Here is a 56,033-nt window from a genome sequence, read left to right on the forward strand (position 1 = left end):
CCAAGGTCGCGCTGATCGCGCTGGCGGTGACCTTCCCGCTCTACATGAACCTGTTCGGCGGCATCCGCAACGTCGACGCGACGCTCGTCGAGGCCGCCCGCACCCTCGGCCTGGGCTGGTTCGGCCAGGTCCGGCACGTGATCCTGCCGTCGGCGATGCCTCAGTTCCTGGTCGGGCTGCGCTACTCGCTCGGCACCGCGTGGCTCGCCCTGGTCTTCGGCGAGACGATCAACGCGACGTCGGGGATCGGCTACGAGATGAACACCGCCCGGGAGTTCTTCCAGACCGACGTGATCGTCGTCTGCCTCGCCCTCTACGCGGTGCTCGGGCTGGTCGGCGACCTCGTCGTGCGCACCCTGGAGAGGGGGCTGCTGTCGTGGCGACCGGCGTTCAGCGGGCGGTGAGGCCCGTCTCGGTCCGCGGCCTGAGCCGGCACTTCGGTGACCGGGCCGTCCTGACCGACCTCGACCTGGACATCGAGCCCGGGGAGTTCGTCGCCCTGCTCGGTGCCTCGGGCTGCGGCAAGTCCACCCTGCTGCGGATCCTGGCCGACCTCGACAACGACGTCAGCGGGGAGGTCACCGTCGCCCGGCGCCGCGCCGTCGGCTTCCAGGCACCACGCCTGCTGCCGTGGAAGAAGGTGTGGCGCAACGTCGTGCTGGGCCTGCCCGGCCGCCCGGACCGCGCCCGCGCCGTGGCCGCGCTGACCGAGGTCGGCCTCGCCCACCGCACCGACGTGTGGCCCAAGGTCCTCTCCGGCGGCGAGGCGCAGCGGGCCGCGCTGGCCCGCGCCCTGGTCCGCGACCCGGACCTGCTGCTGCTCGACGAGCCGTTCTCCGCGCTCGACGCGCTGACCCGGATCACCGCCCGCGGGCTCGTCGACGAGCTGTGGCAGCGCCACCGCTGCGCCGTGCTGCTGGTGACCCACGACGTGGAGGAGGCACTCGTCCTCGCCGACCGCGTCCTGGTGATGGACGGCGGCCGGATCGCGCACGACGCGCCGGTCCCGTTCCCCCGGCCGCGCGACGTCACCGACCCCGACTTCCAGCACCTGCGGGCCGACCTGCTCGGCAGGCTCGGCGTGCACCGACCCCAGGAGCGAGCGTGAGCATCGAGTTCATCGGCATGATCGGGACCCAGGAGGTCTCCGAGATCCGGCCCGCCACCGGCCCCGTCCTGGACCCGGCCGTCGTCCGCCGGTTCGCCGTCACCCACGAGGAGGCCGGCTTCGACAAGGTCCTCATCGGACACTCGTCGTCGACGCCCGACGGGCTGCAGGTCGCCGCGTACGCCGCCGCGCACACCGACCGGCTCGGCTTCCTGGTCGCGCACCGGCCCGGCTTCACCGCACCCACGCTGGCCGCCCGCCAGTACGCCACGCTGGACCATGTCAGCGGTGGCGGCCGGGTCGCGATGCACGTCATCTCCGGGGGCAGCGACACCGACCAGCGCCGCGACGGCGACTGGCTCGGCAAGGACGAGCGCTACGCCCGCACCGACGAGTACCTCTCCGTCGTGCGGCGCGCCTGGACCGACCCCGAGCCCTTCGACCACACCGGCGAGCACTACCGGGTCGCCGGCGTCGCCCAGGAGATCCGTCCGCTCGCCCCGATCCCGGTCTACTTCGGCGGCTCCTCCGACGCCGCGTTCCGGGTGGGCGGGCGGCACGCCGACGTGTTCGCGCTCTGGGGCGAGCCCCTCGCCGGGACCGCCGAGCAGATCGCCCGGGTGCACGAGGCCGCCCGTGCCGCGGGCCGCACCGAGCCGCCCCGGATCAGCGTGTCGTTCCGGCCGATCCTCGGCGACACCGAGGAGCAGGCCTGGGCCCGCGCACACGACGTCCGCGACCGCATCGTCGCCGCCCGGGGCGGGCACGGCTCGTTCACCGGCACCCGGATGCGCGAGCCGGGGGCACCGGCCAACGTCGGCTCGCAGCGGCTGCTCGCCGCCGCCGAGGCCGGTGAGCTGCACGACCGCTGCCTGTGGACCGCCACCGCGGCCGCCTCCGGCGCGGCCGGCAACTCCACCGCGCTCGTCGGCACCCCGGACACCGTCGCCGCGGCGCTCGCCGACTACGCCGACATCGGGGTCACCACCCTGCTGATCCGCGGCTACGACCCGATCGACGACGCCCGCCGCTACGGCAGCGAGCTGCTGCCCGCCGTGCGCGCCGAGCTCGCCCGCCGCGGCGCCGGGGTGGGGGTCCCCGCGTGAGCGCACCCGCCACCACGGGCACGGTCTGGTCGCCCGAGGGCACCTCGCGCGGCACCGTCGTCGCGCTGCCCGGCCGGGGCGAGCACCCCGGGCTGTACGCGCGGCTGGGCCGCAGGCTCGTCGTCGACGGCTGGACCCTCGCCGTCCCCGCGCCCGGCGCGAGCACCGGGGAGGTCGCCGCCGCGCTGGCCGGGGCGACCGGGGCCCGGGTCCTGCTCGGCTCCGACACCGGCGCGCTGCGGGCCTGGGAGCTCGCCGCCGACCTCGCCCCGGACGGGCTCGTCCTCGCCGGGCTCCCCGCCAGCGCCTCCGGTCCGGCGCCCGCCGACCGGGCCGGGGAGCTCGACGCCCGCACCGCCTGTCCGGTGCACCGCGGCCTGCTCGAGTCCGACCCCGGCTTCACCTGGGGGGCACTCGCCCGGCCCGCGCCGCCGCTGCCGTCGGCGGCGCTGCCCGACCTGCCCGTGCTGTGGCTGCACGGCGACGCCGACCCGGTGGCACCGGTCGCGGGCGTCCGGGCGCTGACCCGGCCCGGCGACGACGTCGCCGTCGTCGCCGACGGGGTGCACGACGTCCTGAACGACCAGTTCCACCGGATCGTCGCCGCGCGGCTCGTGCAGTTCCTGGAACGCCTCGCCAAGGGCGCCCGCTTCGTGGAGGAGGCACCGGCCCGGACGGCGACGGCCGGACCGGCGCGCCCGCGTCGCGCGGCACCGCTGAACGTCTCCGCCCGCCTCGACCACGCCCTGCGGGCCCTGGCCGAGCTCGTCGCCGCCGACGGGGCGACCGTCACCTGCGACGCGATGGCGCGCGCCCGCGGGGTGCCGCTGAACTCGCTGGTCAACGTGATGCTGGCGCTGCGGCGGGCCGGCCTGGTGACCAGCCGCCGCGGCTGCGAGGGCGGCTACCGGCTGGCCCGGCCCGCCGAGGACATCACCGTCGCCGACGTCGTCCTGGCCACCGAGGGCTCGATCGCCACCCTCCGCGACTCCGGCCCCGCCGCACCGCTGTGGGCCGACCTCGAACGCACCGTCGCCGACTTCCTGACCGCCCGCACCCTGACCGCCCTGGAGGGCGATACCCGGTGACCACGCACCAGCGCCAGACCGACCCGTTCCACCCCGACCTCGCCCCCACCCCGCCCGACCACGCGCGGGTGCACCTCGTCCGGGGCGCCGAGCTGTCCGCCGACACCGCCCAGACCAGTGGGATGTCCCGCCGCGAGGCCGTGAGCGGCCGCACCGTCGGCTCGTCGAAGCTCTGGACGGGCGAGACGCACGTCGCGCCCGCCACGAACTCCGGCGACCACCACCACGGCGAGGCGGAGACCTCGATCTACGTCGTGTCCGGCCGGCCGCGCTTCGTCTTCCACGACGGCACCGACGAGGTGGTCCTGCAGACCGAGCCCGGCGACTACGTGTTCGTCCCGCCGTGGGTCCCGCACCGCGAGGAGAACCCCGATCCCGAGGTCCCGGCCGTCGTCGTGATCTCCCGCAGCACACAGGAGGGGATCGTCGTGAACCTCCCCTCGCTCACCCCGCTCACCGACCCGGAGACCACCCCGTGACCCGCCGACCGCTGCTCGCCCTGCCCGCCCTGCTCGCCGCGCTGGCGCTGCTGCTCACCGGCTGCTCCGGCGCCGCCGAGGACGGCCCGGCCGACCTGTCGCAGGTCACCCTGCGGGTCGGCGACCAGGCCGGCATCCAGCAGGCCCTCGTCGAGGCCTCCGGCGCGCTCGACGGCGCCCCCTACCGGGTCGAGTGGGCCCAGTTCCCTGCCGCCGCGCCGCTGCTGGAGGCGCTGCGCGGCGAGGCGATCGACGTCGGCATCGCCGGCGACGCACCCACCCTGACCGCGCTGTCCTCCACCGACCGCATCAAGATCGTCGAGGCGACCCGCTCCCCCAGCCAGGGCGGCCTCGCGCTGCTCGTGCCGAAGGACTCCCCGATCCGGTCGGTCGCCGACCTGCGCGGGAAGAAGGTCTCGCCGACCACCCAGGGCAGCATCGGCCACTACCTGCTGCTGCGGGCGCTGGAGGAGGCCGGCGTGCGGCCGGACGAGGTGACGATCTCGTTCCTGCAGCCGGTCGACGCGGCCGCCGCGATGAACTCGGGTGCGATCGACGCCTGGTCCACCTGGGACCCCTACACCGCGGTCGCGCAGCAGGAGTCCGGCGCGCGGATCCTGCGCGACGCGAAGGGCCTCGGCACCGGGCTGACCTTCCTCGACGCCAACACGGCGGCGCTGGAGGACGCGGGCACCCGCGCCGCGCTCACCGACTTTACCGAGCGCTACGGCCGTGCCCTGCAGTGGGCCCGGGAGCACCAGCAGCAGAACGCCGCGATCTACGCGGAGCTGACGAAGCGGCCGGCCGCGGTGGCCGACCTGATGGCGCAGCGGGCGCTGCGCGACACCCAGCCGCTGTCCCCGGAGCTCGTCGCCGAGCTGCAGGGGGTCGCCGACCGCTACTCCGCCTACGGCGTGCTGCGCACCCCGGTCGACGTGGCCTCCGCGATCGAGGACCTGCGCGCCCCCGCCGGCTCCTGACCCCGACGCCCCCACCCCGCGCCACGTGAGCGGGGTGGGGGCGTCTCCCGCACCGGGACGAGGGTGCTCACGTCCGGTAGTCGGCGGCGAACGGGACGGACCGGGCCGATCCGGCGTCGGCCGGGGCGCCGTCGGGCGGGGTCCACAGGCCGCGCTCACGCAGCACCGGCATGACGCCCTCGCCCATCCACCACGCCTCCTCCAGGTGCGGGTACCCGGAGAGGACGAACTCGTCGATCCCGGCCTCGTGGTACTCCGCGATCCGGTCGGCGACCTCGGTGTGGCTCCCGACGAGTGCGGTGCCCGCGCCGCCGCGGACCAGGCCGACCCCGGCCCACAGGTTCGGCGCGATCGTCAGGTCCTCGACGGAGGTCTTGACCCCGCCGTGCAGGGCCCGCATCCGGCGCTGCCCCTCCGACTCCGAGGCCGCGAGCCCCGCCTGCACCCCGGCGATCGTCGCGGGGTCGAGCGCGTCGAGGAGCTTCTGCGCCTGCGCCCACGCCTCGGCGGCGGTGTCGCGGGTGATCACGTGCAGCCGGATCCCGAAGCGCACGGTGCGCCCGCGGTCGGCGGCGAGCTTCCGGATCCAGCCGATCTTCTCCCGGACGGCCTCCACGGGCTCGCCCCAGGTGAGGTACACGTCGGCGTGCTCGGCGGCGACGTCACCCGCGGCCGGGGAGGACCCGCCGAAGTAGACCGGCGGGACCGGGTCGGGCAGCCGCGACAGCGACGCCGTCTCGACCCGGACGTGCTCGCCGTCGAGGTCGACGGTCCCGCCGCGCCACAGCCGGGTCACGACCGAGAGGAACTCGCCCGTCCGGGCGTAGCGGGCGTCCTTGTCGAGGAAGTCGCCGTAGGCGCGCTGCTCGCGGGACTCGCCGCCGGTGACGACGTTGAGCAGCAGCCGGCCGCCGGAGTGGCGCTGGAAGGTCGCGGCCTGCTGGGCGGCCAGGGTCGGGGAGATCGATCCGGGCCGGAACGCGACGAGGAACTTCAGGCGCTCGGTGTGCGCGACGAGCATCGCGGTGGTGAGCCACGCGTCCTCGCACCAGGCGCCGGTCGGGGTGAGCGCGCCGTCGAACCCGGCCTGTTCCGCGGCCCGGGCGACCGTGGTGAGGTACTCGATCGAGGCGGGACGGATGGCGCCGGCGGACCCGGTCGCGTTGCCGTGGCCTCCCCCGACGAGGTGGCGGCCGTCGCCCATGGTGGGCAGGAACCAGTGCAGGGTGACTCCCATCCGGGAGACGGAACAGTGCCGCACCCGCCGGCGCAAGTCGGCCGGGACGACGGTCACACGGTGTTCCACAGTGGACCGTCCAGCCCGCGGGACACCTGTCCGGACGACCCGGATCATGCCTCCCACCAGGCAGGACGCCGGTGATCCGGGTCCCCGTCCCCTTGGGTGACGGCGCCGGTCACGGCTACCGTGGCGTCTGTGACCGGATCGGTGCTGCTGACCACGCGAGGCCATGTCGACCTCGCGCGCGTGGCGTCGGCGCTGTGTCGGCGCTCGGCCCGTCGCCGCTGAGGCCACGCCCTCGCCGACCGGGATCCGTACCGCGCCCGGTCCTGCGGGACCGCCCCCGGGACCACCGGCGGCCGTCGCGGCCGCCGGGCCCCCGCCCGCCGCCGGCCCGACGGGGCCCGGACGTCCCCGCGGACCGCCGGCCCCGCACCGCGGCACCCACCCGTACCCCACTCCGGCGCCACCGCGCCGCCGTCGTGCCCCGGCGCGTCGCCGCCCCACCGGAAGGACCTCCCGTGACCACCACCTCCCCCGCCCCCACCGGCACCGACGGCCGCGCCGCCTGGACCGACGAGCAGCTCGACGCCGTCTTCGCGCCGGTGTTCGCGCGGATCGCGCAGGGCGCGGTGGCCCGTGAGCAGGGCCGGGCCCTCGCCCGCGACGAGGTCGCCGCGCTGCGGGCGGAGCGCTTCGGCGCGCTGCGGCTGCCCGTGGAGCTCGGCGGCTACGGCGCCACGGTGCGCCAGCAGTTCCGGCTGCTCGTCGACCTCGCCGCCGCGGAGTCGAACCTGCCCCAGGCGCTGCGCGTGCACTGGTGGTACGTCGACGACCTGCTGCTCGCCGCACCGGGCGCCGACCGCGACGCCCGCCTCGCCGCCGTCGCGGAGGGTGGACTGGTCGGGAACGCGATCACCGAGCCCGGCGTCGGCGCGATCGACCGGTACCGCACGACGCTGACCCCCGACGGCGACGGCTACCGGCTCGACGGCACCAAGTACTACTCGACCGGCAGCCTCTACGCCGACCAGATCCTGGTCGGCGCCGACCTCGACGGGGAGCGCGTGTCCGTGCTCGTCGACGGCGACGCCGAGGGCGTCGTGCAGCACGACGACTGGGACGGCTTCGGCCAGCGCCTCACCGCCAGCGGCACCACCGACTTCCGGGGCGTCGCGGTCGCCCGCGACCGGGTCCTCGGCCCCGGCTACGGCACCGAGGGCCGCGGCTGGGGCACCTCCTACCTGCAGCTCGTGCAGCTCGCCGTGCTCGCCGGGATCGCCCGGCGCGCCACCGACGACGTCGCCGCCTGGGTCCGCGAGCGCACCCGCACCTTCACCCACGCCCCGGCCGATCTGCCCCGCCACGACCCGCTGGTGCAGCAGGTCATCGGCCGGCTCTCGGCCGCCGCGTGGTCCTCGCGCGCCCTGGTGCTGACCATCGCCGAGCAGCTCGACGCGCTGCTGGCCGCGGACGGGGAGGACGCGGAGCTGCTCGACCGGGTGGAGCTCGACGTCGCCCACGCCCAGGCCGCGGTCATCCCGGCGGTGCTCGACGCGACGACCGAGCTGTTCGAGGTCGGCGGTGCCTCGATCACCTCGGAGAAGCTCCGGTTGGACCGGCACTGGCGCAACGCCCGGGTCATCTCCACGCACAACCCGCTGATCTACAAGCTGCAGTCCATCGGTGACCACGTGCTCAACGGCACCGACCTGCCCTACGCCTGGAGCGCGGGCAAGCGATGACCGGCCACCCGCGACGGCTGCACCTCAACGCCTTCGACATGACCTGCGCCGGGCACCAGTCGCCCGGGCTGTGGCGCCACCCCGAGGACCGCTCGCACACCTTCCACGACCTGCGCTACTGGACCGATCTGGCGCAGCTGCTGGAGCGCGGCGGGTTCACCAGCCTGTTCGTCGCCGACGTCGTCGGGCTCTACGACGTCTACCGCGACGGCCCCGAACCGGCGATCCGCGACGGCGTGCAGGTCCCCGTCGGGGACCCGACGCTGGCGGTGTCGGCGATGGCCGCGGTCACCGAGCGGCTCGGCTTCGGGATCACCGTCTCGCTGACCTACGAGAAGCCCTACGCCCTGGCGCGCCGGTTCTCCACGCTGGACCACTACACCCGGGGCCGGGTCGCGTGGAACGTCGTGACCTCCTACCTGGAGTCCGCGGCCCGCAACCTGGGCCTGGAGAAGCAGGTGCCGCACGACCGGCGCTACGACGTCGCCGACGAGTTCATGGAGGTCGTCTACCAGCTGTGGGAGGCCTCCTGGGACGACGACGCGGTGCTGCTCGACCGGGAGAAGGGCGTCTACACCGACCCGGCGAAGGTCCGCCCGATCGACCACCACGGCGAGTTCTTCGACGTGCCCGGCATCGGGCTCACCGAGCCGTCGCCGCAGCGCACCCCGACGATCTTCCAGGCCGGTGCGTCGTCGCGCGGCACGACGTTCGCCGCCCGGCACGCCGAGGGCGTCTTCGTCATCTCCCCCACCCCGGAGACCCTGGCGCCGCGGGTCGCCGAGCTGCGCAGGCAGACCGCCGCGCAGGGCCGCGACCCACGCGCGGTGAAGGTCTTCACGATGGTCACCGTGATCACCGGCGCCACCGACGAGCAGGCCCGGGAGCGCTGGGCCGACCTCGCGCAGTACGTCAGCCTGGAGGGCGCGCTCACCCTCTACGGCGGCTGGTCGGGCCTCGACCTGTCCACCATGGACCCGGACGAGCCGCTGCGGTTCGCCGAGACCGAGGCCATCCGCAGCGCGGTGGAGCTGTTCACCACCGCGGACCCGACCCGTGAGTGGACGCCGCGGGCGATCGCCGAGCACATCGGGATCGGCGGGATGGGCGCGGTCGTCGTGGGCGGGCCGCAGACGGTCGCCGACGAGCTGGAGCGCTGGGCCGAGGTCGCCGACGTCGACGGGTTCAACCTGGCCTACGCCGTCACCCCGGGCACCTTCGCCGACGTCGTCGAGCACGTGGTGCCCGAGCTGCGCCGGCGCGGGGTCCTGGCCGAGGCGCCGGAGGGTGCGACGCTGCGCGAGCACCTGCAGGGCGCCGGTCAGGCCCGGGTCCGGGCCGACCACCCCGCCGCCGTCCACGCGCGGCGCCGGGGCCCGACCCCCGCCTGACCCGGCTCCCCTCCCGGCCCGCGGTCCCGCTCCCCGCTGCACGAGCGGGCCGTTCGTCCCGTAGGTCGGCACGAACGGCCCGTTCGCGCCGAGCCCGGCGCACGACCCGCCGCGCGAACGGCCCGGTCGTGCCGAGCCGGGCCGGACGTCGTGGTGTCGTCGTCGCCCTCCGGCTCGCGGCCGATCCAGGGGCCGGCGGCGTCCCGGACGGACCGACCACTCCGTCGAGTGATCGCCTAACACGACGGCGCACCGGATTCGTACGGAGACGACGAAACTCACCATCGCTTTCCGAATTCGTTCACCCGTTCGTATGATCTCCGCGTGCGACTTCCCGGACCGAGCGTGGGCGACCTGCTGGTCGGCCGCATCTGGCTCGACCTCGGGTACCTCGCCGGCGCGACCTGTCGGGCCTGACGCGACCACCGCCGTCCGTCCCCGTCGCGCCCGAACAGGACTCCCGTCGTGCAGACCGCCACCACGTGGGCGCCGCCCGCGTCCGTCCGCCTGTCCGCCGTCGACCGCGCCTTCGGCTCCGGTCCCGACCGCCGCGTCGTGCTCGACGAGGTCGACCTCGACGTCGCCGCCGGTGAGGTCGTCGCCCTGCTGGGCGCCTCCGGCTGCGGCAAGTCGACCCTGCTGCGGCTCGTCGCCGGTCTCGACCACCCGTCCGCAGGCGAGGTCCGGGTCGACGACGAGCGCGTCGACGGCGTGCAGGGCCGTGCCGCCGTCGTCTTCCAGGAGCCGCGGCTGCTGCCCTGGCGCACCCTCGCCGACAACGTCGCGTTCGGGCTTCCCGACCGCACACCCCGTGACGAGCGGGCCGACGCCGTCGCCCGCGCGCTGGAGGCGGTGGGGCTCGCCGAGTTCGCCGGGTACCGGCCACGGGCCGTCTCCGGCGGCATGGCCCAGCGGGCCGGGCTCGCCCGCGCGCTCGTCCGCACCCCCGGGGTGCTGCTGCTCGACGAGCCGTTCGCCGCGCTCGACGCACTGACCCGGCTGCGGATGCAGGACCTGGTCGACGACCTGCAGCGCGCCTCCGGGGCGACCGTGCTGCTCGTGACCCACGACGTCGACGAGGCCCTGCACCTCGCCGACCGGGTCGTCGTCCTCGGTCGGGCGGCCCCCGACCGAGGTGCCGCGGTGGTGCACACGCTGCGGCCGCCGTCGCCACGCCCCCGCGACCGCTCCGACCCCGCCGCGACGGCGCTGCGTGCGGACCTGCTGTCCCGCCTCGGCGTCCCCGCCCAGCACAGCCGCATCCCCACCCAGCGATGAACGGGAGACCGACCATGCGCCCGCTGCGCACCGTCCTGCCCGCCCTGCTCGCCCTGCTGCTGCTCGCCGGCTGCGCGGCCGGGGAGAACGCCGACGGCACCGTCGCCGGGGACTCCGGAGGCGGAGCGGCCGCGGTCCGGCTGGACTACGCCTACTACAACCCCGAGAGCCTGGTGATCCGCGAGCAGGGCTGGCTGGAGCAGGAGCTCGGCCGGGACAACGTGGAGTGGGTGCTCTCGCAGGGGTCGAACAAGGCCAACGAGAACCTGCGGGCCGGGGTGATCGACGTCGGCTCGACGGCGGGCACCCCGGCGCTGCTGGCCCGCGCCAACGGGTCCCCGATCCGCTCGATCGACGTCTACTCCCGGCCCGAGTGGTCCGCGATCGTGGTGCCCGCCGGCTCGGCGATCACCGACCCGGCGCAGCTGCGCGGGCGCAAGGTCGCCGTCACCCAGGGCACCGACCCGTACTTCTTCCTCGTACAGACTCTCGCGCGGGCCGGGCTCGACCGCGACGACGTCGAGATCGTGAACCTGCAGCACTCCGACGGGCGCACCGCGCTGGAGCGGGGCGACGTCGACGCCTGGGCCGGTCTCGACCCGTTCATGGCGCAGTCCGAGCTCTCCGTGGGGTCGCGGCTGGTCTACCGCAACCTCGACTTCAACTCCTACGGGCTGCTCAACGCCACCGAGTCGTTCCTGGAACGCGACCCGGACACCGCGGCCGTCGTCGTGCGGGCCTACGAGCGGGCGCGGGCCTGGATCGCCGAGAACCCCGACGAGGCCGTGGCGACGCTGGCCCGGGCCGCGTCCATCGACCCGGCCGTCGCCCGCAAGCAGCTCACCGAGCGCACCCGGCTCGACATCGACCCGGTCCCCGGCCCCGACCAGCGGGCGGTGCTGGAGCGACTGCTGCCGATCCTGGTGTCGGAGAACCTGGTCCGCTCCGAGAGCGACGCCCGCACCGCGCTGGACACCCTGTTCGAGCCACGTTTCGCCGAGCAGGCCGCCGGCACCCGGTCGGACGGGAGCCGGCCGTGACCGTCACCGGGACCAGGGGCACCCGCCCCACACCGGCTCCGGCGACGCCGGGACCGGCCGCCCCGGACCGGCCGACGCGTCGCAGGCTGCTCACCGGCGCCGCCGCCGGCCTCGTGCTGCCGGTCCTGCTGGTCCTCGGCTGGCACCTGCTCGCGGCGTCCGGACGGTTCTCTCCCGCGCAGCTGCCCGCCCCGCTCGACGTCGCCGCCGCACTCGGTGAGCTCGCCGGACGCGGCGAGCTGTGGCAGCACGTCGCGATCAGCGTGCAGCGGGTGCTGCTCGGCTTCGGCGCGGGTGCAGGGGCGGGCCTGCTGCTGGGTGGGCTCGTCGGGCTCTCCTCCCGGGCGCGGTCCCTCCTCGCCCCCACCGTGCAGGCGCTGCGTGCGGTGCCCTCGCTGGCCTGGGTGCCGCTGCTGCTCCTGTGGCTCGGCATCGGCGAGACCCCGAAGATCACTCTCGTGGCGATCGGGGCGTTCTTCCCCGTCTACACGACGGTCGCGGCCGCACTCGACCACGTCGACCACCGGCTCGTCGAGGTCGGCCGCGCCTACGGACGCTCGGGCCTGCGACTGTTCCTGCAGGTGCAGCTGCCGGCGATCGCGCCGCCCGCGCTCGCCGGGCTGCGGCTCGGGCTCGCGCAGGGCTGGCTGTTCCTGGTCGCGGCGGAGCTGATCGCGTCGTCGATCGGGCTCGGGTTCCTGCTGATCGACAGCCAGAACACCGGGCGCACCGACATCCTCCTGCTGGCGATCGTGCTCCTCGCGGTGCTGGGGAAGCTCACCGACGCGCTGCTCGGTCTGGCCGAGCGGGCGCTGCTGCGCCGCTGGACCTGACCCGCACCGCGGCCAGCAGCGCCAGCGCCAGCACCGGTGCGACGGCGGTGGCGGCGAACCCCGCGGCCCCGGCGTGGGCGTACAGCGGCACCCACACCGGCGGCGCCAGCGCGCCGCCGAAGAACTGGGCCGACAGCGCCAGTGACGCCGCCCCCGCCCGGTTGCCGACGGTGCTCGTCGCCGCCACGGCGTTGACCGTCGTGCGCAGACCGGTGACCGCGGCGCCGACCGCGGCAATGCCCAGCCCGAGCAGCCACACCGTCGGCCCGAGCGCGGCGAGGAGCAGCCCGGCCGCCAGCAGGAGGTTCATCAGCACCCCGGTCCGGCGCGGTCCCAGCGTGTCCAGCCGCCGGCCCAGCAGCGGCGCGGCCAGCAGACCGGCCACACCGAACGCGGCCGCGAGCAGGCCGCGCTGCCACGGCCCGAGCCCGAAGTCGGCCTCGGCGCGCAGGATTGACAGCACCGTCAGCCCCACGGCCGCCAGGTAGCAGAGGAACGACAGCCCACAGGCCAGCGCCAGGTTCCGGTTCAGCAGCGCACGTACCGGCGGTGGCCCGGCGGGGCGGGGTCCGGCCGTCATCGTCGGCGGGAACACCGCCAGGACCACCGCGACCACGGCCGGGAACACGAATGCCAGCCGCCAGTCCAGCGCCGCCGACGGCCCGGACACCAGCGGGCTCGCCGCCTGCCCGGCGGCCTGCATCCCGGCGAAGAAGCCCAGCGCCCGGCCGAGCCCGGCCCGCGGGACCAGGTCGGTGATCGCGGCGACCAGCAGCGGTGTGGTGAACGCGTTCGTGACCCCCTGCAGCGCGCGGGCGGCGAGGAACCACTCGACGGTCGGGGCCAGCACGCAGCACACGCAGGCACCCACGAACGCCACCAGCGACACCTGCATGGTGCGGGCGCGACCCCAGCGTTCGGCGAGGGTCCCCGACACCAGCATCACCGCGGCGAACGGGAGCATGTAGGCGGTGACGGCCGCGGCCGTCACCTCGGGTGTGCCGGCCAGGCCGGTCGCGACCTCGTGCACCATCGGCGTGACCATCGTGCTGGCGTACGGGCCCAGGAAGCCGCCGACGTAGAGCGGCCACGCCCGGACACCCGGACGTGGCCGCAGCGGGGTGGTCACCCGTCTCAGACCTCCACGAGGTTCTTGACCAGGCCCTCGTAGGTGCGGTCCGGCTCGATCAGGCCCCAGGACACCATCCAGTCGTAGGTGCGCTGGAACTGCGCCTGCGGGTACGGCGCCGGGTCGACGTAGCGCAGCCGGCCCAGCGGGATCTCGTGCGGCTCCACGGTCCCCAGCTCGGCCGGGATCTCGCCGGTCAGGTGGTGCAGGTACGGGCGCGGGTCGGCGTTGATCGCCGCCACCGCCCGCACGACGGCGCGGTTCACCCGGGCGTAGGTGTCCTCGTCGACCTGGGGGCTCGCGATCTCGGCACCGACGTAGAACGCCTCGGCCAGTACCTTGTAACCCTGCTTCTCGGCCAGGGTGATCCACGGCTCCATCAGGGCGGCGGCCTCCACGGTGCCGTCGCGCAGCGCCTCGAAACGGACCTGCGGGCCACCGTAGTGCGCGACCGAGATCTCCTCCCGCGGCAGGAAGCCCTCCAGGGTCTGCAGCGCGACGTAGTGCGAGCCGTGGTGGAAGTTCACCGCCACCGTGACCCCCGCGAGGTCCTGCGGGTGGGTCGCCGGGTGGTCCCCTCCGACCATGATCGCCTGACCGTTCACGGCCGCCCGCTTCGAGACGACCCGCCCACCGACGGCGGTGTCCTGGGCCCGGCGCACCTGTCCCCACTCGCAGGCCCGGTACAGCGACGCCTCACCGCTCTCGAAGTGTGACTTGGTGGCGCCGAACGCGCTGAGGAGCTCGTGGTCCTCCAGCGGGGAGAGCCCGGCGTTCGCGTAGGCCTTGGTGACGAACTCGACGTCGACCCCCTCGTCGGCGAAGTAGCCCTCGTCCTGGGCGACGAGCTGGGGCAGTGAGAACACCAGGGACAGCAGCTCCATGGTGACCTTCGGACGCTCGGTCATGAGGTCGTTCCCTTCCGTTCGGGCGCACCGCGCTCGGGCGAGAGCGGTGTCGGATGCGCGCTCAGGCGAGCGCGGCGACGATGCGGGTGTGCAGGTCGAACAGGTGCGGGTCCTCCGCCGAGCGGGGCCGGGCCCGGTCGACGTGGTGCTCCGCGGCGATCCGGGCCGGGCGCCCGGCCAGGACGATGACGCGGTCGGCGAGCAGGGCCGCCTCCAGCGGGTTGTGGGTGACGAGCAGGCCCGTGCGGGGACGGCGCATCCACAGCTCCTGCAGCAGCAGCCGCAGCTTGCGGGCGGTCAGCTCGTCCAGCGCGCTGAACGGTTCGTCGAGCAGCACGAGGTCGGGCTCGACCGCGAACGCCCGTGCCACTGCGACCCGCTGACGTTGACCGCCGGACAGCACGCTCGGATAGGACCCGGCGTACTCGGCGAGCCCCACCGCCTCGAGCACCGCGTCCGCGGCGCCCGGTTCCAGGCCCGCGGCCTCCAGCGCGAGGACCACGTTCTGCCGGACCGGGAGCCAGTCCAGCAGACGCGGCTGCTGGAACACCACCCCGAGGCGGGGCCGTCCGATCTCGACGGTGCCGCGGTCGGGCACGGTCAGCCCGGCGACCACGTGCAGCAGGGTCGTCTTGCCGGTCCCCGAGGCGCCGACCAACGCGACGAGCTCACCTTCCTCGACGGTCAGCGAGAAGTCCTCCAGGACGGTCTGCGGCGTGCCGGTGCGGACGTCGACGAAGGTCTTCCCGACACCGTCGAGCCGGATCCGGGTGGTGGCCGGGGCGCTCACACCGTCACCGCTCTGCGCCAGCGGCCGGCGCGCCGCTCCAGGCCCTGCAGCACGCCGTACTCCAGCACCGCCATGACGACGGCGAACAGCAGCGTCCACGCCAGGACGGCGGCGACGTTCTGCCCGGCGAAGGCGTTGTTGAGCTGGTAGCCCACCCCGCTCGACATCCCGAAGACCTCCACGAGCACGATCACCTTCCAGCCGAGCGACAGGCCCAGCCGGGCACCGGCGAACAGCGACGGCGCGAGCGCGGGCAACCACAGCCGGCGCAGCCGCGTGCGGCGGGAGAACCGGTAGACGTGCGCCATCTCCAGCAGGTCCGGGTCGACCGAGCGCACGCCCTGGTAGATCGTCAGGACGAGCGCGGGCGCCGAGGCCAGAGCCACCGCGATCACCGGGTTGGCCAGACCGACGCCGAACCAGATCACGCACAGCAGCGCCCACACCAGCCCCGGAATGGTCAGGCCGAGCAGCACCGCGGGCTCGCAGAACCGGCGCGCGACGGCGTTGCGCCCCATCGCGATCCCCACCGCGACGGCGACGACGAAGGCCAGTGCGAAACCGAGCGCCACCCGCAGCACCGTGATGCCGAGCTGGGTGACGAGATCGCCGTCGACGACGATGCCGACGAGCTCACCCGCGATGTCCCCGACGCCCGGGACCAGCACGGAGTCGACTAGCACGGCCATGAGCTGCCACCCCGCGGCGGCGAGGACCAGGAACGCCGCGGCCGGGCCCACCGCCCGCAGCACCGTCCGCCCCCCGCCCGCGGACGCTCCGGTGTCCGCCGGTCGGCGACCGGACCCGGCGCCGGGCGATGAGCCGGGGCCGGGCGGTGCCGGGGCCGTCGGCGCGGCCGTGCCGGGGTCCGTACCGGTGCTCATGCCGCCCCCAGCTCGGTCCAGGGCAGCTGAGCGGGCACGGCCTTCACCAGGCCGACCTGCCGGGCGACCTTGACCTGGCGTTGCAGGTTCGCGAACGCGGGCGCCCCCCACTCGACCGGGTAGACGTCCCGCATCCGTTCGGGCAACAGGGCGATCGCGGCCCGCTCCGTGGCCGGGATGCCGTAGACCTCGTGCAGGTCGGTCAGGACCGCGGGTCGCTCACGGATGATCTCGTGGGCGCGCACCCGCAGGTCGGCGACCGCGCGGGCGGCGACCGGGTCGCGGTCCAGGAAGGCACGGACGGTGCCCTGCCCGTTGAGGATCAGCGACGCCGGGTCCTCGCCGGTGCCCTGCGCCCACTGCTCACCGACGGTGGCGATCTGGCGGGCACCCCGCCCGACCAGCCGTGTCGCGTTGGGCTCGATGGTGACGATCGCGTCGACGTCGCCGCGGTCGAACAGGGCCAGCCCGGCCAGTACGGCGCCGGGGAACAGCTCGTACTCGGCGTTCAGGTCGGTCCCGTTCACCGCGGCCGCGAGCTGGGTGGAGCGGAACGCGTCGCTGTTGTTCGGCGGCGTCGCGACCCGCTTGCCCCGGAGGTCGGCCGGCGTCCGGTACGGGCTGTTCTCCGGGACCAGCCAGCGGACGTGGTTGGTGAGATTGGGTGAGAACAGCACGACGTCCGACCCCGCCTCGGCTGCGACGACCGCTCCCAGCGGGCCGAAGCTCGCGACGTCGAGCGCGCCGGAGAGCAGCTTGTTCTGCACGTCCCCCGGACCGGTGCCCGAGACGTAGCTGAGGTCGAGCCCCTCGAGCAGGCCGTTCTGCTCGGCGATCGGCCGGATCACCGAGCTCGCGGTGCCCGCGCCGGAGTCCTCGACCCGGGCGCCGGCCCGCCCGCCTGCCGCACCACCGCAGGCGGCGAGCAGAGGTGTGGCGGCGAGGCCGGCGGCGCCGAGGAGGACGGCGCGCAGAACGGTGCGCCGGTCGGTGGTCAGGGGATGTTCGGGCATGGGTGGGTCTCCGTGTCCGGGGAGGAGTCCGCGCGCGGGCGCGACGAGGACCGGCGTCGCGCGGAGCGCGGCCGGATGGGAACGGGCCGTGGGGCCCGGCGGGATGAGAAGGCCGGTGGGTCAGCGGGCCGACGGGCCCGGACACGTCCCACCGTTGATCCGGCAGAGGTCGATGTGCCGGCGGCTGGTGAGCAGCCGCGTGCGGGCGCCGGTCATCGCAGTGCCTGCAGCGTCTCGTAGCCGGAGCGGCCGTCGGTGAGCCGCCAGGACCGCATCCAGGCGTAGGTCTCGGTGAACCGCTGCTCGGTGAACGGGACGATGTGGGTGTAGCGGTAGTGGTCGGACCGCAGGTCGGCCGGGTCGAGCCGGTCGCCGGCCTCGGCTGCGACCAGCGGAGCCCACCGGGCACGGTCGGCGTTGATCAGGTCGACGGCACTGTTCACCGCGCCCCGGTAGGCCGCCTGCTGCTCGGCGGTCAGGTGCGGGGCCACCACCTGGGACCCGCGGTAGGTGTAGGTACCCAGCACGTGCGCACCGTGGACCAGTGCCGCGGACAGGAACGGCTCCATCAGCATCGTCGCCCGCGACCGGCCGGCGAGCAGCGCGTCGAGCCGGTCGACCGGCCGGCCCCCGTGCACCAGTGCGATCCGCTGCCGGGGCACGGTGCCCTCCAGCAGGTGCAACGCGGTGTAGTGGGACCCGGTGTACTCGTTGATCGAGACCGGGACGTCGGCGAGGTCGTGCGGCTCGTTGAGCTCCGGGTCGAGGCTGACGAGCGCCTGGGCGACGACGGCGGCACGCAGGTGCCCGATCCGGCCGCCGCGGGCGTCGCGCTCGAGACGGTCGATGCCGCCCCACTCGCAGACGTTGTAGACGTCGGCGCGGGCCGCGGCGAACTGCGACTCCTTGTACCGGACACCGGGGTTGCGGCGCGCGTCGGCGGAGCGGTCGGCCGGGTCCTCGAAGCGGACCGACAGGCCTGCCTCGGTGAAGAGCCCCTCCGAGACCGCGACGAGCTCGGGGAGGTCGAACACGACGTGGTTCGGCGACACCACGATCTCGTCACGCACAGCGGTCACGACGCGTCCTCCTCCCGGTGCGGTGAACACCACCGTAGGAAGCGACGGACAGGCCCGTCAACAGGCAGTTTGCAGGATGCGGGACACACTTCCGCAGTGCGCAATGTACGGACACGTGTCCAGATTCGTCCGGTTCGGGATCGCCCTCTCAGAACTCCCCGAACGCCATCGACACCGGCAGCCCCTCCAGTGCGTCCGCTGCGGTCCGGACCAGCGCGCCGACCTCGTCGAGGGAGCCGTCGGGCAGCCGGCTCACCGGACCCTGGACCTCCACCCCCATCCGCACGACCTCGCCGGGGCCGACGAGCGGCGCCGCGACCGCGCGCAGGGCGTCGTCGTGCGGGTCGTCGAGCACGGCGTAGCCGCGGAACTGGGTGGCGAGCAGGTCGGTCTCGGCGAGCCACGACTCCGGCGAACGGTGCCCGGAGCGGGTGAGCAGCGCAGCGGCCTCGTCGAGCGGGTCGGTCCCGAACGCGACGACGGCGTGCCCGATCGCCGAGTCCAGCAGCGGGACCCGGCGCCCCGGCTGCCCGGTGTAGCGCAGCGCCCGGGTCGAGGGCACCGACAGCACCACGAGCACGTCGTCGCCACGGCGCATGCCGATGCTCGCGGTCTCACCCGTGCGGTCCGCGAGCTCCTTCAGCACGTCCGCCGCCTCGGGGACCCCGGAGGAGCCGAGCGACTTGCGGGCCAGCCGCAGCAGCAGCGGGCCGGGCAGGAACCGGTCGGATGCCGCGTCGCGGCACAGCAGGTTGCCCGACACCAGGGTGTGCGCCAGCCGGTGCACCGTCGACACGGTCATCCCGGTGATCTTGGCGATCTCGGTCGTCGTGAGACCGCCGTCGCTGTCGACGACGATGCCGAGCACCGAGGCCGCCCGGGCCACGGACTGGATCTCGCCGCCACGGGAGGCGCCACCGGGTGCACGTCCGGTCATCGGGAGGTCCTCGGGTCCGGTCTCGACACCGGCCCACCCTAGTGCCCCGACGGCGGGCGGCCCCCGCACCGCGACCGGGACCGATCACGGGAGACGATCGACGCCGATGGCGGATCGTCGTTGGACACCGCCGCCCCCGGACGCCTTGACTCGCGAACGTGGCCGCCCCCGCTCCCCCGCCCTCCGCCCGCCACCACAGCTCGCACTGGGGGTCGTTCCGGGCGGTGCCGTCGGGGACGGGGCTCGCCGTGTTCCCCCGGCCCGGCGACCCCGACCCGTCGCCGTTGCTCGGCAACGTCGCCTCCGCCGTCGACCACCCGGCGCGGGTGCGGCGGCCTGCGGTGCGGCTCGGGTGGTGGACCGACGGCCCCGGCCCGGACGCGCGGCGCGGCGCCGACCGCTGGGTCGAGGTCGGCTGGGACGAGGTGCTCGACCGGCTCGCCGCCGAGCTGGTCAGGGTCCGTGACACGCACGGCCCGCAGGCCGTCTACGGCGGCAGCTACGGCTGGGCCAGCGCGGGCCGTTTCCACCACGCGCAGAGCCAGGTGCACCGCTTCCTCGACGTGGCGCTCGGCGGGTACGTGCGCTCGGTCGGCACCTACAGCGCGGCCGCCGCGGAGACGGTGCTGCGCCACGTGCTGGGACCCACCGACGTCGTCCCCAAGGGCCTGGTGACCTGGGACCAGGTGGCCACGCACACCGACACGGTGCTCGCCTTCGGCGGGATGAACCTGAAGAACTCCACGGTCGGGGCGGGCGGGATCAGCGCGCACGTGGAGCGCGACGCGCTGGCCGCGGCGGCCGCGCGCGGCGCGCACCTGGTGAACATCGGGCCGCTGCGCTCGGACCTGCCGCCCGAGGCGCGACCGCGGTGGCTGTCGCTGCCACCGGGCACCGACACCGCGCTGATGCTCGGGCTCCTGCACACCCTGCTCGACGAGGACCGGCACGACCGGGCGTTCCTGGACCGGTACTGCGTCGGCTGGGACCGGGTCGCCGGATACCTGCTCGGCCGCGACGACGGCGTCGTCAAGAGCGCGGTGTGGGCGTCGGGGATCACCGGGGTGGCGGCCGGGGAGATCCGCGACCTCGCGCGGCGCGCGGCGGCCGGACGGACGCTGGTCACCGTCGCGCAGTCGCTGCAGCGCGCCGAGTTCGGCGAGCAGCCGGTGTGGGCGGGCGTCGTGCTCACCGCGGCACTGGGTCGGATCGGGCTGCCGGGCGCCGGGTTCTGCTACGGGCTGGGCTCGATCGGGCACTACGGCAGGCCGCGGGTCGACGTCGCGGTCGGGGCGCTGCCCCAGGGCGTGAACGGCGTCGACGCGGCGATCCCGGTCGCCCGGGTCGCGGACATGCTGCTGCATCCGGGCGAGCTCTACGACCACGACGGCCGCCGCGCCCGTTACCCGCACGTCCGGCTCGCGTACTGGGCGGGCGGCAACCCGTTCCACCACCACCAGGACCTCGGGCGGCTGCGTCGCGCCCTCGCCCGGCTCGACACCTTCGTCGTGCACGAACCGGCGTGGACCGCGACCGCCCGGCACGCCGACGTCGTGCTCCCCACGACCTGGACGATCGAGCGCGACGACATCGGCGCGAGCCGCCACGACCCGGTGATGACCGCGATGCACCGGCTCGCCGACCCGCCCGGCGAGGCCCGCGACGACCACGCGATCCTCTCGGCGCTCGCGGACCGGCTCGGAGCGGGCGCGGCGTTCACCGGTGGCCGCGACGTCGACGGCTGGCTCGCCCACCTCTACGAGGTGACCCGCGCCGACCTGGCGGCCCGCGGTCTGCCCGCACCGTCCTACGCCGGATTCCGCGCCGCCGGGGAGCTCACGCTGCCGACCCGCCCCGACGACGGCGGCGTGCTCGCCGCGTTCCGCGCCGACCCCGACCGGCATCCGCTGCCGACACCGTCGGGCCGGATCGAGCTGCACTCCGCGACCGTCGCCGCGTTCGGCTACGCCGACGCCCCTGGCCACCCGGTGTGGCGGGCGCCGACCGACGCGCCGACCGCGCGGCACCCGCTGTGGCTGGTGGCGAACCAGCCGGCGACCCGACTGCACTCCCAGCTCGACTTCGGCGCGCACAGCGCCGCCCACAAGGTCGACGGCCGGGAGGTCGCGGCGGTGCACCCGGACGACGCCGCGGCCCGCGGCATCGCCGACGGCGACCTGGTCCGGCTGCACAACGACCGCGGCGCCTGCCTGGCGGCGGCCCGGGTCACCGACGACGTCCGGGCCGGGGTGGTGCAGCTGCCGACCGGGGCCTGGTTCGACCCGCTGGACCCGACGGCGGAGCGGCCGCTCTGCGTGCACGGCAACCCGAACGTGCTGACCCGCGACGTCGGCACCTCACCGCTGGCCCAGGGCTGCACCGGCCAGCACACGGCCGTCGAGCTGACCCGCCACGACGGGCCGGTGCGCCCGGTGGGGGTGCACCGGCCCCCGGTGTGAGCCGGCCGCGCAGGGTCAGGCGGGTGACCAGCCCCAGGCCGGCGCGACGGCGGCGAGGTCGGTGAGCAGCCGGACGTTCGCCTCCGGCCCGAAGCCCGGCGGCAGGAACAGCACGACCTCGTCGGCGGCGGCGATCCCCGGGTCGGCGAGCACCGAGGCGGCGACCTCGTCGGGGGTGCCGTGGTGCACCGGGCTGATCCGCTGCCCGGCCGGGAGCCGCGGGCCGACCACCGGTTCCAGGGCGCCGTGCGGGCGCGAGGCCGCCATCCCCTCGGTGCGGCGCTGGTGGTCGTAGGCGGCGTAGGTCGCGCGCAGCGCCGCGGTGGTGCCGGGCAGGATCGACGCGGCGACGGCCACCGGCGGCGGGGGGCTGCCGTGCACGTCGTGCCAGGTGTCGCGGTAGGCCGCGATCACCCGGGCCTGGTACTGCGCGAAGGTCTCCCCGTCGGCGAGCCCGTGCAGCACGGTCCCGGTGATCAGACCGAGCCCGAGGCGGGCGGCCCGCCGTGCGGAGTCGGTGCTCGCCGCGCCGATCCGCAGCCGGGCGCGCAGTCCGGGGCTGTGCGGGGTGACCCGGATCGGGGTACCGACCGGGGCGCCCTGCCCCGGCCCGTCGACGACGTGCAGCGGCTCGCCGGACACCCCGGCGAGGAACCGGTCCAGCCGGCGCAGCGCCTCGGTACGCGGGTCGGTGTCGACGCCGCCGAACACCGCGTCCCACGGCGCCTGCGCCCCGGTCGCGAGCGCCAGCTCCAGGCGGCCGCCGACGAGCAGGTCGGTGGTCGCCGCGGCCTCGGCGAGCAGCACCGGGTCCTGGTAGCGCATCGGGAGCACCGCGGAGCCGAGGCGGATCCGCGCGGTGTGCTGCCCGACGGCGGCGAAGAACGGCAGCGGCGAGGACAGGTAGTGGTCGAAGTGGCGCTGGTAGGCCCATCCGGTGTCGTAGCCGAGGTCCTCGGCGGCCTGGTAGAGGGCGACGCCGTCGGCGAGCCCGGCGGCCGGACCGCGGTCGTCGGACCAGGAGACCCGGGTGTTGAAGCCGAGCGCGGTGACCGGGCGGGGCCCGCCGGCCGGAGCGGTGGACGCCGTGGCCGGGGCGCTCACGCGGCGGCCCTCGTGGAGCCGGGCAGCGAGGCGAGCAGCGTACGGGTGTACTCCTCGCGCGGGCAGTCGAAGATCGACGCGACCGGCCCGGACTCCACGACCCGCCCGGCCCGTAGCACGGACACGGTGTGCGCGAGCTGGCGGACCAGGGAGAGGTCGTGCGAGACGAACACGTAGGTCAGCCCCAGCTCCGCCTGCAGCCGCAGCAGGGTCTCCACGATGCCGGCCTGCACCGTCACGTCGAGCGCCGAGGTCGGCTCGTCGAGCACGATCACGTCCGGTCGCAGCACCAGTGCGCGGGCGAGCGCGACCCGCTGGCGCTGGCCGCCCGACAGCGCCGCCGGGCGTCGGTCGAGGAGCTCCTCGGCCAGCCCGACCGAGGCGACGGCGGCCCGTACCAGTGCGGCCCGCTCGCCGCGGTCGCCGACCCGGAACCGGTCCAGCGGCTCACGGACCAGCCGTCCGACCTTCCAGCGCGGGTCCAGCGAGGTGAACGGGTTCTGGTAGACGAGCTGCAGGTGGCGGCGGATGTCGCGCAGCTCGGCACGCGACCGGCCACGCAGCTCCCGGCCGGCGACGACGATCCGTCCGGCGTCGGGGCGCTCCAGACCGAGCAGCATCCGGACCGCGGTCGTCTTGCCCGACCCGGACTCGCCGACCAGCGCGTGCGTGGTGCCCGACGGCACGCGGAACGACACGTCGTCGGCGGCGACGACACCACCGGAGAAGGTCTTCGCGACGCCGTCGAGCTCGATCCGCGCCTCCGCGCCGGACCGCGCCTGCCCGACGGCGCGCAGCGCGGCCCAGCGGTCCGGGTTCAGCGCGGGCACGTCGGCGTGCAGCCTGCGCGCGTACTCCGACGCCGGGTGCTGCGACACCTGCCGGGTCGGTCCGGTCTCCTGGACGGTGCCGTCCCGGAGCACGAGCAGGTCGTCGGCCCGCTCCGCGGCGACGGCCAGGTCGTGGGTGATCAGCAGCAGCCCGATGCCGAGCTCGGTGCGCAGCCCGGTCAGCAGGTCCAGGATCCGGCGCTGCACGGTCACGTCGAGCGCCGAGGTCGGCTCGTCGGCGACCAGCAGCGACGGCCGCGGCAGCACCGCGAGCCCGATCAGGACGCGTTGCAGCATCCCGCCGGAGAGCTGGTGCGGGTAGGCACCGTAGACCCGGACCGGGTCGGGCAGCCCGACCCGCTCCAGGGTGTCGAGGACCAGGGCGCGCCGGTCCACCGCGTCGACGCCCGCGACGAGCGAGGCCGCCTCCAGCGCCTGCGACCCGATGGTGCGGACCGGGTTCAACGAGCTGGCAGGGTCCTGCGGGACGAACCCGAGGGTGCGTCCGCGCAGCGGCCGGAACGCGCGCTCGGACAGACCCAGCACCTCGCGGCCGTCGACCTCCACCCGGCCCGTGGCCCGCCCACCTCTGGGCAGCAGCCGCAGCAGTGAGCGGGCGATCGTGGACTTGCCCGACCCGGACTCGCCGATCACCGCGAGCGCACCGCCCGCGGCCAGGGACAGGTCCACACCGGACACGACGCGGCGGTGGCCGTAGTGCACGGTCAGGTCCGACACGCGCAGCAGCGGCGCGACGGGCCGGCCCGCGGGCTCCGCGGCGATGGCGGGGTCGAGGACGGTGCCGGTCAGTCGGTCGTGCGGAGCCATCGGCTGATCCTGTTCACGGAGAGGACGGTGACGATCGTGACGAGTGCCGGCGCCCAGACGAGCCAGGGCGCCAGCGGGTAGTCCTTGCCGGTCGCGACGAGCAGCCCCCAGTCCGAGGCGGGCGGCGGGTCGCCGTAGCCGAGGAACGCGAGGCTGGCGATGACCAGCACGGACAGCCCGAACTGCAGGACGGCGAGCTGCAGCACCGAGCGCGAGGCATTGGGCAGGACGTGGCGCAACAGCACGTGCCACCGGGATCCGCCGAGCAGCAGCGCGGCCTCGACGTAGACGGCCGAGCGGGTCTTGAGCACCTCCGAGCGCATCACCCTGGCGAACACCGCGACCGCGGAGATGCCGGTGGCGACGGCGGCGTTGATGGTCTGGAAGCCGAGCGCGCTGACGATCACCACCGCCAGCAGGAAGCCGGGGATGGCGAGCAGGACGTCGACGAGACGGGCGAGCACGACGTCGACGACGCCGCCGAGGAACCCGGCGAGCAGCCCGATCGTGCCGCCCACCAGGACGCCGATCGCGACCGCGACGAGCGCGCTGGTCACCGAGGACGCGGTGCCGTGCACGATCCGGGCGAACACGTCGCGCCCCAGCTGGTCGGTGCCGAGCAGGTGCCCGGCGCCGGGCGGGCGGAACAGCTCCGACGGGATCCCGTCGACCGGGTCCTGGCCGGTGAACAGCCCCGGCGCGACCGCCCAGGCCAGCACCAGCGCGACGACGACGAACGAGACCAGCACCGTCGGCGGCGGCCGGCGGCGGGTTCCTCCGGCGCGGGCGCCCGGGTCGGGCGTCCCGCCGGCGCGGGTGACGGCGGAGACGGTCATGCGGCCACTCCTGTTTCCTGCCGGGTCACCGGACGCACCCGCGGGTCGAGCAGCGGGTACACCAGGTCGGCCACGAGGTTGACGACGACGAACACGACGGCGGCGAGGGTGACCACCGCCTGTAGCACGGGCAGGTCCTGCATCGCGACCGAGCGTTCGACCAGGCTGCCGAGCCCGGTCCGCCCGAAGACCGCCTCGACGATCACGGCGCCGCCGAGGACCTCCCCGACCATCAGCGCGAACACCGTCACCACCGGCAGCGACGACGGCCGGAGCAGGTGCCGCAGCAGCAGCCGGCCCCGGGTGAGCCCCCGCGAGCGGGCCACCGCGACGTACTCCTGGTCGGCCTCGTGGTCGAGGTTGGCGATGAGCACCTCGGCGATCTGGGCGGACACCCAGATCCCCAGGGTGAGCGCCGCGAAGAAGGTCGCGACGGCGGAGTCGGCGTCGATCGCCCGGAACCAGCCGAGCCGGAAGGAGAACAGCTGGATCAGCAGCAGCCCGGCCAGGAAGGTCGGCGCCGACAGCGACAGCGCGGGCACCGACCGCAGGATCGAGCTGTACGGGGCGGGCAGCCGGTGCACGCCGAACGCGACGCCGAAGGCGATCACGACCGCGATCGTCAGCGCCGACGCGGCGAGCGCGAGGGTGGAGGGCAGCGCCTCGGCCACCATCCCGGACACCGGGAGGTTCGACCGGAGCGACAGGCCGAGGTCGCCGACCACGAACCGGGACGCCGCCTCCCACAGCTGGACGGGGATCGGACGGTCGAGGCCGTAGTAGGCCACGATCCGCGCGATCTCCTCCTCGGTGAACCCGTTCTCGGGGTTGCGCAGCGTCGTCGTGACCGGGTCGCCCGGCAGGACGCTGATCACGACGAAGGTGAACACGTAGGCGAGGGCCACCACGACGAGCGACTGCCCGGCGCGGCGCAGCGCGTAGGTGACGTAGTCCCGGTTCATCGCGCGGTCAGTCCTGCAGCCAGGCGGTGTAGTAGTTGGCGTAGGCGACGCCGTTGTAGGTCACGCCCTGCACCCGCGGGGACTGCGCGTAGATGCGCTGCACGATCTGGGTGACCGGTACGAAGTAGCCCTGGTCGAGGACGTGGGCCTGCAGCTCGTCGAGGAGCTTGTCGCGCGCGGCGGGGTCCTTCGCCCCGGCGATGCCGTCGGCGAGCCGGTCGAGCTCCTGGTCGCTGCGGCCGAGGCCGAACCAGTTCTCGCCCTTGTTCGCGTCGGTGAGCACGCCGGAGACGGTGCCGGCGTCGATGAAGCTGCGGGTGACCTCGTAGGCGGGCACCGTGGGACTCCCGACGACGACCTTCTGGGTGTAGTTGACGACGTCGAGCGCCTGGATCGGTGCCTCGATCCCGACCTTGCGCAGCTGCTGGGCGATCAGCTCGTCGATCGCCCGGGAGGTGGCGAGGTAGGGGTTCGGGTGCAGGGTGACCGAGAGCCGCTTCCCGTCCTTGACGCGGATCCCGTCGGGACCGGCGACCCAGCTGGCCTGGTCGAGCAGCGTGGCGGCCTTCGCCGCGTCGAAGGCGAACGACGACGAGTGGTCGGTGGCGCCGGGGACGTTGCTCTGGATGAACGACTCGGCCTTCTGCCAGTCCGGGGTGTAGACGGTCGCGATGATCTCGTCGCGGTCGATGGCGTGCTGCACGGCCTGCCGGACGCGGACGTCGTCGAACGGGGCCACCGTCGTGTTCAGCGCGAAGCCGTTGACGAAACCGAGGTAGCGCGGGGTGGCGGTGGTCAGTCCCTGCGCCTTGAGGGTCTCCAGCTCCTTGGGCGAGGGGTTGTAGGCGACGTCGGCCTGTCCGGACTGTACCGAGGAGGTGCGGACCTGCTGCTCGGAGACGACCTTGTAGGTCAGCGAGTCGATCCGGGCCGGGCCCTGGTGGTCCAGCGCGGCGGGCGCCCAGTCGTAGTCGGGGCGCTTGCGGAGCACGACGTTGTCGTCGTCCTTCCAGGACTCGACGACGTAGGGGCCGGAGCCGACGTCCCGGGACAGGTCGGCCTGCTGCGCGGCAGGCAGTGCGAGCGTCTTCGGCGAGATCAGGATCGAGCCGTGGTAGCCCAGGGTCGGGATGAAGCCCAGGGTCGGCGAGCGGAAGGTGACCTGCACCGTCGTGGGGTCGACCGCGCGGGCCGCCTGGTAGGTCTTCGGGAACAGCCCGATCGGCTTGATGCCGTCGTCGGGGCGGCCCTTGGCCCAGATGTCGAGGTTCGCGACGACCGCGGCGGCGTCGACCGGGGACCCGTCGGAGAAGGTGACGCCGGGGCGCAGCTTCAGGGTGAACCGGGTGGCGTCGGCGTTCTGCTGCCAGCTCTGCGCGACCCAGGGCGACACGGCGCCCTTCTCGTCGACGTAGACGAGCTTGTCGGTGACATGGCCCCAGACGTGCCCCTGGAAGCTGGAGATCGAGCTGTTGTTCGGGATCCAGGTGTCGCCGAGGGAGTCGATGAGGAAGGTCAGGTCGCCGCCGTCGGTGGGGGCGCCGGCGGCGGTGTTCTGCACCGCTCCGGTGCCGCAGGCCGATGCGAGGACGGCGGCGGCGAGGACACCGGCGGCGGCACGGAGCACGGACCGGCGGGAGGGGGTGGTCATCGGGGGTTCTCTTCCTGCGGGGTGGGGCGGGACAGGAGGCGGCGGCCGGCGTCGAGGAACGCGGCGTCCGCCTGCGGCGGGTGGACCCGCACGCAGAGCACGTCCCGCAGGTGCCGTTCGAACGGCAGGTGTCGGGTGAGCGCGGGGTTGCCCAGCGCGGCGACGGCGGTCTCGACCGCTGTGATCGCCGAGCGGGCGATCTGCACCTTCAGCAGCGACAGCTGCGGCAGGTGAGAGGTGTCTCCGGCATCGACGCGGAGCAGGGCGCCGAACAGCAGCGTCTCGGCCTGCGCGACGTGGGCGTCGATCTCACCGGCGACGGTGCGGATGCGGTCGGTCTCGGCGATCGGGCGCCCGAGTGCCGTGGGGACCCGTTCGCGGGCGTAGCGGACGAACGCGGCCCGGGCGGCGCGGGCGACACCGACGTAGAGCGCGGGATGGCCGAGGCTCGCCGGGCCGGCGACGGCGGCCGGGTCGCGGTACACGCCGTCGTCGCCACGCGGGATCTCGACGAACGCGTCGGGCGGGAGCGCGACGTCGTCGTAGACCACGTCGTGGGTGTTGGAGGCGCGCAGCCCCAGGTGGTCCCAGGTGTCGACCCAGCTGATGCCGGGTGCGTCGGCGGGCACGAGCAGGTGCCCGACGCGGGGCTCCTCGTCGTCGGTGACCGCCCACACCACGTGGTGGGCCAGTGCGGTGCCGCCGGTGGCGTAGGCCTTGCGGCCGGACAGCGACCAGCCGTCGCCGGTGCGGCGGGCGACGGTGGCGGGCAGTCCGCCGCGGGCGGGGGCGCCCAGCTCGGGCTCGGCGCGTACCGCGTTGAGCAGGGTCGGCTCGTGCACCGAGCGGCGCAGGATCCGCGCGTAGGTGGCCTCCGGCCAGGTCGCCGCGGCGGCCTGGCCCTGGTGCACGTTCAGGGTGTTGGCGGTGATCAGGGCGACCGACGGGTCGCCCTCGCCGAGGGCGACGAGGATGCGGGCGGCGTCGAGCAGCGAGGCCCCGGGGCCGCCGTAGCGGGTCGCGACGGTGGCGGTGAGCAGCCCGGCCCGGTGCACGGCGGCGATCCCGGCCTCGGGGACCGCGCCGCTGCGGTCGTAGGTCCCGGCGGTGGCGGCGAGCTCGGCGGTCACCGCGGCGTCGGACAGGTCCGGGACCGGGAGCGCCACGGTCCGCTCGTCGAGCGCGGTCACCGGGCACCGGCCAGCGCGTCGGCGTCGAAGCCGGGGGCGAACGCGCCCGGGTGGTCGGCCTGCAGGGTGCCGCAGCGCCCGGTGGCTTCCCGGTGCGCGAGCTCCTGGCGGACGAGGGGCAGCACCCGGCGGCCGTAGTCGGCGGCGTCGGCGAGGGTGTCGTAGCCGCGGATGGACACCAGGTCGGCGCCCAGGTCGATGTAGTCGACGATCGCCGCGGCGACGGTCTCCGGGGTGCCGACCAGCGCGGTCGAGGCGCCGCCCGCGTTGGTGACGGCGGCGGTGCGCGTCCACAGAGCGCGGTCGTAGACCTCGGCGCGCGCGGCGAACTCCAGTGCCCGCTGCGAGCCGACGTTCTGCGGGGTGCCGGTGGAGCGGTGCTTGGTGGCGCCGCGGCGGAAGCTCGCGCCGATCGTGTCGGCGTAGGTGTAGGCCTTGCGCCAGGCCAGCTCGTCGGTGCGGTCGACGATCGGGCGGAACGTCACCCAGATCCGGGGACGCGGCCTGCCGGCGGCGTCGGCGATGGCGTGCACCCGGGCGATCTGGGCGCGGATGTCGGCGAGCGGCTCGCCCCAGAAGCTGAACACGTCGGCCTGCCGGCCGCCGATCTCGAACGCCTCGTCGGACTGGCCGCCGATGGAGATCGGGATGGTGTCGCCGTGGGGCGCGAAGCCGGGGCCGAAGTCGTCGAAGCGGTAGAACTCGCCGTCGTGGCCGAACGCCCCGGTCTCGGTCCAGGCGCGGCGCAGCAGCGTGATAAACTCGCTGGTGCGGGCGTAGCGGCGGTCCTTGGGCAGGTAGTCGCCCTGGCGGGCCTGCTCGGCGTCGTTGCCGCCGGAGATGAGGTGGACGACGGCGCGGCCCTCGGTCAGCTGGTCGAGCGTCGCGAGTTGCTGGGCCACCACCAGCGGGAACGCGGTGTTCGGCCGGACCGCGACGATGGGGCGCAGCCGCTCGGTGAGCTGCCCGACCGCGGAGGCCACGACGAAGGAGTCCGCGGTGTTCGAGCCGTAGGGCAGCAGCGTGTAGTCGTAGCCGGACTCCTCCAGGGTGCGCACGTAGCGCCGGAAGTAGGGCAGGTCGATGCCGCGGGTGGGCAGCGGGGCCAGCTCGGTGGAGGGGTTCAGGTGCGACAGCGAGATGAACTCGACGCGGCGTGCGGCCGTCACGGGAACGGTGTCGGAGGGGGCGGCATCGGTCGGGGCGGTCGCGGGCGTGTCGGGCACGGGTGTCTCCTCGGTGCGGGTACGGGCGGGCGGCCGGGCACGGCGGTGCGGCACGTCCGGTACGGGTGGTGCGGTAGGGGCGGCGCAGTGAGGGTGGCGCGGTGGGCCGGCGCGGAGCGCGCGGCGGCCTGCCGGTCAGAGGGCCTTGCCGGGGTTGAGCACACCGCGGGGGTCGAACACCGACCGCAGCTGCTGTTGCAGGTCGAGGAGGTCGTCGCCGAGCTCGTCGCGCAGCCAGCGGCGCTTGAGCAGGCCGACGCCGTGCTCGCCGGTGAGGGTGCCCCCGAGGCGCAGCGCGGTCGTGAACACCTCCCCGGCGACGTCCCACACCTGCTCGTCGAGGCCGCGGCCCGGCTCGAGCACGAGGATCGGGTGCAGGTTGCCGTCGGCGGCGTGCGCCATCGTCGCGATCCGGATCCCGCTGCGGGCCGAGATCGCGGCGACCGCGGTGACCGCCTCGGCGAGCCGGGACCGCGGCACGGCGACGTCCTCGACCAGGACCCGGCCCAGCCGTTCCAGGGCGGGCAGCGCGGCGCGCCGGGTGGCGAGCAGGGTCCGCGCCCCGACGTCGTCGGTGGCGATGTCGACCCGCGACGCGAGCGGCTCGACCACGGCGCGCACCGCGTCGATCTCGACCGAGGCGCCGAACCCGTCGGTCTGGACCAGCAGGAACGCCGTGCCGTGCGACGCGGCACCGCCGGCCGCGGCGACCGCGTCCAGGCAGGCCGTGTCGAGCAGCTCGGCGACGGCGGGCTGCAGCCGGGCCGCGGTGATCGCCGCGGCCGCGGCGGCGGCGCCGGCCACGTCGTCGAACCAGGCGGCCAGGGTCGCGGTCGCGACCGGGACCGGTCGCAGCCGGACGGTCGCGCCGACGACCACCCCGAGGGTTCCCTCGGACCCGACGAACAGCCCGGTCAGGTCGTAGCCGGCGACGCCCTTGACGGTGCGCCGCCCGGTCGCGACCCGGCGGCCGTCGGCGAGGACGACGTCCAGGCCGAGCACGGCCTCGCGGGTGACGCCGTACTTGGCACAGCGCAGCCCGCCCGCGTTGGTGGCGATGTTCCCGCCGATCGTGGAGATCGCCGCGCTCGCCGGGTCCGGGGCGTAGCGCAGGCCGTGCGCGGCGGCCGCGGCGTCCAGGTCGGCGGTGAGCACCCCGGCCTCGACGACGGCGAGCTCGTCGACCGGGGAGATCTCCAGGATGCGGTCGAGCCCGCTCACGTCGAGCACGACACTGCCGGCTCCGGCGACCGCTCCCCCGGACAGTCCCGTCCCGGCCCCGCGGACGACGACCGGGGTGCCGGTGGCGTGGGCGTGGGAGAGCAGCTCGGTGACGTCGTCGACCGAGCGGGCGACGACGACGGCGTCCGGGACCGAGCCGGGGTCGAACCCCGAGCGGTCGAGCCGGGCGGCGGCGCGGACGGCCGGGTCGGTGCTCCAGCCCGGCAGGGCGGACGGGTCGGTACGGGAACGGGTCACGGTGCTGGTCGCACGGCTGGGCACAGGAGGTCTGCTTCCGGTTCGGCACCCCGCCGTCGGGAGGGCGGCACGGCGGGGCGGACCCGCCGTGGGCGGCGGGCCGGGAGGGCTGCGTGCCCGGGGGCACGCGGGGACCGGAGGAGAGACCCGGGGGCGGCGCTGCGGGCCGGGTCTCAGCAGGCCCGACAGCCTGCGGAGAAGACGGTGCCGTGGTCGATCACGCGGCGCCGGGTGAACCCGGTCGGCGCGGGCACCGGGCACGACCGGGCCGGACGGCGGCGCGGCGCCGCGGGTCCGGTCGAGATCGTCGTGTCCACACCGAGGAGTGAATCCCGGACCAGCGGTCCGGGTCCAGCGACGATTCGGGATCGGTTCCGATCACGCAGCGCGATCGGTGAGGGCACGGACCCCCGTCCGGGGTCGGCGGGCGTACCGGTACCGGTCACGGCTCGGCCCCGGTGGCGACCGGGCGCGTCGGGTCGTTCGACCACGCCGACCAGGACCCGGGGTAGAGCGCGGCCGGCACCCCCGCGGCGGCGAGCGCGGCGACCTGGTGGGCCGCGGTCACCCCGGACCCGCAGTAGACACCCACCGGCCGGTCGAGGGCGCCGAGGGCGGCGAAGCGGGCACGCAGGGCCGCGGGGTCGCGGAAGCGGCCGTCGGTGTCGAGGTTGTCCGCGGTGGGGGCGTTCACCGCGCCCGGGACGTGCCCGGCACGAGGGTCGACCGGTTCGGTCTCGCCGCGGTAGCGCTCCCCCGCGCGGGCGTCGAGGAGCAGCCCGTCCCGGGCCAGTGCGGCAGCGGAGTCGGCGTCGAGGACCGGCAGCGCGCCGCCGGTGAGCACGACGTCACCCGGCTCGGGGTCGGGCACCTCGCCGGACTCGACGCGCTGCCCGGCTGCGGTCCAGGCGGCCAGGCCGCCGTCGAGCAGCCGGACGTCGTCGTGCCCGGCCCAGCGCAGCAGCCACCACGCGCGCCCGGCGGCGAGACCGCCGGTGGCGTCGTACACGACGACCGGGCGGTCGGCCCGCACGCCCCAGCGCCGGGCCGCGGCCTGCAGGGAGGCGACGTCGGGCAGCGGGTGGCGCCCGTCGCGCGGATCGTCGGAGTGGGCGGCGAGCTCGGTGTCGAGCGGCACGTGGACCGCGCCGGGCAGGTGTCCCGCACGATGGTGCTCGCGCCCGTGCGGGTCGCCGAGCGCCCAGCGGACGTCCAGCAGCACCGGCGGGGTGTCCCCCGCCAGCTCGGCGGCCAGCGAGCGGGCGTCGACCAGCACCGACACCGCGGGCAGGGTCGCTGTCAGGTCGGCGTCGTCGAGGTCGTGCACCCCGGACCCGTCGGCGACGGCGCGGCGCAGCCGGTCCGCGACCGCCGCGTTGCGCGGCGCCGTGGTCCCGTGCAACCCGGCGAGCAGCACGATCTCACCGTTGAGGAAGTCGGTCTCCGGGCTCGCCCCGCGGCGCAGGCTCTGCCAGGTGGACCGCCCGCCACCGGCGGCGACACCGGGGACGGGGTGCACGGCCGGCGAGCCCAGATCCAGGGTGGACTCGACCCGCGGGTCGGCCGGGTCGACCCCGGCCGCCCGGTACACCTCGTGGGCCTCGGCGCGCAGCGCGGCCGCGGCCCGCTCGCGCAGCGGCGACGGCGGGTACAGCGCGTCGAGGGCGTTGCCCAGCACCACCGGGAGCTTGCCCGCCTTCCAGCGGGGCACGTCGTCGACGACCTGGGTGGGGTGGCGGGCCGCGGTCAGGTCGGCGGCGATCTCCCCGGCGCGCGCGTCGCGGCCCGCGGGGAACCGACCGAGCCACACCAGCCCGGCCGCGGGTGCCCCGGGCGACACGACCTCGCCGGGGGTGACGTAGGTGGTCGGCGACCACACGACGGCGCCGTAGACGGTCGCGAAGCGGCGCAGCGCCGCCCGTTCGGTGTCCAGGCCGTTCTGCAGTACGACGACCGGCAGCGCCGCCGCGGCGGTGCGACCGGCCACCGGGCGCGCGGCCCAGGTGGCCAGAGCCGCGTCGGCATCCTGGGCCTTCGTCGCCAGCAGCAGCACGTCCTCGGGGCGCAGCGCCACCTCGTCCTGCGCGGCGGCAGGCACCGCGACCCGCTGCTCCCCCTCCGGACGCAGGTAGCGCAGGCCACCGCGGAGCGCGTCGAGGTGCGCACCGCGGGCGACGAGCACGACCTCCCGCCCGGCGAGGTGCAACTCGGCGGCGAGCGTGGCGCCGACCGCGCCGGCTCCGACGACGACGTAGCGGGTCACCGCGGCACCGCCGGGACCTCGACGCGGGCCAGCCGCGACCCGGCGCGCAGCCGCTCCAGGAACAGCACCGCGGTGGCGGCGGCGGTGCGGTGGGTGGCGTCGTTGAGGGCGTCGTGCGCCCCGCCGGCGACGCCGACCAGCTCCCCGGCCGGGAGGGCCGCGTAGAAGTCGCGGACCGTGGCGAGCGGGCTGACCGCGTCGTCGGCGCCGTGCAGGCCGAGCACCGGCACCCCGATCGCGGAGGGACGGGCCCGCTCGACCCAGCCGACGGGCAGCGGGCCGGTCAGTGTGCCGCGACGGACGGTGTCGTCGGCATCGAGGCGGCCGCGGTGGGTCGGGCAGGACGTGCGCAGTGCGAGCTCCTCGGCCCAGTCCGGTGCGCCGGGCGCGGCGCGCAGGGGGAGCCCGGCCAGCACCAGTCCGTCGATGCCCGCGCCGCCGTCGGCGACCAGCCCGGCCGCGAACAGCGCACCGGTGTCGGAGCCCACCAGCACTCGCGGTGGCGGCCCGGCCTCGCCCGGCTCCTCGGACGGGGTGCGGTCGAGTAGCGAACGGATCTGCCCGGCGGCGCGGGCGGCGTCGACGGTGGGGTCGCTGACGGCCCACACGCGGTAGCCGTCGGCGGCGATCCGCCTGCCGAACCGCTCGTAGACCGCGGCGTGCTCGCCGCGGCCCGGGACGACGACGACGGTGCCGCGCGGGCGGATGCCCTCGGGCTCGGTCCAGGAGGCGAGGACCGGGGTCGTGCCGACTGCAGTCATGGGGAACTCATCTCTTTCTCGGGGGACGCCGGGATGCGCCGCTCGGCGCGGGAACCGGCGGAGGGCGGACGGAGCCGCACGGGTACGGGCCGCGGTGGACCCGTGGTTCAGCGGGCCGGACAGGCCGCGGAGCAGACCGTGCCGTGGTCGACGACCCGGCGACGCGTGAGCCCGGCCGCCCGGCGCGCGACGGCGGCCGGCACGTGCCGGCCGGGGGTCACGGGGCGCGGGCGGGTCATGCCCACCATCAGAGACGGTCGCGGGCGCCCGGTCCAACGACGAAAGCGCATCACAACCGATCGCGATCCGCGATCGTTCTCGGTAGCCTCGGGCCCGTGCCCGCCGTCCTCGACATCACCGCGCTGCGGAGCATCGTCGCCGTCGCCGACCAGGGCGGGTTCCACCGCGCGGCGCAGGCCCTGATGCTGTCGCAGTCCGCGGTCAGCCAGCACGTGCGGCGCCTGGAGAAGGCCGTCGGCCGCCCGCTGGTCCGCAAGGACGGCCGGGTCAGCCGGTTCACCGCGGAGGGCGAGGCGCTGCTCGGCGAGGCCCGCCGGATCCTGGCCGCCCACGACGACGCGCTGCGCCGCCTCGGTGTCGGCGACACCCGTGAGTCGCTGGTGCTTGGCTCCACCGAGCACGCCGCGGACGAGCTGCTGCCCCGTGTCATGGAGCGGCTGCAGGACGTGTTCCCGGGGACCGCGGTGCGTTTCCGGCTGGACCGCTCCAGCCGGCTCAACGACGCCGTGGACCGCGGGACGCTGGACCTCGCGATGTACATCGGCGACGTGGTCGACGGGCCCGGTGTCGCCGCCGGGGCGATCCCGCTGACCTGGTACGCGGCGCCGGGCTGGCGGCGCCCCGCGGACGGCCCCGTCCCACTGGTCGTGATCGACTCGCCGTGCACCATCCGTCGCCGCGCCCTGCAGACGCTGTCGGCCGCCGGGATGGCCGCGACCGTCGTCGGGGAGGCCGCCTACCTGGCCGGCGTGCTCAACGCGGTGCGCGGCGGGCTCGGCGTCGCGCTCGTCGCCGGGCTCGGCGACGCACCCGAGGGGCTCGAGCCGTGCGCGGATCTGCCGGGAGCCCCGTCCGAGCCGCTGCACCTGCGGGCCCGGGCGGGCGCCGACCCCCGCCTGGTCGAGACCGCCGCGGCCGCGCTGGCCGCGGTGCTCTCGCCGGCCGGGGACCATCCGCCCCCGGCCGGCTGAGGACCGGTCGGTCACGCGAACCGGCCGTGCAGGTACTTCTCGAACGGGCGGCGCCGGACCCGGCCCGCGGGCAGCGCGCGGTCGTAGAGCGCCGTGTACCCGGCGGCCAGGCACAGGTCACCGACCTCGGGCCGGCGCGGCCCGGCCGTCAGGTAGACGCGGCGGTAGCCGCGGGCGGCGACGGCGTCCTCCAGCTCGACCAGCACCCGGCGGCCCAGGCCGCGGCGCCGGTGCGACGCGGCGGTCCAGATCCGGGTCAGCTCGGCGGTGTCGGAGTCCCGCCGGCGGAACGTGCCCCCGGCGACGGGGTCGCCGCCGTCGAGCAGCAGCACCACCGGCCCCGACGGGGCGGCGGGGGCCGCGCCGTCGCCGTCGGGGCGGGTGCCGGGCCCGGTGGGCAGCGGGCGGACGAGCGGGTCGGTGTGCTCGACCCACCGGACCTCCAGTGCGGAGGCGGTGGGCGGGACGAGATGCGGTGCGGTCACGGTCGGGACCTCTCGGGTGCGGGCGCTGCCCTCGGGCAGGCGGGGACCGGCCGTCCACGTCGGGGGGGCGGTCCGGTGCGGGGCACGGGTGGAGAGGTCAGCGACAGAGCGCGGCGCCGGTGCGGCACAGGTCGACGTGGCGGCGCCGGACCCAGCGCAGCCGGATCCGGGCCCGCTGCCCGGAGTCGGGCCGGGGCGTCGCGTGGCGGTGGGCCATCGGGGTCTCCCATCGGACCCGGCGGTAGCACCCTGCCCCGGTGACGGGGCGGGTTGCTGCGGCGTCGACGAGCCGGGACTCTCGACCGCTCTGGATGGACTGCGACAACTGGAACCGATGTACCGATCGGGTGTCAACCCCCACGGCCCCGGGCCGGGGGCCCGGGGCCGCGGACGGGCCGGGACGGGCCGTCCGCTCGTGGGGAGCGCGGGCGGACGGCCCGTCGACGACGTGCGGCCGGGATCAGGCGGCGGCCTCCTTCACCGCGGCCCCGACCCGGGCCCGCAGCTCGGCGAACTCCGGGGAGCCGCGCAGCGCCTCGGCGTCCACACCGGACCGCGGCAGGTCGATCCGCAGGTCCAGCGCGATCCGGCCGGGGCGGGCGGTGAGCACCACGACGCGGGAGCCGAGGAACACCGCCTCGTCGGCGGAGTGGGTGACGAACACGCTCGTCCGGCCGGTCTCGTGGCTGACCCGGCGCACGTCGTCCTGCAGGCGTTCGCGGGTGAGCGCGTCGAGCGCGCCGAACGGCTCGTCGAGCAGCAGCAGGTCCCGGTCGGCGGCGAGCGCCCGGGCGATGGCGACCCGCTGCTGCTGGCCCCCGGAGATCTCCCAGATCCGCCGGTCCGCGACGCCGGTGAGCCCGACCCGCTCCAGCAGCCCGTCGCGGGCGACGGCCCGGTCGGACGGCGCGACGCCGGCGTACTTCAGCGCGAGGTCGACGTTGCCGCCGACGGTGCGCCACGGGAACAGCCGCGGCTGCTGGAACACCACGCCCGCGCCGACGCCCGGCTCGGGCGCCCGCCCGGCGACGGCGAGGGTGCCGTCGGTGGGCCGCTCGAACCCGGCGACCAGCCGCAGCAGCGTCGACTTGCCACAGCCCGACGCCCCGACCAGCACCAGGAACTCGCCGGGCCGCACGGTCAGGTCGAGCGGGCCGAGTGCCTGCACCCGTTCCCGGCGGCCCGGGTAGGAGTGGCCGAGCCCGGCCGCCGCGATCGCGGGTGTCCCGGCGCCGGTCCGCGCACCGGTGTCGGTGTCGGTGTCAGCCTGCGGCGAGGACATTCGGGAGCCCCTTCGTGTAGGTCGCCTTCTGGAAGGTCGCGAGGTCCGGCGCGGCGGGGATCTGCTTCTGCCCGGCGAGGAACTGCGCGGCGCTCTGCAGGTTCTGGGCGAGGTTGCCCGGGGCGCCGTCGGTGCCCAGCCACTCGGCAGAGGTCAGCTGCTGCGGGGACAGGAACACGCCCTGCTTCAGCTGGGCCGCGGCCTCCTCGGGGGTGGCGCCGATCTCGGCGGCGACGGCCTGCGCCGCGGCCCGCGGGTCGGTGCGCACGGTCTCCAGGGCGCGGGCCTCCACCTTGCGCCAGGCATCGACGACCTCGGGGTGCTGCTGCGCGAACGGCGTCGACACCACGCCCAGGTCGAGGGTCGGCTTGCCCGCGGTGGCCAGCTCGCGGCTGGTCACCAGCGTCCGACCGGTCTTGCGCAGCTCGTCGAGGGTCGGCAGCCAGGTGTAGACGGCGTCGACGTCGCCCCGCTCCCACGCGGCCAGCGCGGCCTGCGGCTGCAGGTCGACCAGCTGCACGTCGGCGGGCGCGAGGCCGGCCCGCTCCAGGGCGGCGAGCAGGCTGTAGTGCGAGGTCGAGGCGAACGCGGTGGCGATCCGCTTGCCGCGCAGCCCGGCCACGTCGGTCACGCCGGTGGCGTTGCGGGCGACGAGCGCCTCGTTGTCGCCGGCGACGTCGAGCACGAACGCGACCTGGTAGGGGATGTTCAGCGGGGCGGACAGGCCGCGGGCGACCGGGCTCGACCCGATCGCGCCGAAGTCGAGCTCACCGGCGACGAACGCGGTGTTGATGTCGGCGCCGGAGTCGAACTTCGTCCACTGCACGTTCCAATCCGGCAGCGCGTCCTCCAGCCACCGGTTGTGCTTGGCGACCAGGTCACCGCTGGGGAAGCTCTGGTAGGCGATCCGGATCGTCGGCTTGCCGGAGTCCTGCCCGGCGGGACCGACGGCGCAGCCCGCGAGGACGGTCAGTGCCAGCAGGCCCACGAACAGCGAGGTCAGTCGGGTGCGGATGGTCATGCTCGTCCCCTCCACGGAACGGTGCGGCGCTCGACGGCGCGCAGCAGCGCGTCGATCACCAGGCCGGAGATGCCGATCGCGAAGATGCCCACGAGCACGACCGGGGTGTTGTTGTAGTTGCTGGCGTCCTTGACCATCCCGCCGATGCCGGGGATGCCGTTGAACAGCTCGGCCGCGACGACCGAGGAGTAGGCGATGCCGACGGCCAGCCGGATGCCGGTGAAGGTCTCCGGCAGCGCCGAGGGGACGATCACGTCCCGCACGACCTGGCCGCGGGTGGCGCCGAGCGCGCGGGCGGCCTCGACCAGCCCCAGCGGGGCGGCGGCGACCGCGGCGGTGGTGGCGACGGCGGCGGGCGGGAACGCGGCGAGCGCCAGCAGGGTGACCTTCGGGGCCTCGTCGATGCCCAACCAGATCACCAGCAGGAAGAAGTACGCCAGCGGCGGCAGCGCACGCAGGAACGTCAGCCACGGCTCGAGCACCCGGCGGACCCAGCCGACCGTGCCCATGAGCAGGCCGACCAGCACACCGGCGACCACACCGAGGACGACACCGGCCAGCACCCGGCGCAGGGTCATGTACAGGTGCTCCCACAGCAGGTAACCGCCGTAGCCGCGGGTGCCGTCGTGGGTGGTCGAGACCTCCACGAACGCGCGCCACACCGTCGAGGGGTACGGCACGAAGGTCTCGTTCCAGACCCCGCTCGCCGCGGCGACCTGCCAGACGGCGAGGAACACCAGCACCGACAGGAGTGGCAGAGCCGCCGTGCGGGGGTCGAACCGCAGGCGGCGTGGGGACGGGGGTGCGGCGCGGGCCGCCCCGGACGGGGTGTCGGTGGACGCGGACACGGTGGACCTCTCGGCGGGCACGGGGCGCGGACCGGCACCGGGGTGGTCGGGCCGGTGCGTCCGCGCGCGGACGGCGTGCCGGGCGGGCCGCGGGTGCGGCCGTCGGGCACGGGTGCGCGGACGAGGGCTCCGTCGTCGGAGGGCTCGCCGGTCACGAGTCGGATGCGGGTCGCCCCCGCCCGGGGCCCACGGGAGCGGGGGCCGGGCGTCCGGCACGGCCGGGCGGGGCGGGCACGGTCAGCGGCGGCCGACCGTGCACAGGGGACACCGGCCGGACGTCGTCCGCCCCGTCGCCCCCTGCTGCACGATGCAAGAGGTACCGGACGGACGGTGCCCGGACAAGGACGCACCCGCTGTCACGAACACCACCCACCGGCTCCGTAACACCGGGCGCCCGGACGCGCCCTCCCGACCGGTGGGACGGGGCCGCCGCTGTCCGGACCGTGGCCGGCGTGGGCCCACCAGCTGGACGGCGAGGCGGGCGTTCCTTGCCGCCACCGGCACCGGTCGGACACGATCGATCCCGTGACCGGAACCGCGCGCCTCGTCGCGCGCCTGCACGTGGACCTGGGGCGTACCCGGTCCGCGCTCTGTCGCTGACCCGTTCACCCCCTCGACCCGCGCCCCACCGTGCCCCGTCCCGCGGCGGTGCCGGTCGGCTGCGCGCCCGTTCCCACCGCACCGAACTCGTCCGGGAGGACACCCATGACCGCAGTCCGTCCGAAGCAGACCGTCGTTCCGTTCGTCGTGCACTCCGAGGGCACCGGGGTCTTCCAGACCCTGCGCCCCGAGGGCGACGCCGGGCACGTCTTCACCGCCGACGCCTACCCGGCCTTCGGCGGCGCCGACTCCGCGCCCAGCCCGCTGTTCTTCGCGCTCGGCGCCCTGACTTCGTGCAACCAGGTGACGGCGAGCCTGGTCGCGAAGGACCTGGGCGTCCGGCTGGGCCACTGGACGTTCGAGGTGCGCGGTGACCTCGACACCGCCGTGCTCGTCGGCGGCGCCGAGGGCAACGCGAACTTCGACCGGGTGCAGGTGCGGGCCACCGTCGAGACCGACGCGACGGCCGAGCAGTTCGAGCGGCTCGTCTCGGAGACCGCGCGGCGCTGCCCGGTCACCCAGCTGTTCGAGCGCAGCGGGCTGGAGTTCGTCAACGACTGGACCCCGGCCGCGCTGCCCGACGCCGGCTGAACCGGCGCGGCCCCGGCCCGGCCCCGGCCCGTACGACACCCGGGGCCGGGGCGGGGTCAGGCCGCGACGACGAACCCGGCCGCGCGGCCGGCGTCGGCGGGGCCCCACAGCGTAGTCGACACCTCGCGGCGCACCCGTGGCACCACCTCGGTCGCGAACCGGGTCAGCACCTCGTGCTGGCGCGCGTAGGGCAGCACCGGGTTGATCGACACCGACTGGACGTCGTGGCCGTAGGCGGCGTGGTAGTCCAGGATCTTCGCCGCGACCCGCTCCGGGCTCCCGACCAGCGCCGGGCCGTGCGCCACCGCCTCCTCGACGGTCGCGAACGAGGTGGCCTTGCCGGGGCGGTCGTCGCCGGCGTGCGCGGCGCGCATCTTCGCCGCGAACCCCTCGTAGACCGGGCGGTACTCGGCGATCGCCTCGGCGTCGGTGTCGGCGAGGAACAGCCCGCCCGAGCCGGAGCCGACGTAGCCCGACGCCGGGTCGTGGCCGTGCTCGGCGAGCTTCTCGCGGTAACGGTCGATGAGGACCTTGTAGTTCTCCCGGGGCTGCAGCGCGTTCGCGGAGAAGATCGGGTCGCCCCAGCGGGCGGCGAGGTCGACGGCGGTGGTCGAGGTCGCCGAGCCGTGCCAGATCCGGAACGGGCCCGCGAACGGCCGCGGGAACGTCGTCACCCCGGCCAGGTCGGCGTGGTGGGTGCCCGACCAGTCCACCCCCTCCTCACGCAGCAGGCGGCGCAGCAGCTCGTAGTTCTCGGCGAGGTACTCGTACTGGCGACCCAGCTCGAGCCCGAACATCGGGAAGTGCCGGTCCTCGTTGCCCTTGCCGATCACGATCTCCAGCCGGCCGCCGGAGAGCTGGTCGACCGTCGCGTAGTCCTCGGCGACGCGGACCGGGTCGAGCAGCGACAGCACCGTCACCCCGGTCGAGAGCAGGATCCGGGAGGTGGCCTGGGCGATCGCGCCGAGCAGCACGGTGGGCGACGACGAGACGAACTCGCCGGCGTGCCGCTCGCCGACGGCATAGGAGTCGAACCCCAGCCGCTCGGCGAGCACCGCGGTGTCCACCACCCGGCGCAGCCGCTCGTGGGTGTCGACGATCTCGCCGGTCACCGGGTGCGGGGCGTGCGGAACGATGTCGAGAACCTGGAACCTCATGGGAAGCACCGCCTCACGCGCGGGTGCACCGCACGCGTCGTCGCCGGAGGTGCCGGGTGGGGCCGGGCGCCGGCGGAGCGCGGGTGCGCCGGGGGCGTCGCGGCCGGACCGGGCCGCCGCGCGGGCCCGGTGACGGGCGGCGCGGCGGGGCGGCCGGCACGGGGACCGACGGTAGCAAGCCGTGCCGGGGTTGCGCCCCCGTCGTGGGCGGGGCGACGATCGGGGGGCGACCGGCGTCGCCCGGGCCGGACCTGCCCGCGGCGCACCGCCCGAGCCCGCACCCCGCTCCGCCCCGCGTCCCGCGCCGGGCCCGCCGGGGACGGACACCGTCGCCCGGCCCGGTCGTCGCCACCGCCCCGGGCACGTCCGGAGGTGTGCCGCCGTGCCCGTTCCCCTGTCCGTCCTCGACCTCTCCCCGGTACCGGCCGGCTCGACCGTCACCGACGCCCTGCGCGACACCCTCGACCTGGCCCGCTCCGCCGAACGGGCCGGCTACGCCCGGTTCTGGCTCGCCGAGCACCACCTCAACCCGGGCGTCGCGGGGGCCTCGCCCGCCGTGCTGATGGGCGCCGTCGCCGCCGCGACCTCGACGATCCGGGTCGGCTCCGGAGCCGTGCAGACCGGGCACCGGACCCCGCTGTCGGTGGTGGAGGACTTCGGGACCCTCGACGGTCTGCACCCGGGCCGGATCGACCTCTGCCTGGGCCGCTCCGGCGGGTCCCGGCTCCCGTCCCGCGAACCGGACGGGCGCGGCGACCGGGTCGTCGACGGTGTGCTGATCCCCGCCCCGGTGTCGCTCGCCGCGATCGCGTCCTCCCCCCGGTTCCGCGCCCAGGCGGCGGCGCTGCGCCAGCCCGGGGCCCAGGTGCCCCCGTACGAGGAGTTCCTCGACGCTGTCGACGGGCTGCTCACCGGCACCTGGACACCGGGCGGGGTGGAAGTCCGCGCCGTCCCCGGCGAAGGTGCCGCCCTGCAGACCTGGGTGCTCGGGTCCAGCGGCGGGGAGAGTGCCGTCCTCGCCGGGCGCCGCGGGCTGCCGTTCGCGGCGAACTACCACGTCAGCCCCGCGACCGTGCTCGACGCCGTGGCCGCCTACCGGCACGCGTTCCGGCCGTCGGAGCGGCTGGACCGCCCGCACGTGATGGTGTCGGCCGACGTCGTCGTGGGCCCCGACGACGCGCACGCCGCCAGGATCGCGGCGGGCTTCGGCCCGTGGGTGCACAGCATCCGCACCGGGGCGGGCGCCATCCCCTACCCCCGCCCCGAGGACGCCGACGGGTTCCCCGCCGACCCGGACCTGGTGACCGACCGGATCGCGACACGCCTGGTCGGCGGCCCGGCCACGGTCGCCGACGGCCTGGAGCGGCTGCGCGCCGTCACCGGGGCCGACGAGCTGCTGCTGACCACCATCACCCACCGGCACGCCGACCGGGTCGCGTCCCAGGAACTGCTGGCCGACGAATGGGCCCGCCGCGGCTGAGCTCCCACCCCGCGGGAGCCGGTCCGCACACCCCTGGTCACCCGTCCCGCAGGACGGACGTCGTTTGGTCAGGGTACGGACGCCGTGGTCACCTGGACGCATGAGCACCGGTCGGCGCACCCCGTCACGCACGGTCGCCGTCGGTCCGGGCCGCGACCTCACCCGCCGCCGCCACGTGGATCTGCTCCGCCTCGCCGGCTGCACCTGTCGCTGACCGCGGCCGCCGCGCCGCCCCCGCCCGTGCCGCGGGCCGCCCGACCGGGGCCGCCGCGGCGTGCGCCCACCCCTGTCACGACCACGAGTCCCGGGAGCCCCCGTGTCCACGACTTGGACCTCCGCACCGGCCGACGCCGTCACGCCACCCGCCACCCCGTCACCACCCGGGCCCGCGGGCACCGCCCGCAGGCTCCGTCGCCGACCGGACCTGCGCCGCTGGATCTCCCCCGTCGCCCTGATCCTGCTGTGGCAGCTCGCGTCGTCGACCGGGCTGCTCGCCGAGGACGAGCTCGCCTCCCCGCTGCGGGTGGTGACCGCCGCCGTCGACCTCACCCGCAGCGGGGAGCTGCCCGAGGGGCTGTTGGTCTCGCTCGCCCGGGTCGCGACCGGACTGGTACTCGGCCTGGTCGTCGGGGTCGGTCTCGGCGTGGTCTCGGGGCTCTCGAACTGGGGCGGGCTGCTCGTGGACCCGCCGGTGCAGATGCTGCGCACGCTGCCGCACCTCGGCCTGGTGCCGCTGTTCATCCTGTGGTTCGGCATCGGGGAGCTGCCGAAGGTGCTGCTCGTCGCGCTCGGGGTGCTGTTCCCGATGTACCTCAACGTGCACGCCGGGGTCCGGGGCGTCGACCCGAAGCTGATCGAGGCGACCGCGGTGTCGGGGTTCACCCGGGCCGAACGACTGCGCCACGTCGTGCTGCCCGGCGCGATGCCGTCCACCCTCACCGGCCTGCGGCTGGCGCTGGGGATCGCCTGGCTGTCGATCATCGTCGCGGAGACGACCTCGGCCGACGCCGGCCTCGGCTACATGATCATGAATGCCCGGGAGTTCCTCCGTACCGACGTCATCGTCGTCGGGCTGGCGGTGTACGCGCTGCTCGGACTCGGCACCGACGCCCTGGTGCGCCGGCTGGAACGCCGCGTCCTGGCCTGGCGCCCGGCCGGCCCGGCGGGGGCCGACCGGTGAGCGCCCGCGTGCACGACCTGGTCCGCGAGTTCGACGGCCGCCGGGTCCTCGACCGGCTCGACCTCACCATCGGCGACGGCGAGTTCGTCGCCCTGCTCGGCCGCTCCGGGTCCGGCAAGTCGACGCTGCTGCGGCTGCTCGCCGGGCTCGACGACGCCTCCGACACCGGGGTCTCGGGCACGGTCGAGGTCCCCGGCTCGGTCGCGGTCGCGTTCCAGGAGCCGCGGCTGCTGCCCTGGCGCACGGTCCGCGACAACGTCGCGCTCGGCCTGCACCGCGATCTGGGCGGCGACACCCCCGCCGGGGTCGCCGACGCCGCGCTCGCCGAGGTCGGGCTGAGCGCCCGCTCCGACGCGTGGCCGCTGACCCTGTCCGGCGGCGAGGCCCAGCGGGCGTCGCTGGCCCGGGCCCTGGTCCGCGAGCCCGACCTGCTGCTGCTCGACGAGCCGTTCGGCGCGCTGGACGCGCTGACCCGCATCACCATGCACCGGCTCGTCCTCGACCTGTGGCGCCGGCACCGCCCCGGCGTGCTGCTCGTGACCCACGACGTCGACGAGGCGCTGCTGCTCGCCGACCGGGTGCTGGTGCTGGCCGACGGTCGGATCGGCGACGAGCACCGCCCCGGCGAGCGTCCCCGCGACCCGGAGCGGCTCGCGGCGCTGCGCCGCACCGTGCTCGACGAACTGGGGGTGGCATCGGATGCGGCGTGAGCGTCGCCGGCGCACCCCGCCCGCGGTCCCCGCGCCCTCCGCGGCGGGTGCGGCGCCCCCCTCCGGGGTGCGGCGCCGGGCCGCCGCGCTGGTCGTCGCGGTCGCGGCGCTGGTGCTCGCCGGTTGCTCGTCGGTGCCGGTGTCGCGGCCGCCGGTCCAGCCGCCGGTCGACCCGGCCGCGCTGGCCGGGGTGACCCTCGTCGTCGGGGACCAGAAGGGCGGGTCCCGGTCGCTGCTGCGCGCCGCCGAGCTCCTCGACGACGTGCCCTACCGCATCGAGTGGCGCACCTTCACCGCCGGTCCCCCGCTGATCGAGGCGGCCCGGGCCGGGGCGATCGACGTCGGCGGCACGGGCAACACCCCGGCGATCTTCGCGGCCGCCGCTCGGGCCCGGGTGCAGGTCGTGTCGGCCAACCGCGGCAACGTCACCAGCGACGCGATCCTGGTGCGCCGCGACTCCCCCGTCCGCACGGTCGCCGACCTGCGCGGGCTGCGCATCGCCGTCGGCAAGGGAACCTCGGCGCACGGGCAGCTGCTGTCCACGCTGCGCGCCGCCGGGATGTCCCTCGACGACGTCGACCTCACCTTCCTCGCCCCGGCCGATGCCTACGGCGCGTTCCGCCAGGGCGACGTCGATGCCTGGGCCGTCTGGGACCCCTACACCTCCCAGGCCGAGCTCGACGGCGGCGCCCGGATCGTCGCCGACGGCACCGGCACCGCGAACGGCTACGGCTTCCAGGTCGCGTCCAACGCCACCCTGGCCGACCCGGCGCGCAGCGCTGCGCTGGCCGACTTCCTGGCCCGGCTCGCGGCCGCGCAGGTCTACTCCGACATCCACCGCGAACAGCGCGCCCGGGTCTGGAGCGAGGAGACGACCATCCCGCTGCCGATCACCCGACGCGCCGTCGCGCGCGGCCCGGACCTGCCGATCCCGCTCGACGACACCGTCGTCGCCTCCCAGCAGACGCTCGCCGACGCGTTCTCCGAGGCCGGGGTCGTCCCGGGCCGGGCCGACATCGGCGCGTCCGTCGACCGCCGCTACGAGGCGACCACCCTGGCCGCCGCCCGGGACGGCATCCCGGGCACCCCCACCGACCGACGGACGGGAGCACGATGAGCATCGTCCCGCACTGGTTCCTGCCCACCTCCGGCGACGGCCGCACCATCGTCGCCCGCCGGCACGCCGACCGCGGCGAGGCCGGGACGACGGCCCGCGAGGCGGACATCGGCTACCTCGCCCAGATCGCTCGGGCCGCCGAGGCCCAGGGCTTCCACGGCGTCCTCACCCCGACCGGCACGTTCTGCGAGGACGCCTGGCTGACCACGGCCGCGCTGCTGCGCGAGACCCGCACGCTGCGCTACCTCGTCGCGTTCCGGCCGGGCGTGCTCTCCCCGACCCTCGCCGCCCAGATGGCCGCGACCTACCAGCGCGTCTCCGGCGGCCGGCTGATGCTCAACATCGTCACCGGCGGCGACGCCGTCGAGCAGCGCCGCTTCGGCGACCACGCCTCCCACGACGAACGCTACGCCCGCACCGACGAGTTCCTCACCGTGCTGCGCGGCGCCTGGGGCCCCGAACCGTTCGACTTCACCGGCGCCCACTACGACGTCGACGGCGCCACCACCCTCGCCCCGCCCGACCCGCTGCCGCCGGTCTACTTCGGGGGCTCCTCCGACGCCGCGCTACCGGTCGCCGCCCGGCACGCCGACGTCTACCTGACCTGGGGCGAGCCCCCCGCGGCCGTCGCCGAGAAGATCGGGCGGGTCCACAAGCTCGCCGACGATCTCGGCCGCACCCCACGCTTCGGCATCCGGCTGCACGTGATCACCCGCGACACCGCCGACGAGGCGTGGGCCGAGGCCGCCCGGCTGCTCGACGCGCTCGACCCGGCCGAGATCGAGCGGGCCCAGGCGACGCTGCGGTCCAGCCAGTCGGTCGGGCAGCAGCGGATGCTCGCGCTGCACGGGGGCTCGGCCGACGCGCTGACGATCGCGCCGAACCTGTGGGCCGGGGTGGGTCTGGTCCGCGGCGGCGCGGGGACCGCGCTGGTCGGGTCGCACACCGAGGTGGCCGACCGGATCGCCGAGTACCACGAGCTGGGGATCGACGAGTTCGTCCTGTCGGGCTACCCGCACCTGGAGGAGGCCTACCGGGTCGGCGAGGGCGTGCTCCCCGAGCTGCGCCGCCGCGGCCTGCTGGCCGAGCCACCGCGCTGACCTGCCGTACCGGTCCCGTGGCGCCCGGTCCGCCGGCGTCGGGCGCGGCACGCCCCGTCGGTTATTCCTGTTCGTGAGCTTCGTCGCGGATGATCCGTTCGGACGGTTCGTCCCCGGTAGGTTCATCGGTCGTGCCGACCGCCCCGTCGCGGCCGGTCGCACTTACCCGGTGCGGCCCGGTCCGGCGGCCCGGTCTCCCCCGGCGTCGTCCCCGGAGCCCTCGCTCCCGCCCTGCGTCGCCTACGGCGCCGCACCGCGGCGTCACCCCGGGGCGCCGCTGTACGCGGTGCCCGGCACGCCTCCGACGCACCGCTGCGCCGGCCCCCGGACGCGACCCGTCCCGGAGTCGGCGCCGAGAGGAACCCCCGATGCGCCTGCCACGCGTACTGTCCCTGCTGGTCCCCGCCGTCGCGCTCGCCGTACTGGCGGCCGGCTGCGCCGCCCCCGGCGAGTCGTCGTCGGGCGGCGGGGAGAACGGGTCCCGCACCGTCCGCATCGGCGTCTCCGACGGCGCCGAGCCCTACTGGAACGTGTTCAAGGACAAGGCCACCGCAGAGGGCATCACCGTCGAGCTGGTCAACTTCACCGACTACAACCAGCCCAACCCGGCGCTCGCCCAGGGCCAGCTGGACCTCAACCAGTTCCAGCACCTCCAGTACCTGGCCAACTACAACGTGCAGAACGACGACACCCTGGTCCCGATCGGCGCGACGGCGGTGTACCCGCTGCCGCTGTACTCCACGAAGCACGCCGACCTCGCGCAGATCCCGCAGGGCGGGCAGGTCGTCATCCCGAACGACGCCGTGAACCAGGCCCGCGCGCTGAACGTCCTGCAGTCCGCCGGGCTGCTGCGGCTCACCGACGGCGGCACGACGACCTCCACCCCGGCCGACATCGACGCGGCCGCGTCGAAGGTCCGGGTCACCCCGGTCGACGCGGCGCAGACCGCGGCGAACCTGACGAGCGCCGACGCCGCGATCGTCAACAACAACTACGCGCAGTCGGCGAACCTGACCCCGGACCAGGTCGTCTACTCCGAGGACCCGGACTCGGAGAAGGCGAAGCCCTACATCAACCTGTTCGTCGCCCGCGCCGACCAGAAGGACGACCCGGCCTACGCGACGCTGGTGCGGATCTACCACGACCCGCAGGTCCTCGACGCCGCCCGCCGGGACCTCGGCGACGGCGGCGTGTTCCGGGACAACTCCCCGGCCGACCTGCAGCAGACCCTGGCCGGCATCGAGCAGCAGCTGCGGTCCCGCTGATGGCGGCGCCGGTGATCTCGTTCTCGGGCGCGACCCGCACCTTCGCCGCCCGGCGGGGCCCGGGCGTCACCGCCGTCGACGACGTCGACCTCGACATCGCCGAGGGCGGGATCACCGGGGTCATCGGCTGGTCCGGCGCGGGCAAGTCGACGCTCGTCCGGATGATCAACGCCCTGGAGCTGCCGACCGCGGGCACCGTGACGGTGAGCGGGCGGGTCACCTCGGAGCTGTCCGAGCGCGGCCTGGCCGAGCTGCGCGGCGAGGTCGGCATGATCTTCCAGCAGTTCGCGCTGATGAACTCCCGCACCGTCGCCGGCAACGTCGGCTACCCGCTCGCCGTCGCGGGCCGCTCCCGCGAGCAGCGCCGGGCCCGGGTCGCGGAGCTGCTGGAGTTCGTCGGCCTCTCCGAGCTCGCCGGCCGCTACCCGGCCCGGCTGTCGGGCGGGCAGAAGCAGCGGGTCGGGATCGCCCGGGCGCTCGCGACGTCGCCGTCGATCCTGCTCGCCGACGAGGCGACCAGCGCGCTGGACCCGGAGACGACCAGGGAGGTGCTCGCCCTGCTGCGCCGGGTCAACCGCGAGCTGGGCACCACCGTCGTCGTGATCACCCACGAGATGGAGGTCGTCGCCGAGATCTGCGACCGGGTCGTGGTCATGGAACGGGGGAAGGTGATCGAGGACGGCGACGTGTACGACGTGTTCGCCGCCCCGTCGCACCCGGCGACCCGGCGGTTCGTGCACGGCGTGCTGCAGGACGTCCCGTCCGAGGAGACCCTCGACCGGCTGCGGGCGCGCCACCCCGGCCGGCTGGTGACCGTCGCGGTCGGCGGGCCCGGCTCCGGGGCCGCCGACGCCCAGGACGCGATCGCCCGGGTACCCGCCGCCCACGGGGTCCGCGCCACGGTGGTGCACGGCGGCATCCGGGAGCTCTCCGAGCGCCCGGTGGGCAGCCTGACCCTGGAACTGACCGGTGCCGACGCGGCCGTGCAGGCCTGCGTCGACGAGCTGTCCCGGGCGACCCGGGTGACGGAGCGGACCGCATGACGAACGACTGGGCGACCCTGCAGCCGGTGCTGTGGCTGTCGGTGCTCCAGACCGCCTACATGGTGTTCTGGACGATGCTGCTGGCGGGCGCGCTCGGGCTGCTGCTCGGTCTCGCGCTGCACACCACCCGACCCGGCGGCCTGTACGCGCACCGCGTCGTGTTCGGCGTGCTGAACGTGCTGGTCAACATCGTGCGGCCGATCCCGTTCATCATCTTCATCACCGCGGTCGGCCCGCTGACGCTGATCGTGATGGGCACGACCATCGGCACCCGGTCGGTGCTGTTCCCGATGGTCGCGATGGCGACGTTCTTCATCGGGCGCATCGTCGAGCAGAACCTGGTGTCGGTGGACCCGGCCGTCGTCGAGGCGGCCAGGGCGATGGGCGCGAGCCGGTTCCGGATCGTGTGGAGCGTGCTGGTGCCCGAGGCGCTGGCGCCGCTGGTGCTCGGCTACACCTTCGTCTTCGTCGCGGTGGTCGACATGTCGGCGATGGCCGGCTACGTCGGCGGCGGCGGCCTGGGCGACTTCGCGATCTCCTACGGCTACCAGCAGTTCGACTGGCCGGTGACGCTGCTGACCGTCGCGATCATCGTGGTCGTCGTGCAGTGCGCGCAGCTGCTCGGGAACACCCTGGCCCGGAGGGTGTTGCACCGGTAGGAGCCACGTCGGGAGGACACGCATGCCACGCAAGCAGATCCACCTCGCCGCCCATTTCCCGGGCGTCAACAACACGACGGTGTGGAGTGACCCGGCGTCCGGCAGCCACATCGACTTCTCCTCGTTCGCGCACTTCGCGCGGACCGCGGAGCGGGCGAGGTTCGACTTCCTGTTCCTCGCCGAGGGGCTGCGCCTGCGCGAGCACCGCGGCGAGATCTACGACCTGGACGTGATGGGCCGCCCGGACACGTTCACGGTCCTGTCCGCGCTGGCCGCGGTCACCGACCGGCTCGGCCTGGCCGGGACGATCAACTCCACCTTCACCGAGCCCTACGACGTCGCCCGCCAGTTCGCCTCGCTCGACCACCTGTCCGGCGGCCGGGCGGCCTGGAACGTGGTGACCTCGTGGGACGCGTTCACCGGCGAGAACTTCCGCCGCGGTGGCTTCCTCCCGAAGGAGAAGCGCTACTCCCGGGCCAAGGAGCAGCTGGCCGCGACCGCCGCGATCTGGGACTCGCGCACCGGCCCCGACGACCGCGGGGAGTTCGCGTACACCTCCGACCAGTTCGACGTGCACGGCCGCTTCTCGCTGCCGCGCAGCCCGCAGGGCCGCCCGGTGATCCTGCAGGCGGGTGACTCGGAGGAGGGGCGCGAGTTCGCCGCCGCGTCGGCCGACGCGATCTTCTCCCGGCACGCCGAGCCGGAGGCCGGACGCGCGTTCCTCGCCGACGTGAAGGGCCGCCTCGCCCGCTACGGCCGGGCGTGGGACGACCTGAAGATCCTGCCCGCCGCGACGTACGTACTGGGCGACACCGACGCCGAGGCCGCCGAGCTCGCCGAGGTGATCCGCTCCCAGCAGGTCAGCCCGCAGACCGCGATCGTGTTCGCCGAGCAGCTGTGGAACACCGACCTGTCCGGGCGCGACCCGGACGGTCCGCTGCCGGAGTTCGACCCGGTCGAGGGCGAGCTCGTGTCGAAGGGCCGCGCCAGCGTGCGCCAGTACCGGGACCCGAAGGCCGTCGCCGACCAGTGGCGCGCCCTCGCCGCGGAGAAGAACCTGTCGCTGCGCGAGACGGTGATCGAGGTGACCGGGCGGCACACCTTCGTCGGGAGCCCGCGGACGGTCGCCGACGCGATCGACGACGCCGTGCAGTCCGACGCCGCGGACGGCTACGTGCTGGTCCCGCACGTCACCCCGGGCGGGCTCGACGAGTTCGCCGACCGGGTCGTGCCGCTGCTGCAGGAGCGCGGGTCGTTCCGCACCGAGTACGCCGGGACGACGCTGCGCGAGCACCTCGGGCTCCCGGCCGTCCGCTCGACGACCGACCCGACCGAGGCGGCGACAGCGGCGCCCTCCGCGACCTGACCGCGCGGGTCAGGCGCGCTCGTCGTCGCGGCCCTCGGCCTGCTCCCGGGCGGCGTTCTCCCGGTGCGCACGGACGGCGATCCAGGCCATCGCGGCCGGGATCCCGAGCAGCAGCCCGAACGACAGCAGCCCGGCGACCCAGTCGCCCGGCACGATCACCAGCACGATCACGGTGATCGCGACGGCCTGCAGGATCCGGTCGGCGCGGCCGCCCGCGGCGCGCGTGGGCCGGTGCGGCGCGGTCAGCTCGGTGTCCAGCTCCGGGTCGGAGCGGCGCAGCTCCTGCTCGAGGCCGGAGAGCCGGAGCTCCTCGTCGCGGTCCAGGGGGCGCGCCACCGGGCGTGGGTCGGGGTCGCCGGGCCCGCCGCCGGGCGACGGCGGCGGCAGGGGCGGGGGTGTGACGGACATCGTGACCTCCTCGGTGCCACCGACCGGGTTCCCGCTCCCGGGGGCAGTCATCCGGGATGTGCGGTAGACGTCACCGATCCTACCGAAACGGACATACTCCTGCCGCTGCACGCGTCGGGCCCCGGCGGCAGGATCACCCGCATGGAACGCTGGACCGATCTCGTCGAACGCCACGACCCCGCCGGAGTCCTCGACCGGCTCGACGGACGGCCCGCCCACGAGATCGCCGACGCGCTGGCCCGGATGGAACCGGTCGACGCGGGCTGGGTGTTCCGGCTGCTCGGCAAGGACCGCGCGCTCGACGTGTTCGAGGAGCTCGACCCGGTCGACCAGCAGGAGCTGCTGGCGGGGCTGCGCGACGACGCGGTGACCGCCCTGGTCGAGGACATGGACCCCGACGACCGCGCCCGGATGCTCGGCGAGGCGCCGGCCAAGGTCGCGAACCGGGTGCTGGCCGGGCTGTCGGCCGGGGAACGGTCGATGACCGCGGCACTGCTCGGCTACCCCGACGGCTCGGTCGGGCGGGTGATGACGCCGGAGACCGTCGCCGTGCCGCTGCACAGCACCGTGACCGAGGCGCTGGCCGTCGTGCGGCGCAAGGGCGCGCAGGCCGAGACCGTGTACACCCTCGCCGTCACCGACGCCGGACGCCGGGTGACCGGCACCGTCTCGCTGCGCGACCTGGTGCTGGCCCGGCCGGACGTCGCCGTCGCCGAGCTCGTCGACGACGGGGCCCCGCGGGTGCGGGCCACCGACGCCGCCGAGGACGCCGCCCGCCTGATGGGCGAGGCGAACCTGCTCGACCTGCTGGTCGTCGACTCCGAGGACCGGCTGCTGGGCCTGCTCACCATCGACGACGCCGTCGAGATCCTGGAGCGCGCCGACACCGAGGACGCCGCCCGCCAGTCCGGTGCGGCGCCGTGGTCGGGCCACTACATGTACGTGCGGGTCACGAAGCTGGCGCGCACCCGCGCGGTGTGGCTGGCGGTGCTGCTGCTCGCCGCAGTGCTGACGGTCAACGTGCTGCAGATCTTCGAGGACGCACTCGAGCAGGTCACCGCGCTGGCGCTGTTCATCCCGCTGCTCGTGGGCACCGGCGGCAACGCGGGTGCCCAGTCCGCGTCGGCGGCGGTCCGGGCGATCGCCGTCGGGGAGGTGCGACTGGCCGACCTGCCCGCCGTGGTGTGGCGGGAGCTGCGGGTCGGGCTGCTGCTGGGCACCCTGCTCGGTGCGCTCGGACTGGCCGTCGCGTCGCTGCTGGTCGGGTTCCAGGTCGCCGTCGTGGTGGCGGTGACGCTGGTGGCGATCTGCGGCTGGGCTGCGACGGTCGGCGCGACGATGCCGTTGCTGGCCCGCCGGGTCGGGATCGACCCGGCGGTGGTGTCCGCTCCCCTGGTCACGACGCTCGTCGACGCGACCGGGCTGCTGATCTACTTCTCGGTCGCCCGGGTGGTGCTGGGGATCTGACCCGCGTCCACGGTCGCGTCGTCCGCGCCGTCGGTGTCGGGTCCGGCGACCTCCGGGGAGGCCGCACCGTCCCCGGCGGCCGCGGCGCGACGCCGGGAGACGACCAGGCTCGCGACGGCGGCGACGGCGATCGTCCCGGTGATGACCAGCAGCGACAGCCAGATCGGCACCTCGGGCACCGGCACCGGCTGCCCGTCGTTGATGAACGGCACGTTGTTCTCGTGCAGCGCGTGCAGGGTCAGCTTCACGCCGATGAACGCCAGGATCACCGCGAGACCGTGCGCCAGGTAGATCAGGCGCTCCAGCAGGCCCCCGATGAGGAAGTACAGCTGGCGCAGGCCGAGCAGGGCGAAGGCGTTCGCGGTGAACACCAGGAACGGCTCCTGGGTGAGGCCGAAGATCGCCGGGATCGAGTCGAACGCGAACAGCAGGTCGGTCAGCCCGATGGCGACGATGACCAGCGCCATCGGGGTGAGGAGCCGCTTGCCGTCGACGCGGGTGACGAGCTTCGCGCCGTCGTACTCGGTGGAGGTCGGCAGCACCCTGCGGACCAGGCGGATCAGCTTCGAGTCACCGGCGTCGGCCTGCTCGTGGTCGTCCGACGACATCGCCTCGCGGATCTGGGACCAGGCGAGCCAGAACAGGATGACCGCGAACAGGTAGAAGACCGCGACGAACTGCTCGATGATCACGGCGCCGACCGCGATGAACGCACCGCGCATGACGATCGCGATCGCGATGCCGATCAGCAGCACCTTCTGCTGGTGCACCTTCGGCACCGCGAAGCTGGTCATGATCAGCAGGAAGACGAACAGGTTGTCGACCGACAGGGCCTTCTCGGTCAGCCAGCCGGCCATGTACTCGCCGCCGTACTGCCAGCCCGAGAAGACACCGACGCCGACGCCGAACAGCAGGGCGATCGCGATGTAGCCGGCCGACCAGATCGCCGACTCGCGCAGCGTGGGCTCGTGCGGGTCGCGGGCGTGCCCGACGAAGTCGAACACGAGCATGCCGACGACGACGGCGAGCGTCGCCAGCCACACCCAGAGGGGAACGTTCATGACAGGGTCCTCCAGCGCAGGTAGGGGCGCTGAAGGTCTCCTCCGCCCGCCGCGGTGACCGCGGTGGACCGGCGCAACCGGGACCGGCTCGGGCCGGTGCCGTGATGACGGCGACGCCGTGTTCGGGAGTACTCCCCTTCGACTGTGCAGAACGCTAGGGCATGACTCCGGGTTCCGACAGTGGGGGGTACGCGAGTCTCATCACATCTGTCCGTTTCTGCCGATGATCTCACCGGGCGGGCGGCGTCGTCGTGGGCCCGCGGGGTGGCCGCGAGACCGGCGGGCGGGGCGCGGTCCTCAGCCCGCGGCGAGCCGGACGGTCGCGGCGTCGCGGGCCGGCTGCACCGGACGCGGGGCGGCGGGCAACCTGCGGACGGCGGCGCGGGCCGTCGCGGAGGCGGCCGCCCGCGCGGCGGCCGGGCGGACCGCGGCGGCCCCGGTCCCGGCCGGACCGGTCACGACGGGCAGCGGGCCGGTACCCGACACGCGCGGCGCCGGGACGGTCGCGGCGGCGACGTGCGCGGGCCGCGCCGGCTCCTCGGGGAGGACCGGCGGCACCGGCGTCGCCGGGCCCACCGCGTGCACCGCGACAGCCGGCTGCGGCCGGGCCGGGGCGGGCGCGTCACGGAACGGCGTCGGGACCGGCGACGGCCGGGTGTGCCCGCTCCCCCGCTCCAGGCGCTCGCAGCGCTCCCGGCCCCGGCCCGCCACCCGCGCGGCCAGCCGCAGCGCGGTGCGCGGCGCCTCCAGGTAGCCGACCAGCGCCCGGTACACCCAGCCCGGCGCGGACAGCGTGCGGCCGCGGGCGAGGTCGTCGAGCGAGCGGCGCACGACATCGCGGGGGTCGAGCCACAGCGGGCCCTGCGGGTCGTCGTCGGTCCGGATCCGGCCCGCGGCGACCGCGGTGACGGTGACGCCGGTGCCGTGCAGCGACGCCGCGACGGTGTCGCTGAACGCCAGCACCCAGGACTTCGACGCGCCGTAGGCGTTGCCGCCCGAGGCCAGGTACCCGGCGAAGCTCGCGATGTTGAGCACGCCGCCGCGGCCGCGGGCGGTCATCGCCGGGACCGCGGCGCGGGTGAGGCGCATCAGGGCCGTCACGTTGAGGTCGATCTCGCCGGTCAGCGCCTCGACCGGCGCCTCGGCGAAGACCGCGTCGGTCTCGACGCCCGCGTTGTTGACCAGCAGCTCGATCGGCAGGTCCCGGTCGGTGATCCGGCGCTCGACGGCGGCCAGCCCGGCCGGGTCGGTGAGGTCGGCGGGCAGGATCTCGACGATGGCGCCGGTGGCGCGGCCGATCCGCTCGGCGACGTCGGCGAGGCGGGCGGCGTCGCGCGCCACGAGGACGACGGACCATCCGCGCTC

At 75.3% G+C, this 56,033-nt stretch carries 54 protein-coding genes and 1 riboswitch (2 of these 55 only partly in view); of the genes, 26 read left to right on the top strand and 28 right to left on the bottom strand.

Annotated elements, in window-relative coordinates; all coding sequences use genetic code 11:
• The 6 genes from KPL60_RS15920 to KPL60_RS15945 form a co-directional block, all read left to right on the top strand.
• Positions 1–404, top strand: partial view of an ABC transporter permease gene (locus KPL60_RS15920; RefSeq protein WP_226366315.1) — the final stretch only. 442 nt of this gene lie to the left of the window's left edge; only the last 404 of its 846 coding nucleotides appear in the window; its start codon lies beyond the left edge, outside the window; it ends in the stop codon at positions 402–404.
• Positions 377–1,108, top strand: a complete 732-nt coding sequence (locus tag KPL60_RS15925; protein WP_226366316.1) for an ABC transporter ATP-binding protein — start codon at positions 377–379, stop codon at positions 1,106–1,108. The genes KPL60_RS15920 and KPL60_RS15925 overlap by 28 nt, the downstream gene beginning before the upstream one ends.
• Positions 1,105–2,214, top strand: a complete 1,110-nt coding sequence (locus KPL60_RS15930) for an LLM class flavin-dependent oxidoreductase (RefSeq protein ID WP_226366317.1) — start codon at positions 1,105–1,107, stop codon at positions 2,212–2,214. Before KPL60_RS15925 ends, KPL60_RS15930 begins: the two co-directional genes overlap by 4 nt.
• Positions 2,211–3,302, top strand: a complete 1,092-nt coding sequence (locus tag KPL60_RS34695) for an Rrf2 family transcriptional regulator (protein WP_226366318.1) — start codon at positions 2,211–2,213, stop codon at positions 3,300–3,302. The genes KPL60_RS15930 and KPL60_RS34695 overlap by 4 nt, the downstream gene beginning before the upstream one ends.
• A 68-nt stretch (positions 3,303–3,370) precedes the next feature.
• Entirely contained in the window at positions 3,371–3,781 is a 411-nt protein-coding gene (locus KPL60_RS15940) for a cupin domain-containing protein (protein ID WP_226366605.1), read from the top strand.
• Entirely contained in the window at positions 3,778–4,761 is a 984-nt protein-coding gene (locus KPL60_RS15945; protein ID WP_226366319.1) for an ABC transporter substrate-binding protein, read from the top strand. The genes KPL60_RS15940 and KPL60_RS15945 overlap by 4 nt, the downstream gene beginning before the upstream one ends.
• Before the next feature lie 67 nt (positions 4,762–4,828).
• Here KPL60_RS15945 and KPL60_RS15950 read toward each other — a convergent pair whose 3' ends face one another.
• Positions 4,829–5,998, bottom strand: coding sequence for an LLM class flavin-dependent oxidoreductase (locus KPL60_RS15950; RefSeq protein WP_226357918.1), 1,170 nt, complete (start codon positions 5,996–5,998; stop codon positions 4,829–4,831).
• 198 nt (positions 5,999–6,196) lie between these two features.
• Between KPL60_RS15950 and KPL60_RS35140 the strand changes: the two genes are divergently transcribed.
• From KPL60_RS35140 to KPL60_RS34700, 6 genes are all read left to right on the top strand, one after another.
• On the top strand, positions 6,197–6,289 hold the full coding sequence (locus tag KPL60_RS35140; RefSeq protein ID WP_337825862.1) for a putative leader peptide: 93 nt from the start codon (positions 6,197–6,199) through the stop codon (positions 6,287–6,289).
• A 233-nt stretch (positions 6,290–6,522) separates the two neighbouring features.
• Positions 6,523–7,746: an acyl-CoA dehydrogenase family protein gene (locus KPL60_RS15955; protein ID WP_226366320.1), complete on the top strand. Its 1,224-nt coding sequence runs from the start codon at positions 6,523–6,525 to the stop codon at positions 7,744–7,746.
• Positions 7,743–9,137, top strand: a complete 1,395-nt coding sequence (locus KPL60_RS15960) for an LLM class flavin-dependent oxidoreductase (RefSeq protein WP_226366321.1) — start codon at positions 7,743–7,745, stop codon at positions 9,135–9,137. The genes KPL60_RS15955 and KPL60_RS15960 overlap by 4 nt, the downstream gene beginning before the upstream one ends.
• A 465-nt stretch (positions 9,138–9,602) precedes the next feature.
• Complete coding sequence (locus KPL60_RS15965; protein WP_374203911.1) at positions 9,603–10,415, top strand: ABC transporter ATP-binding protein; 813 nt, start codon at positions 9,603–9,605, stop codon at positions 10,413–10,415.
• 14 nt (positions 10,416–10,429) lie between these two features.
• Positions 10,430–11,455, top strand: a complete 1,026-nt coding sequence (locus tag KPL60_RS15970) for an aliphatic sulfonate ABC transporter substrate-binding protein (protein ID WP_226366322.1) — start codon at positions 10,430–10,432, stop codon at positions 11,453–11,455.
• Positions 11,452–12,288: an ABC transporter permease gene (locus KPL60_RS34700; protein ID WP_226357922.1), complete on the top strand. Its 837-nt coding sequence runs from the start codon at positions 11,452–11,454 to the stop codon at positions 12,286–12,288. Before KPL60_RS15970 ends, KPL60_RS34700 begins: the two co-directional genes overlap by 4 nt.
• On the opposite strand, the gene KPL60_RS15980 is transcribed toward KPL60_RS34700, so the two are convergent.
• The 7 genes from KPL60_RS15980 to KPL60_RS16010 form a co-directional block, all read right to left on the bottom strand.
• The gene (locus KPL60_RS15980) at positions 12,233–13,417 is read right to left on the bottom strand and encodes an MFS transporter (RefSeq protein ID WP_226357923.1); all 1,185 of its coding nucleotides are present in this window, start codon (positions 13,415–13,417) and stop codon (positions 12,233–12,235) included. The genes KPL60_RS34700 and KPL60_RS15980 overlap by 56 nt on opposite strands.
• Positions 13,418–13,422: 5 nt before the next feature.
• A complete protein-coding gene (locus KPL60_RS15985) occupies positions 13,423–14,325 on the bottom strand; it encodes an ABC transporter substrate-binding protein (protein ID WP_226366323.1) in 903 nt (300 codons plus the stop codon).
• Between the two features lie 61 nt (positions 14,326–14,386).
• A complete protein-coding gene (locus KPL60_RS15990; RefSeq protein ID WP_226366324.1) occupies positions 14,387–15,115 on the bottom strand; it encodes an ABC transporter ATP-binding protein in 729 nt (242 codons plus the stop codon).
• Complete coding sequence (locus KPL60_RS15995; protein ID WP_226366325.1) at positions 15,112–15,999, bottom strand: ABC transporter permease; 888 nt, start codon at positions 15,997–15,999, stop codon at positions 15,112–15,114. The genes KPL60_RS15990 and KPL60_RS15995 overlap by 4 nt, the downstream gene beginning before the upstream one ends.
• Positions 15,996–17,012, bottom strand: coding sequence for an ABC transporter substrate-binding protein (locus tag KPL60_RS16000; protein WP_226366326.1), 1,017 nt, complete (start codon positions 17,010–17,012; stop codon positions 15,996–15,998). Before KPL60_RS16000 ends, KPL60_RS15995 begins: the two co-directional genes overlap by 4 nt.
• A 212-nt stretch (positions 17,013–17,224) precedes the next feature.
• On the bottom strand, positions 17,225–18,091 hold the full coding sequence (locus KPL60_RS16005; protein ID WP_226357928.1) for a nitrate ABC transporter substrate-binding protein: 867 nt from the start codon (positions 18,089–18,091) through the stop codon (positions 17,225–17,227).
• A gap of 148 nt (positions 18,092–18,239) precedes the next feature.
• Positions 18,240–19,028: an IclR family transcriptional regulator gene (locus KPL60_RS16010; protein ID WP_226357929.1), complete on the bottom strand. Its 789-nt coding sequence runs from the start codon at positions 19,026–19,028 to the stop codon at positions 18,240–18,242.
• A gap of 158 nt (positions 19,029–19,186) precedes the next feature.
• Here KPL60_RS16010 and KPL60_RS16015 point away from each other — a divergent pair, with 158 nt between their 5' ends.
• Positions 19,187–21,487, top strand: a complete 2,301-nt coding sequence (locus tag KPL60_RS16015) for a molybdopterin-dependent oxidoreductase (RefSeq protein WP_226366327.1) — start codon at positions 19,187–19,189, stop codon at positions 21,485–21,487.
• A gap of 15 nt (positions 21,488–21,502) precedes the next feature.
• Here the strand turns inward: KPL60_RS16015 and KPL60_RS16020 are convergent, their stop codons facing one another.
• From KPL60_RS16020 to KPL60_RS33810, 12 genes are all read right to left on the bottom strand, one after another.
• Entirely contained in the window at positions 21,503–22,591 is a 1,089-nt protein-coding gene (locus tag KPL60_RS16020; protein ID WP_226366328.1) for an LLM class flavin-dependent oxidoreductase, read from the bottom strand.
• Positions 22,588–24,249, bottom strand: a complete 1,662-nt coding sequence (locus tag KPL60_RS16025) for an ABC transporter ATP-binding protein (protein WP_226366329.1) — start codon at positions 24,247–24,249, stop codon at positions 22,588–22,590. The genes KPL60_RS16020 and KPL60_RS16025 overlap by 4 nt, the downstream gene beginning before the upstream one ends.
• The gene (locus tag KPL60_RS16030) at positions 24,228–25,085 is read right to left on the bottom strand and encodes an ABC transporter permease (protein WP_226357933.1); all 858 of its coding nucleotides are present in this window, start codon (positions 25,083–25,085) and stop codon (positions 24,228–24,230) included. Before KPL60_RS16030 ends, KPL60_RS16025 begins: the two co-directional genes overlap by 22 nt.
• Entirely contained in the window at positions 25,082–26,047 is a 966-nt protein-coding gene (locus KPL60_RS16035; RefSeq protein WP_226357934.1) for an ABC transporter permease, read from the bottom strand. Before KPL60_RS16035 ends, KPL60_RS16030 begins: the two co-directional genes overlap by 4 nt.
• A gap of 7 nt (positions 26,048–26,054) precedes the next feature.
• Positions 26,055–27,698: an ABC transporter substrate-binding protein gene (locus KPL60_RS16040; RefSeq protein ID WP_226357935.1), complete on the bottom strand. Its 1,644-nt coding sequence runs from the start codon at positions 27,696–27,698 to the stop codon at positions 26,055–26,057.
• The gene (locus tag KPL60_RS16045; protein ID WP_226366330.1) at positions 27,695–28,888 is read right to left on the bottom strand and encodes an acyl-CoA dehydrogenase family protein; all 1,194 of its coding nucleotides are present in this window, start codon (positions 28,886–28,888) and stop codon (positions 27,695–27,697) included. Before KPL60_RS16045 ends, KPL60_RS16040 begins: the two co-directional genes overlap by 4 nt.
• Positions 28,885–30,114 (bottom strand): LLM class flavin-dependent oxidoreductase, encoded by a 1,230-nt coding sequence (locus KPL60_RS16050; RefSeq protein WP_226366331.1) that lies wholly within the window; start codon positions 30,112–30,114, stop codon positions 28,885–28,887. Before KPL60_RS16050 ends, KPL60_RS16045 begins: the two co-directional genes overlap by 4 nt.
• Before the next feature lie 135 nt (positions 30,115–30,249).
• On the bottom strand, positions 30,250–31,617 hold the full coding sequence (locus KPL60_RS16055; RefSeq protein WP_226357938.1) for an FAD-binding oxidoreductase: 1,368 nt from the start codon (positions 31,615–31,617) through the stop codon (positions 30,250–30,252).
• A gap of 149 nt (positions 31,618–31,766) precedes the next feature.
• Complete coding sequence (locus KPL60_RS16060; protein WP_226357939.1) at positions 31,767–31,910, bottom strand: hypothetical protein; 144 nt, start codon at positions 31,908–31,910, stop codon at positions 31,767–31,769.
• A 125-nt stretch (positions 31,911–32,035) separates the two neighbouring features.
• Positions 32,036–33,856, bottom strand: coding sequence for a rhodanese-like domain-containing protein (locus tag KPL60_RS34705; protein ID WP_308016765.1), 1,821 nt, complete (start codon positions 33,854–33,856; stop codon positions 32,036–32,038).
• The gene (locus KPL60_RS16075) at positions 33,853–34,617 is read right to left on the bottom strand and encodes an alpha/beta hydrolase (RefSeq protein WP_226366332.1); all 765 of its coding nucleotides are present in this window, start codon (positions 34,615–34,617) and stop codon (positions 33,853–33,855) included. The genes KPL60_RS34705 and KPL60_RS16075 overlap by 4 nt, the downstream gene beginning before the upstream one ends.
• 107 nt (positions 34,618–34,724) lie before the next feature.
• A complete protein-coding gene (locus tag KPL60_RS33810; RefSeq protein WP_255655962.1) occupies positions 34,725–34,856 on the bottom strand; it encodes a hypothetical protein in 132 nt (43 codons plus the stop codon).
• Positions 34,857–34,952: 96 nt separating this feature from the next.
• Between KPL60_RS33810 and KPL60_RS16080 the strand changes: the two genes are divergently transcribed.
• Positions 34,953–35,828: a LysR substrate-binding domain-containing protein gene (locus KPL60_RS16080; protein ID WP_226357941.1), complete on the top strand. Its 876-nt coding sequence runs from the start codon at positions 34,953–34,955 to the stop codon at positions 35,826–35,828.
• A gap of 11 nt (positions 35,829–35,839) precedes the next feature.
• On the opposite strand, the gene KPL60_RS16085 is transcribed toward KPL60_RS16080, so the two are convergent.
• The 4 genes from KPL60_RS16085 to KPL60_RS16100 all read right to left on the bottom strand — a co-directional run bounded on the left by KPL60_RS16085 (position 35,840) and on the right by KPL60_RS16100 (position 39,464).
• Positions 35,840–36,313 carry a GNAT family N-acetyltransferase gene (locus KPL60_RS16085; protein WP_226357942.1) on the bottom strand — a complete coding sequence of 158 codons (474 nt, stop codon included), beginning with the start codon at positions 36,311–36,313 and terminating at the stop codon, positions 35,840–35,842.
• Between the two features lie 210 nt (positions 36,314–36,523).
• Positions 36,524–36,631: riboswitch (SAM riboswitch) on the bottom strand.
• Positions 36,632–36,773: 142 nt separating this feature from the next.
• Positions 36,774–37,595 (bottom strand): ABC transporter ATP-binding protein, encoded by an 822-nt coding sequence (locus tag KPL60_RS16090; RefSeq protein ID WP_226357943.1) that lies wholly within the window; start codon positions 37,593–37,595, stop codon positions 36,774–36,776.
• The gene (locus tag KPL60_RS16095; RefSeq protein WP_226366333.1) at positions 37,576–38,616 is read right to left on the bottom strand and encodes an ABC transporter substrate-binding protein; all 1,041 of its coding nucleotides are present in this window, start codon (positions 38,614–38,616) and stop codon (positions 37,576–37,578) included. Before KPL60_RS16095 ends, KPL60_RS16090 begins: the two co-directional genes overlap by 20 nt.
• Entirely contained in the window at positions 38,613–39,464 is an 852-nt protein-coding gene (locus KPL60_RS16100; protein ID WP_226366334.1) for an ABC transporter permease, read from the bottom strand. Before KPL60_RS16100 ends, KPL60_RS16095 begins: the two co-directional genes overlap by 4 nt.
• 705 nt (positions 39,465–40,169) lie before the next feature.
• Between KPL60_RS16100 and KPL60_RS16105 the strand changes: the two genes are divergently transcribed.
• Positions 40,170–40,655 (top strand): OsmC family protein, encoded by a 486-nt coding sequence (locus KPL60_RS16105; protein WP_226357946.1) that lies wholly within the window; start codon positions 40,170–40,172, stop codon positions 40,653–40,655.
• A 56-nt stretch (positions 40,656–40,711) separates the two neighbouring features.
• On the opposite strand, the gene KPL60_RS16110 is transcribed toward KPL60_RS16105, so the two are convergent.
• Positions 40,712–41,812 (bottom strand): LLM class flavin-dependent oxidoreductase, encoded by a 1,101-nt coding sequence (locus tag KPL60_RS16110; RefSeq protein ID WP_226366335.1) that lies wholly within the window; start codon positions 41,810–41,812, stop codon positions 40,712–40,714.
• Positions 41,813–42,194: 382 nt separating this feature from the next.
• On the opposite strand from KPL60_RS16110, the gene KPL60_RS16115 reads away from it, so the two are divergent.
• The 10 genes from KPL60_RS16115 to KPL60_RS16155 all read left to right on the top strand — a co-directional run bounded on the left by KPL60_RS16115 (position 42,195) and on the right by KPL60_RS16155 (position 51,732).
• On the top strand, positions 42,195–43,292 hold the full coding sequence (locus tag KPL60_RS16115; RefSeq protein WP_226366336.1) for an LLM class flavin-dependent oxidoreductase: 1,098 nt from the start codon (positions 42,195–42,197) through the stop codon (positions 43,290–43,292).
• Positions 43,293–43,392: 100 nt separating this feature from the next.
• Positions 43,393–43,506, top strand: a complete 114-nt coding sequence (locus KPL60_RS35145; RefSeq protein ID WP_368858475.1) for a putative leader peptide — start codon at positions 43,393–43,395, stop codon at positions 43,504–43,506.
• A 102-nt stretch (positions 43,507–43,608) separates the two neighbouring features.
• A complete protein-coding gene (locus KPL60_RS16120; RefSeq protein ID WP_374203912.1) occupies positions 43,609–44,472 on the top strand; it encodes an ABC transporter permease in 864 nt (287 codons plus the stop codon).
• Complete coding sequence (locus KPL60_RS16125; RefSeq protein ID WP_226357949.1) at positions 44,469–45,182, top strand: ABC transporter ATP-binding protein; 714 nt, start codon at positions 44,469–44,471, stop codon at positions 45,180–45,182. The genes KPL60_RS16120 and KPL60_RS16125 overlap by 4 nt, the downstream gene beginning before the upstream one ends.
• Positions 45,172–46,299 carry an ABC transporter substrate-binding protein gene (locus tag KPL60_RS16130; RefSeq protein WP_226357950.1) on the top strand — a complete coding sequence of 376 codons (1,128 nt, stop codon included), beginning with the start codon at positions 45,172–45,174 and terminating at the stop codon, positions 46,297–46,299. The genes KPL60_RS16125 and KPL60_RS16130 overlap by 11 nt, the downstream gene beginning before the upstream one ends.
• Positions 46,296–47,399, top strand: a complete 1,104-nt coding sequence (locus KPL60_RS16135) for an LLM class flavin-dependent oxidoreductase (RefSeq protein WP_226357951.1) — start codon at positions 46,296–46,298, stop codon at positions 47,397–47,399. The genes KPL60_RS16130 and KPL60_RS16135 overlap by 4 nt, the downstream gene beginning before the upstream one ends.
• 368 nt (positions 47,400–47,767) lie before the next feature.
• Positions 47,768–48,664 (top strand): MetQ/NlpA family ABC transporter substrate-binding protein, encoded by an 897-nt coding sequence (locus KPL60_RS16140; RefSeq protein WP_226366337.1) that lies wholly within the window; start codon positions 47,768–47,770, stop codon positions 48,662–48,664.
• Positions 48,664–49,707, top strand: a complete 1,044-nt coding sequence (locus tag KPL60_RS16145) for a methionine ABC transporter ATP-binding protein (protein WP_226366338.1) — start codon at positions 48,664–48,666, stop codon at positions 49,705–49,707. The genes KPL60_RS16140 and KPL60_RS16145 overlap by 1 nt, the downstream gene beginning before the upstream one ends.
• A complete protein-coding gene (locus KPL60_RS16150; RefSeq protein WP_226357954.1) occupies positions 49,704–50,366 on the top strand; it encodes a methionine ABC transporter permease in 663 nt (220 codons plus the stop codon). The genes KPL60_RS16145 and KPL60_RS16150 overlap by 4 nt, the downstream gene beginning before the upstream one ends.
• A gap of 22 nt (positions 50,367–50,388) precedes the next feature.
• Positions 50,389–51,732: an NtaA/DmoA family FMN-dependent monooxygenase gene (locus tag KPL60_RS16155; RefSeq protein ID WP_226366339.1), complete on the top strand. Its 1,344-nt coding sequence runs from the start codon at positions 50,389–50,391 to the stop codon at positions 51,730–51,732.
• A 9-nt stretch (positions 51,733–51,741) separates the two neighbouring features.
• Here the strand turns inward: KPL60_RS16155 and KPL60_RS16160 are convergent, their stop codons facing one another.
• Entirely contained in the window at positions 51,742–52,140 is a 399-nt protein-coding gene (locus tag KPL60_RS16160; protein ID WP_226366340.1) for a DUF3040 domain-containing protein, read from the bottom strand.
• Positions 52,141–52,281: 141 nt separating this feature from the next.
• Between KPL60_RS16160 and mgtE the strand changes: the two genes are divergently transcribed.
• A complete protein-coding gene (gene mgtE / locus KPL60_RS16165; protein ID WP_226366341.1) occupies positions 52,282–53,607 on the top strand; it encodes a magnesium transporter in 1,326 nt (441 codons plus the stop codon).
• Here mgtE and KPL60_RS16170 read toward each other — a convergent pair.
• Positions 53,571–54,668 carry a TerC family protein gene (locus tag KPL60_RS16170; protein ID WP_226366342.1) on the bottom strand — a complete coding sequence of 366 codons (1,098 nt, stop codon included), beginning with the start codon at positions 54,666–54,668 and terminating at the stop codon, positions 53,571–53,573. The genes mgtE and KPL60_RS16170 overlap by 37 nt on opposite strands.
• Before the next feature lie 297 nt (positions 54,669–54,965).
• Positions 54,966–56,033: the 3' portion of an SDR family oxidoreductase gene (locus tag KPL60_RS16175; RefSeq protein ID WP_226366343.1), read on the bottom strand. 66 nt of this gene lie beyond the right edge of the window; 1,068 of the gene's 1,134 nt are visible here — the last part of the coding sequence; its start codon lies off the right edge, out of view; its stop codon occupies positions 54,966–54,968.

Source organism: Pseudonocardia sp. ICBG162 (genome assembly GCF_020496225.1).
Taxonomy (GTDB): Bacteria; Actinomycetota; Actinomycetes; order Mycobacteriales; family Pseudonocardiaceae; genus Pseudonocardia; species Pseudonocardia alni.

Bases quoted from the DNA above. Each gene is read 5' to 3' on its own strand.
- KPL60_RS15950 (WP_226357918.1), bottom strand. From the start codon at position 5,998: ATGGGAGTCACCCTGCACTGGTTCCTGCCCACCATGGGCGACGGCCGC.
- KPL60_RS15960 (WP_226366321.1), top strand. From the start codon at position 7,743: ATGACCGGCCACCCGCGACGGCTGCACCTCAACGCCTTCGACATGACC.
- KPL60_RS15970 (WP_226366322.1), top strand. From the start codon at position 10,430: ATGCGCCCGCTGCGCACCGTCCTGCCCGCCCTGCTCGCCCTGCTGCTG.
- KPL60_RS15985 (WP_226366323.1), bottom strand. From the start codon at position 14,325: ATGACCGAGCGTCCGAAGGTCACCATGGAGCTGCTGTCCCTGGTGTTC.
- KPL60_RS15995 (WP_226366325.1), bottom strand. From the start codon at position 15,999: ATGAGCACCGGTACGGACCCCGGCACGGCCGCGCCGACGGCCCCGGCA.
- KPL60_RS16000 (WP_226366326.1), bottom strand. From the start codon at position 17,012: ATGCCCGAACATCCCCTGACCACCGACCGGCGCACCGTTCTGCGCGCC.
- KPL60_RS16010 (WP_226357929.1), bottom strand. From the start codon at position 19,028: ATGACCGGACGTGCACCCGGTGGCGCCTCCCGTGGCGGCGAGATCCAG.
- KPL60_RS16025 (WP_226366329.1), bottom strand. From the start codon at position 24,249: ATGGCTCCGCACGACCGACTGACCGGCACCGTCCTCGACCCCGCCATC.
- KPL60_RS16030 (WP_226357933.1), bottom strand. From the start codon at position 25,085: ATGACCGTCTCCGCCGTCACCCGCGCCGGCGGGACGCCCGACCCGGGC.
- KPL60_RS16035 (WP_226357934.1), bottom strand. From the start codon at position 26,047: ATGAACCGGGACTACGTCACCTACGCGCTGCGCCGCGCCGGGCAGTCG.
- KPL60_RS16040 (WP_226357935.1), bottom strand. From the start codon at position 27,698: ATGACCACCCCCTCCCGCCGGTCCGTGCTCCGTGCCGCCGCCGGTGTC.
- KPL60_RS16075 (WP_226366332.1), bottom strand. From the start codon at position 34,617: ATGACTGCAGTCGGCACGACCCCGGTCCTCGCCTCCTGGACCGAGCCC.
- KPL60_RS33810 (WP_255655962.1), bottom strand. From the start codon at position 34,856: ATGACCCGCCCGCGCCCCGTGACCCCCGGCCGGCACGTGCCGGCCGCC.
- KPL60_RS16090 (WP_226357943.1), bottom strand. From the start codon at position 37,595: ATGTCCTCGCCGCAGGCTGACACCGACACCGACACCGGTGCGCGGACC.
- KPL60_RS16095 (WP_226366333.1), bottom strand. From the start codon at position 38,616: ATGACCATCCGCACCCGACTGACCTCGCTGTTCGTGGGCCTGCTGGCA.
- KPL60_RS16105 (WP_226357946.1), top strand. From the start codon at position 40,170: ATGACCGCAGTCCGTCCGAAGCAGACCGTCGTTCCGTTCGTCGTGCAC.
- KPL60_RS16110 (WP_226366335.1), bottom strand. From the start codon at position 41,812: ATGAGGTTCCAGGTTCTCGACATCGTTCCGCACGCCCCGCACCCGGTG.
- KPL60_RS35145 (WP_368858475.1), top strand. From the start codon at position 43,393: ATGAGCACCGGTCGGCGCACCCCGTCACGCACGGTCGCCGTCGGTCCG.
- KPL60_RS16130 (WP_226357950.1), top strand. From the start codon at position 45,172: ATGCGGCGTGAGCGTCGCCGGCGCACCCCGCCCGCGGTCCCCGCGCCC.
- KPL60_RS16135 (WP_226357951.1), top strand. From the start codon at position 46,296: ATGAGCATCGTCCCGCACTGGTTCCTGCCCACCTCCGGCGACGGCCGC.
- KPL60_RS16140 (WP_226366337.1), top strand. From the start codon at position 47,768: ATGCGCCTGCCACGCGTACTGTCCCTGCTGGTCCCCGCCGTCGCGCTC.
- KPL60_RS16145 (WP_226366338.1), top strand. From the start codon at position 48,664: ATGGCGGCGCCGGTGATCTCGTTCTCGGGCGCGACCCGCACCTTCGCC.
- KPL60_RS16150 (WP_226357954.1), top strand. From the start codon at position 49,704: ATGACGAACGACTGGGCGACCCTGCAGCCGGTGCTGTGGCTGTCGGTG.
- KPL60_RS16155 (WP_226366339.1), top strand. From the start codon at position 50,389: ATGCCACGCAAGCAGATCCACCTCGCCGCCCATTTCCCGGGCGTCAAC.
- KPL60_RS16160 (WP_226366340.1), bottom strand. From the start codon at position 52,140: ATGTCCGTCACACCCCCGCCCCTGCCGCCGCCGTCGCCCGGCGGCGGG.
- mgtE (WP_226366341.1), top strand. From the start codon at position 52,282: ATGGAACGCTGGACCGATCTCGTCGAACGCCACGACCCCGCCGGAGTC.
- KPL60_RS16170 (WP_226366342.1), bottom strand. From the start codon at position 54,668: ATGAACGTTCCCCTCTGGGTGTGGCTGGCGACGCTCGCCGTCGTCGTC.